Source organism: Saccharothrix violaceirubra (assembly GCF_014203755.1).
GTDB lineage: Bacteria > Actinomycetota > Actinomycetes > Mycobacteriales > Pseudonocardiaceae > Actinosynnema > Actinosynnema violaceirubrum.
On record NZ_JACHJS010000001.1, the window covers coordinates 905882 to 963552 of the forward strand.

Annotated in this window: 48 protein-coding genes, 1 tRNA gene and 3 CRISPR repeat arrays (1 of these 52 cut by a window edge); of the genes, 31 read left to right on the forward strand and 18 right to left on the reverse strand. The window is 69.9% G+C overall.

What is annotated here, in order from left to right:
* The first annotated feature begins 166 nt into the window (after positions 1-166).
* The 3 genes from F4559_RS04475 to F4559_RS04485 all read left to right on the forward strand — a co-directional run bounded on the left by F4559_RS04475 (position 167) and on the right by F4559_RS04485 (position 1583).
* Positions 167-475 carry an HC3 family zinc finger protein gene (locus F4559_RS04475; protein ID WP_184666306.1) on the forward strand — a complete coding sequence of 103 codons (309 nt, stop codon included), beginning with the start codon at positions 167-169 and terminating at the stop codon, positions 473-475.
* A 585-nt stretch (positions 476-1060) separates the two neighbouring features.
* Positions 1061-1384: an AAA family ATPase gene (locus F4559_RS36685; protein ID WP_376774704.1), complete on the forward strand. Its 324-nt coding sequence runs from the start codon at positions 1061-1063 to the stop codon at positions 1382-1384.
* Positions 1299-1583: a tetratricopeptide repeat protein gene (locus F4559_RS04485; protein ID WP_312865979.1), complete on the forward strand. Its 285-nt coding sequence runs from the start codon at positions 1299-1301 to the stop codon at positions 1581-1583. The genes F4559_RS36685 and F4559_RS04485 overlap by 86 nt, the downstream gene beginning before the upstream one ends.
* Before the next feature lie 436 nt (positions 1584-2019).
* Here the strand turns inward: F4559_RS04485 and mobF are convergent, their stop codons facing one another.
* A complete protein-coding gene (gene mobF, locus F4559_RS35780; RefSeq protein WP_184666308.1) occupies positions 2020-5727 on the reverse strand; it encodes a MobF family relaxase in 3708 nt (1235 codons plus the stop codon).
* Positions 5728-5905: 178 nt separating this feature from the next.
* Positions 5906-6208: a hypothetical protein gene (locus tag F4559_RS04495; protein WP_184666309.1), complete on the reverse strand. Its 303-nt coding sequence runs from the start codon at positions 6206-6208 to the stop codon at positions 5906-5908.
* A 175-nt stretch (positions 6209-6383) separates the two neighbouring features.
* Here F4559_RS04495 and F4559_RS04500 point away from each other — a divergent pair, with 175 nt between their 5' ends.
* A complete protein-coding gene (locus tag F4559_RS04500; protein ID WP_184666310.1) occupies positions 6384-6653 on the forward strand; it encodes a hypothetical protein in 270 nt (89 codons plus the stop codon).
* 5 nt (positions 6654-6658) lie between these two features.
* Here F4559_RS04500 and F4559_RS04505 read toward each other — a convergent pair whose 3' ends face one another.
* The 10 genes from F4559_RS04505 to F4559_RS04555 all read right to left on the reverse strand — a co-directional run bounded on the left by F4559_RS04505 (position 6659) and on the right by F4559_RS04555 (position 20904).
* Positions 6659-7558, reverse strand: a complete 900-nt coding sequence (locus F4559_RS04505) for a hypothetical protein (protein ID WP_184666311.1) — start codon at positions 7556-7558, stop codon at positions 6659-6661.
* Positions 7559-7977: 419 nt separating this feature from the next.
* Positions 7978-8364, reverse strand: coding sequence for a single-stranded DNA-binding protein (ssb, locus tag F4559_RS04510; RefSeq protein WP_184666312.1), 387 nt, complete (start codon positions 8362-8364; stop codon positions 7978-7980).
* A gap of 14 nt (positions 8365-8378) precedes the next feature.
* Complete coding sequence (locus F4559_RS04515; RefSeq protein ID WP_184666313.1) at positions 8379-9380, reverse strand: DUF4192 domain-containing protein; 1002 nt, start codon at positions 9378-9380, stop codon at positions 8379-8381.
* Positions 9381-9505: 125 nt separating this feature from the next.
* A complete protein-coding gene (locus tag F4559_RS04520) occupies positions 9506-10726 on the reverse strand; it encodes a hypothetical protein (protein WP_184666314.1) in 1221 nt (406 codons plus the stop codon).
* Positions 10727-10797: 71 nt separating this feature from the next.
* Positions 10798-12153, reverse strand: a complete 1356-nt coding sequence (locus F4559_RS04525; RefSeq protein WP_184666315.1) for a ParB/RepB/Spo0J family partition protein — start codon at positions 12151-12153, stop codon at positions 10798-10800.
* Between the two features lie 606 nt (positions 12154-12759).
* Positions 12760-14103: a CRISPR direct-repeat array (repeat unit 37 nt; unit sequence GCAGCGCGAGCCCTTCGGGGCTCGCGAGGATCGCAAC).
* A gap of 158 nt (positions 14104-14261) precedes the next feature.
* Complete coding sequence (locus F4559_RS04530; RefSeq protein WP_184666316.1) at positions 14262-14729, reverse strand: NUDIX hydrolase; 468 nt, start codon at positions 14727-14729, stop codon at positions 14262-14264.
* Positions 14730-15403: 674 nt separating this feature from the next.
* A protein-coding gene (locus F4559_RS04535; RefSeq protein ID WP_246445079.1) for an IS3 family transposase occupies positions 15404-16845 on the reverse strand; the annotation gives its coding sequence in 2 pieces (ribosomal slippage) (positions 15404-16446 and positions 16446-16845; 1443 coding nt in all).
* Between the two features lie 351 nt (positions 16846-17196).
* Positions 17197-18394: a CRISPR direct-repeat array (repeat unit 37 nt; unit sequence GCAGCGCGAGCCCTCCGGGACTCGCGAGGATCGCAAC).
* Positions 18395-18674: 280 nt separating this feature from the next.
* Positions 18675-18890 carry a helix-turn-helix domain-containing protein gene (locus F4559_RS04545; protein WP_184666317.1) on the reverse strand — a complete coding sequence of 72 codons (216 nt, stop codon included), beginning with the start codon at positions 18888-18890 and terminating at the stop codon, positions 18675-18677.
* Positions 18891-18976: 86 nt separating this feature from the next.
* Complete coding sequence (locus F4559_RS04550) at positions 18977-20737, reverse strand: site-specific integrase (protein ID WP_184666318.1); 1761 nt, start codon at positions 20735-20737, stop codon at positions 18977-18979.
* A 92-nt stretch (positions 20738-20829) separates the two neighbouring features.
* A tRNA-Arg gene (locus F4559_RS04555) sits at positions 20830-20904 on the reverse strand.
* A gap of 102 nt (positions 20905-21006) precedes the next feature.
* On the opposite strand from F4559_RS04555, the gene F4559_RS04560 reads away from it, so the two are divergent.
* Complete coding sequence (locus F4559_RS04560; protein WP_184666319.1) at positions 21007-21915, forward strand: cation diffusion facilitator family transporter; 909 nt, start codon at positions 21007-21009, stop codon at positions 21913-21915.
* Between the two features lie 3 nt (positions 21916-21918).
* On the opposite strand, the gene F4559_RS04565 is transcribed toward F4559_RS04560, so the two are convergent.
* On the reverse strand, positions 21919-25695 hold the full coding sequence (locus tag F4559_RS04565) for a GH92 family glycosyl hydrolase (protein ID WP_184666320.1): 3777 nt from the start codon (positions 25693-25695) through the stop codon (positions 21919-21921).
* A gap of 108 nt (positions 25696-25803) precedes the next feature.
* Here F4559_RS04565 and F4559_RS04570 point away from each other — a divergent pair, with 108 nt between their 5' ends.
* A complete protein-coding gene (locus tag F4559_RS04570; RefSeq protein WP_376774623.1) occupies positions 25804-26997 on the forward strand; it encodes an ROK family transcriptional regulator in 1194 nt (397 codons plus the stop codon).
* A 226-nt stretch (positions 26998-27223) separates the two neighbouring features.
* Here the strand turns inward: F4559_RS04570 and F4559_RS04575 are convergent, their stop codons facing one another.
* Positions 27224-27907, reverse strand: a complete 684-nt coding sequence (locus tag F4559_RS04575) for a DUF305 domain-containing protein (protein ID WP_184666321.1) — start codon at positions 27905-27907, stop codon at positions 27224-27226.
* A gap of 1 nt (position 27908) precedes the next feature.
* The gene (locus F4559_RS04580) at positions 27909-28781 is read right to left on the reverse strand and encodes a thioredoxin-like domain-containing protein (RefSeq protein ID WP_184675465.1); all 873 of its coding nucleotides are present in this window, start codon (positions 28779-28781) and stop codon (positions 27909-27911) included.
* A 174-nt stretch (positions 28782-28955) separates the two neighbouring features.
* Between F4559_RS04580 and argS the strand changes: the two genes are divergently transcribed.
* From argS to rho, 6 genes are all read left to right on the forward strand, one after another.
* Complete coding sequence (gene argS / locus F4559_RS04585; RefSeq protein WP_184666322.1) at positions 28956-30605, forward strand: arginine--tRNA ligase; 1650 nt, start codon at positions 28956-28958, stop codon at positions 30603-30605.
* Positions 30605-32029 (forward strand): diaminopimelate decarboxylase, encoded by a 1425-nt coding sequence (lysA, locus tag F4559_RS04590; RefSeq protein ID WP_184666323.1) that lies wholly within the window; start codon positions 30605-30607, stop codon positions 32027-32029. The genes argS and lysA overlap by 1 nt, the downstream gene beginning before the upstream one ends.
* 1 nt (position 32030) lies before the next feature.
* Positions 32031-33338 carry a homoserine dehydrogenase gene (locus F4559_RS04595; protein WP_184666324.1) on the forward strand — a complete coding sequence of 436 codons (1308 nt, stop codon included), beginning with the start codon at positions 32031-32033 and terminating at the stop codon, positions 33336-33338.
* Entirely contained in the window at positions 33335-34411 is a 1077-nt protein-coding gene (thrC, locus tag F4559_RS04600; protein WP_184666325.1) for a threonine synthase, read from the forward strand. The genes F4559_RS04595 and thrC overlap by 4 nt, the downstream gene beginning before the upstream one ends.
* On the forward strand, positions 34408-35280 hold the full coding sequence (thrB, locus tag F4559_RS04605; protein WP_184666326.1) for a homoserine kinase: 873 nt from the start codon (positions 34408-34410) through the stop codon (positions 35278-35280). Before thrC ends, thrB begins: the two co-directional genes overlap by 4 nt.
* Before the next feature lie 347 nt (positions 35281-35627).
* Complete coding sequence (gene rho / locus F4559_RS04610) at positions 35628-37604, forward strand: transcription termination factor Rho (RefSeq protein WP_184666327.1); 1977 nt, start codon at positions 35628-35630, stop codon at positions 37602-37604.
* 119 nt (positions 37605-37723) lie between these two features.
* Here rho and F4559_RS04615 read toward each other — a convergent pair whose 3' ends face one another.
* Positions 37724-38110 (reverse strand): hypothetical protein, encoded by a 387-nt coding sequence (locus tag F4559_RS04615; protein WP_184666328.1) that lies wholly within the window; start codon positions 38108-38110, stop codon positions 37724-37726.
* A gap of 231 nt (positions 38111-38341) precedes the next feature.
* On the opposite strand from F4559_RS04615, the gene rpmE reads away from it, so the two are divergent.
* The 15 genes from rpmE (at position 38342) to atpD (ending at position 53421) form a co-directional block, all read left to right on the forward strand.
* Positions 38342-38554 carry a 50S ribosomal protein L31 gene (gene rpmE, locus F4559_RS04620; RefSeq protein WP_184666329.1) on the forward strand — a complete coding sequence of 71 codons (213 nt, stop codon included), beginning with the start codon at positions 38342-38344 and terminating at the stop codon, positions 38552-38554.
* A 72-nt stretch (positions 38555-38626) separates the two neighbouring features.
* The gene (gene prfA / locus F4559_RS04625; RefSeq protein ID WP_184666330.1) at positions 38627-39682 is read left to right on the forward strand and encodes a peptide chain release factor 1; all 1056 of its coding nucleotides are present in this window, start codon (positions 38627-38629) and stop codon (positions 39680-39682) included.
* 18 nt (positions 39683-39700) lie between these two features.
* Positions 39701-40906 (forward strand): acyl-CoA thioesterase/bile acid-CoA:amino acid N-acyltransferase family protein, encoded by a 1206-nt coding sequence (locus F4559_RS04630; RefSeq protein ID WP_184666331.1) that lies wholly within the window; start codon positions 39701-39703, stop codon positions 40904-40906.
* Between the two features lie 10 nt (positions 40907-40916).
* Entirely contained in the window at positions 40917-42302 is a 1386-nt protein-coding gene (gene lpdA / locus F4559_RS04635) for a dihydrolipoyl dehydrogenase (protein WP_184666332.1), read from the forward strand.
* An 18-nt stretch (positions 42303-42320) separates the two neighbouring features.
* Positions 42321-43175: a peptide chain release factor N(5)-glutamine methyltransferase gene (gene prmC / locus F4559_RS04640; protein WP_184666333.1), complete on the forward strand. Its 855-nt coding sequence runs from the start codon at positions 42321-42323 to the stop codon at positions 43173-43175.
* An 85-nt stretch (positions 43176-43260) separates the two neighbouring features.
* Positions 43261-43899: direct repeats of the CRISPR family, unit length 28 nt; unit sequence GTCTTCCCCGCACACGCGGGGGTGGTCC.
* 214 nt (positions 43900-44113) lie between these two features.
* A complete protein-coding gene (locus F4559_RS04645) occupies positions 44114-44764 on the forward strand; it encodes an L-threonylcarbamoyladenylate synthase (protein WP_184666334.1) in 651 nt (216 codons plus the stop codon).
* Positions 44765-44832: 68 nt separating this feature from the next.
* Complete coding sequence (locus F4559_RS04650; RefSeq protein ID WP_184666335.1) at positions 44833-45990, forward strand: glycosyltransferase family 4 protein; 1158 nt, start codon at positions 44833-44835, stop codon at positions 45988-45990.
* Between the two features lie 244 nt (positions 45991-46234).
* On the forward strand, positions 46235-46681 hold the full coding sequence (locus tag F4559_RS04655; protein ID WP_184666336.1) for a Cg1360 family ATP-synthase-associated protein: 447 nt from the start codon (positions 46235-46237) through the stop codon (positions 46679-46681).
* Positions 46682-46834: 153 nt separating this feature from the next.
* Positions 46835-47617, forward strand: a complete 783-nt coding sequence (gene atpB, locus F4559_RS04660; protein WP_184666337.1) for a F0F1 ATP synthase subunit A — start codon at positions 46835-46837, stop codon at positions 47615-47617.
* 83 nt (positions 47618-47700) lie between these two features.
* A complete protein-coding gene (locus tag F4559_RS04665; protein WP_184666338.1) occupies positions 47701-47952 on the forward strand; it encodes an ATP synthase subunit C-like protein in 252 nt (83 codons plus the stop codon).
* Positions 47953-47983: 31 nt separating this feature from the next.
* Entirely contained in the window at positions 47984-48526 is a 543-nt protein-coding gene (locus tag F4559_RS04670; RefSeq protein ID WP_184666339.1) for a F0F1 ATP synthase subunit B, read from the forward strand.
* Positions 48527-48536: 10 nt separating this feature from the next.
* Positions 48537-49364, forward strand: coding sequence for a F0F1 ATP synthase subunit delta (locus F4559_RS04675; protein ID WP_184666340.1), 828 nt, complete (start codon positions 48537-48539; stop codon positions 49362-49364).
* Between the two features lie 62 nt (positions 49365-49426).
* A complete protein-coding gene (gene atpA / locus F4559_RS04680) occupies positions 49427-51073 on the forward strand; it encodes a F0F1 ATP synthase subunit alpha (protein WP_184666341.1) in 1647 nt (548 codons plus the stop codon).
* 7 nt (positions 51074-51080) lie between these two features.
* Positions 51081-51992, forward strand: a complete 912-nt coding sequence (locus tag F4559_RS04685) for a F0F1 ATP synthase subunit gamma (RefSeq protein ID WP_184666342.1) — start codon at positions 51081-51083, stop codon at positions 51990-51992.
* Between the two features lies 1 nt (position 51993).
* Positions 51994-53421 carry a F0F1 ATP synthase subunit beta gene (gene atpD / locus F4559_RS04690; RefSeq protein WP_184666343.1) on the forward strand — a complete coding sequence of 476 codons (1428 nt, stop codon included), beginning with the start codon at positions 51994-51996 and terminating at the stop codon, positions 53419-53421.
* 45 nt (positions 53422-53466) lie between these two features.
* Here atpD and F4559_RS04695 read toward each other — a convergent pair whose 3' ends face one another.
* Positions 53467-54210 carry an IclR family transcriptional regulator gene (locus F4559_RS04695; RefSeq protein ID WP_312865474.1) on the reverse strand — a complete coding sequence of 248 codons (744 nt, stop codon included), beginning with the start codon at positions 54208-54210 and terminating at the stop codon, positions 53467-53469.
* 106 nt (positions 54211-54316) lie between these two features.
* Here F4559_RS04695 and F4559_RS04700 point away from each other — a divergent pair, with 106 nt between their 5' ends.
* Both F4559_RS04700 and F4559_RS04705 read left to right on the forward strand, forming a co-directional pair.
* On the forward strand, positions 54317-54679 hold the full coding sequence (locus F4559_RS04700; protein WP_184666345.1) for a F0F1 ATP synthase subunit epsilon: 363 nt from the start codon (positions 54317-54319) through the stop codon (positions 54677-54679).
* A gap of 21 nt (positions 54680-54700) precedes the next feature.
* Positions 54701-55135, forward strand: a complete 435-nt coding sequence (locus F4559_RS04705; protein WP_184666346.1) for a DUF2550 domain-containing protein — start codon at positions 54701-54703, stop codon at positions 55133-55135.
* A gap of 164 nt (positions 55136-55299) precedes the next feature.
* On the opposite strand, the gene F4559_RS04710 is transcribed toward F4559_RS04705, so the two are convergent.
* The gene (locus F4559_RS04710) at positions 55300-55872 is read right to left on the reverse strand and encodes a cob(I)yrinic acid a,c-diamide adenosyltransferase (protein WP_184666347.1); all 573 of its coding nucleotides are present in this window, start codon (positions 55870-55872) and stop codon (positions 55300-55302) included.
* A gap of 88 nt (positions 55873-55960) precedes the next feature.
* Between F4559_RS04710 and murA the strand changes: the two genes are divergently transcribed.
* Together murA and F4559_RS04720 are read left to right on the forward strand one after the other, a co-directional pair.
* Entirely contained in the window at positions 55961-57217 is a 1257-nt protein-coding gene (gene murA, locus F4559_RS04715; protein WP_184666348.1) for a UDP-N-acetylglucosamine 1-carboxyvinyltransferase, read from the forward strand.
* Between the two features lie 82 nt (positions 57218-57299).
* Positions 57300-57671 carry the beginning of a COX15/CtaA family protein gene (locus F4559_RS04720; protein ID WP_312865475.1) on the forward strand. Its footprint extends 549 nt past the window's final position, so the window shows 372 of its 921 coding nt (coding positions 1-372); the start codon lies at positions 57300-57302; its stop codon lies off the right edge, out of view.

Consider the following 57671-nt stretch of genomic DNA (forward strand, 5'->3'; position numbering starts at 1 on the left):
TACTGTGAGGTTGGCTCGCTCCGGAAGGCCAGGATTCTGGTGACCCTCTCGTGGGGCCTGCCCGAGTAGTCAAGTCGAGTGACGCACGCCGGGGGTGGCGGTCCCGCCTCCCTCCCGATCCGACGCCGACCCCGTACTCGAACACCGACCAGGTGATGACCAGGTGATGGCTGTGGACCCTCGTGACTTCCGATGGCTGCCCCACGACGGCAACCGCCACGCGATCCCGTACACCCTGTCGTCCGGCGAGACCGGCAGCACGTTATGCGGCCTCGCCGTGACCGTTCCCCGCCGGAGCCCGCCCCAGTTCCCGGACGGGTGCTGGCCGACGTGCGAGACCTGTGACGCCTCGTGGCGCCGCCACGAGGGAATCCCGCTGTTCTCGGAACGACGCACAGTCAACGGACGACGACCGACACTGCTGAAGCGCCCACCGACCACGGTTGTGATCATCACCCACGTTCTGGAGCACTGACCGAACCCACAGCGAATTTGGGCTGTGGTCACTCCTGACGGCAGGCCGACGCAGACATCTTCGAACGCGCCGAACGGGACCAAGCTGAACCCTGAGACCGGCGACTTGCCGCCCTGTCCCAAGAGGGCAGTAATACGAGTGGCCCTGGCCCGTAGTAATGGCAAGATCCGAAGTGCAAGCCGTGACCGCCACGATGTCGCGGCTCTCCGCTATGTCCCGGACAACCAGCGTCGACAGGCCGGAAAGCGCCGTCCTCGCAAGAGTCGACATCCATCAAGGCATCGTGATCATGGATGGCCACTTCACCTGGATGTCGACCGGGGCCCCGGATCGGCTCGTTTGACGTACCCCCGTCGAGACTCGAATTCAGTGCGGGCCGCAATCGTGCGTTGTGGCAGATGGTGGGTGTGATTTCTGGTTACGGCCGGTAGTGGGTGGTCGAGGAGTTCGGGGTGAGCGTTGGCCGATTCCGACGAAGGTGTCCCTGGCTGGGTGGGCCAGACTGGCGCGGCCACTGGCGGTGCGATGCTGAACCAGGCCGGACGGGACATTGCATATCACGCGCCCGCGCCGGTGATGCCGGCGATGGAGTCGGTGTTCGCGGTGGCGGGCGTGGGTCGCGTTCCGTCAAGGTCGGGCGTGTTTGTTGGCCGGTCGGACCAGTTGGCACGCCTGGACGCAGCGGTGCCCGGGGCGGTTGGCCGTGCGGTGGTGGTCGCCGTCCATGGTCTGGGTGGGGTGGGCAAATCCACTCTGGCCGCCCGGTTCGCCGAACTGCACGCGGACAGGTTCGCGCCGGTGTGGTGGGTGACTGCGGACTCGCCTGCACAACCTGGCTGGCGCCTGTCACGCCGTCGGCAATTTGGGGCGCGCGGTTCCTTTGTACGAGGCTACCCTTGTCGACCGTGAACGCGTATTGGGTCCTGATCATCCTGACACGCTTCAGTCTCGCAACAACCTTGCTGGAGCCTATCAATATGCTGGTGATCTGGACCGGGCAATTCGGCTGTACCAAGCCACTCTCGTCGACTGTGAACGCGTCTTTGGGCTAGTTCACCCTAGTGCCGCGATCGTCCGGAGAAACCTTGGCCGCGCCCGCAGGCGCTGACCGGCACTCATGTGCTGTACGCGGCCGATAGGGTCGATCCTGTGGTCGATGTGTCCGGCGTAATTGATTGGTAGGTTTCGGCCTTTGGTCAGCGGTCGCAAAGTTGATGGCTAAGGGGTGAGCGCAGGCTCGGGAATGAGTGCGGCGCGAATCGGACGACTACTCTTTTCAACGCTTCCAAGTCTTGACGGGCCATCGGTCGGACGGCCTTGCGGATCAGGCGCGCCACAGGTCCGGAAAACGACCTGCGGGCACACGTTTGCCACTGCGCCGACATTCTCTGGGTCCGTAGGAAGCCAGAAAGGACACATCGTGCACGGCGAAGCGCACCGAGATTGCTGGCGGTCAGACCCTTGGCGCACAACGACAACACGACCTCATCCACATCCGCGCGCCGACGCAGCCGCGCACGTCTGCCGACCCGAAAGCCACTTGATCACCAAACTTTGGGGCCAATGGTGGGCGAGGCCCAATGTCGGGCCGGTGTGGTGACCTGTGCTTGTTGGACGGGTTGGTCGAGAAGTTGGACACGTTGGCGTAGTCGGGCGAGGCGGTCGGTTGTGGTGGTGAGGTAGAGGGTGAGCTGTGTGTGGGCTCGGTGTCGTGTGCCTTGGCCTGGTGGGGCGGGGTAGGTGGGGTCGGTGTCGGGGATGGTCCAGCGTTCGCGGTAGGCCGCGATCTGACCTGCGTTGCGTAGCCAGGTGTCCGGGTCGGTGGTGGGGTCCCCCAGGGAAGCGGTCCAGGGTGGTCTGGTGGTGGCGGCGTAGTGGGCGAGGGTGCGGACGCGGTAGGTGATGGCGTCGGCTGTGGTGTGGAGCCAGGCGTGCAGTTCGGGGTTGTCGGTGGTGTCGGGTGGCGGGGTGAGCCAGCAGGGGAAGTAGGGGTTGCTGGCGGATGTGGTGTGGGGGAGCTGTTCGAGGGTCTTTGTGAGTCGGTGGTGGAGGACCTGGGCGGTGCTGCGGGCGGTGTGGAGTTCGCGATCTGCGGCTGCTTGGACCAGTGCGGTAGCCGGGTTGTGGCCGTGGTCGGCCAGTTCGGCGAGTACGTCCAGGAGTGCGGGGTGGGCGGGGTCGGTCAGGATCGTGTCCGCGAGGTGGGGGACGGCGGTGTGAAGCCAGTCCTCGGGGTCGGGGTGGCCTGCGTGCAGGCGTAGCGCGTGTTCGTATTCGGGGATGCGGGTGTCGAGGCTGAACGGGTGGTCTTGGGCTTCGCGGAGTTGTTCGGTGGCGGACTTTTCCGTGGTGTCGTGGTTGAGGATCGTGGTCAGGACTCTGTGGGCGGCTTGGGTTTCGTGGTGGCGGTGGAAGAGGTCGCCGGGCAGTAGTGGGGGTTCGTCGAGAGGAATGATGTGATCGGTGGGGAGGTAGAGGTGGTTTTCGGTGGTGCCGCGTGAGGTGGCGACGGCGGCGAGTTCGCGGGTGGCGTGGCGGGAGAGGTGTGCCCGGTTGACCTCGACGGTGATGCCCTGGGTTCGGTGGATGGTGGCGGCGTAGCCGAGTTCTACGTGTCGGGCCACGTAGTCTGCGGGCAGGGTTGTGGTTCGGTGGTGGACGTGGTGGCGCACTTTCAGGCTGCCGTCGGGGTTGCGGTTGAGCACGGTCCACAGGTCGCCGTTTTTGACGTGGTCGCCGCGTGCGATACGGAGGTCGCGGCGGTTGAGGCGGGTGACGACGAGGTCGCCTTGGCCGGCCTGGTTTCCGTCGTGCAGGGGGACGCCGGTGGGTTCGACGATTCCCTTTGTTCGCAGGTCGCTTTGGGCTCGGGCGGACAAGGCGGCGGTGACGGTGTTGGTGTCGGAGGACATGATGCTGGTGCGACCGGCTTCCCGGTCGGCGAGCCAGTCGGTGTAGAGGCGGTCGAGTACCGCGGGTTCGGGGCCTCCGTGGAGTCGGTCGTTGGTCGAGTACCAGTTCGCGGCGTCGCGGTCTCCGCGTCGGACGGCGAGGACGGCGTGGGCTTCGTCGGGATTGGTGAAGCGGTGCAGGTGGGTGAGTTCGACGCCGCCGGTTTCGTTGTGCAGCAGGCGTAGTGCCCCTCCTGTTTCCACAGCGCCGAGCTGGCGGTGGTCGCCGACCAGGCGGACGACGGCACCGTGTTCTTCCGCGATGTGTCGGAGGCGGTCCAGTAGGCGGGTTCCGGCCATGCCGGCTTCGTCGACCAGGAGCATGTCTCCCTGCCGTACGGGTGTGGGCAGGCCGTGGTCGTGGGTGTGGACGAGGCGGTGCAGGGTGTCGGCGTGGATTCCCAGCATCTGCCCGAGAACGGCCGCGGCGGTGGCGGACGGGGCGAGGCCGATGACCTTTCCGCCCGTGGTGGTCCAGGCTGTCGCGACGGCGCGTAGTGCGGTGCTTTTGCCCGATCCGGGTGGGCCGATGGCGACTGAGAGCGCCTTTCCGGAGGTCGTGAAGGCGTGGACGAGGGCGCGTTGGTCCGGGTCGAGAACGGTGCGGCGTTCCAGGCGGGTGATGACGGCGTCGGCGACGGCCGGTGCGACGGCGGGGCCAGCGTGGGCGCGGGCGGCGTGGAGCAGGCGTTGTTCGGCGTCGAGGATGGCCTGACTGGTGTGACGGGCGTCGTCGTGGCGGCGGAACACCGACTCGCCGTCGGCCCGGCGCAACCCGACGGGAACGGGGCCGGGATCGAGGTCCAGGCGCAGTGAGTGGCGTCGCAGGGCTCGGTCGGTGATGTCGTCGACCAGGCTGTGATGGCGGGTTTCGGGGCCGGTGGGCAGGCCGCGTAGCGAGCGTTCGACCTCGGCTCGGACGTGGTACACGGTCCAGGTGGCGCGCGTCGTCGACACGACGTCCACGGCCTGCGCGGCGAGTCGGTCGAGGTCGGGGACGGGCCCGCTCGGCACCGGTGCGGTGTTGACGGCGTGGTGCAGCACGGTGGCGATGTCCAGGTCCGGGCGTAGCGCGCGGGCTCGGGCGGCCCACTCGGAGAGCCGGTCGCGCAACGGCACGGGGTGTTCCTTGGCGGGCCGGTCGGTCACCGCGGCCTGTTGCGCCAGGCGCAGTTGCACTGACCGGGTGGGCGTCGTGCCGTATCGGGCGACGTGGTCGGCCACGAGCCGGTCGTAGACGGACTCGACCTGGCGACGCCGCCGCGAGAACCCCTCGATCCACTCGGTGGGCAGGCCGGCGATGTGTCGGATCGGCCGATGGTCGCCCCGGTGTTCGACCACCCAGCGCACGTTCAGGCGTCGGGTGATGCCGCGTTCCCAGGCCGCGTTGTAGACCTCCGAGGCGGACACGGCGACGCGGTGCAACTGCCGCGAGTCCAGCGTGCGCCACCGCCCGTCCGTGCAGCGCACGGCGTTGGCCAGGGCCACGTGGGTGTGCAGGTTCGGGTCCCCGGCGCGGGACTCGCGATGCGTGAACGCGGTCGCGATCAGCCCGTGCGTGTCGACCTGTGCGATCCCGGCCTTGCCGACGCGACTGAAGGCGGCTTCCCGTTCCAGGTAGGCGATCGCGGTGCGGACGGCCTCGTGGTGGGCCTGCTCGACGGCGACCCGGACCCGGTGGTCGCCCAACGCCCACAGCAGGTCCCCGGTCTTGGTCGGCTGGCTGAACACCAGGTCGAACCCGCTGACCGGCTGCCGCACCCGACCCAACTCGTCGACCAGGAACGTCCGTACCTGGGCCTGGGTCGGCTCCCCGGGGCGGGTGCGGGCGAGTAGGTGCCGGGCGGTTTCCTCTTTCAGCGCACGGCGTTCGGCGATGTCCGGACGGCGGCCGTTCTCCTCTGCGAACCGGGCGTAGGCGGCGGTGAGGTCGTGCAACAGCGGCACGTCGTTGTCGTAGCTGGCCAACGCCCGCCCCAGGCGCACCGACCGGATCGCCTCCTCGACGCGGGCACCGGAGGCGACCGCGGCGGAGACCAGGACGTTCGCCTCGGGGTGCAGGCGTTCGCCGAACAGCGCCTGCATCTGGTCCTCACGGACCTCCCCGGCGACCCCGAGATCGGCGCAGCCGGACCCGATCCACTGGCCGGGCGGGTTGCCTTCGGCGAGGTAGTAGGAGGCCAGCGGGTCACGGCCGTGGCGCGGCAAGTCCCCGGTGGCGACCTGCCGCATCAGGTACTGATAGCCGTCCCCGGCGTGCAGGACCTTCAACGCCATCACCGCACCGACGCTAAGCGTCACCTGCGGCGGGAACCCCGATCCGGCGACGGATTCACGGGTCCGCGCACTGCACAGTGCCAGAGGTGTCTCGGTTTGGATCTTTCAGGCAGACCTTGGGTCCTATTCGGACGATGGTGTCCCAGCCTGGCTTGTCGGGTGTGCCCGGAGGGTTCCGGGCACACCGTCGAAGAAGTGCGGATCAGCAGGGGTAGCTCCACGCGGGGTTCGCGTCGACCCAGACCCGGACGCCGGTGTTGAGCGTGCGCGTGGCGAAGCGGCTGCCGTCGATGCCCTCGTTGGAGAATCGCGTTCCCCGGACCCAGGTCCCGACGGCGTTCCCGCCCGACGGGGCGTTCCAGAGCGTCAGCGTCTCGGCGCTCACGCACTGGTAGCCGCTGAGCACCTGCGCGGGGGCCGCTGCGGCGGGGATGGCGGCTGCGGTGACCGTGCCCAGGGCGAGAGCGAGTCCGACGATCGTCCGCCGAGTGCCGATGGACTTCATTTTCTGGTTCTCCCGGTGGTTGGTGATCTGTTCCCATCCGCTGTAAGAGCTTCGGGGCTCGGGCGTGTGGAACCCACCGCCACTCGGGTGATGTTGTGGGGAACCGACGAGAGAGGCCGGGAAATCGGTGCTCAAGTGTTCATTATGGACAGTTCCGGGTCGTAGCGTCGCAGCTATGGCAGGGACTTCGGAACGGATCGAAGCTCGGCGTCGTGCCAGGGAGACGACGGCGCGACGGGTGCGGGAGCTGCGCGAGAGGGAAGAGCGGCTGGGCCGGATGGCGGCGGCGTTCTTCGAACAGGACGCGTTGCGGGAACGTCACGAGCTGGCCTCGGCCCGAAGCGTCGTGGGGTTGCTGGACGCCGGAGAACCGGTCGACGCGGTCGCGGAACTGCTGGGCGTGGAGGTGTCGCGGGTGCGGTGGCTCGCGCGTCGCTGTCGGTAAGCCGGTCAGGCGCGGGTGAGGTCGTCGACTTCGCGGCAGTGCACGCACAGCTCCTGGTCGGCGTGGTCGCCGCACCGCTCGCACCGGCCGGTCACGCGTGGCACCACGGGTCGCGGTCGCGGGGCGGGGCCGGGGTCTGTGGGCAGGGGGTTCCGCTGGACCCAGTCCGCGATGACGACGCGGTCGGCCACGGTGGCGTACTTGCGCCACCACTGGGCCAACAGGGCGCGTGGCCGGTTGTAGGTGGCGGCCAGGAACGCGCAGCGGGCTTGCACGGCGTCGGCACGGGTGTGACCGGGCGGCAGGGCGGGGACGCCGGGACGGCCCCGGTCGCGGCACTCGCCGCACAGCCCGTCGTCCCCGTCGGCCCGGTGGTCCTCGCGGGTGCGTTCGGTCCAGCACCGCACGCACGGCGTGCCGCGCAGGGCGGGGACGGCGGCGCGGTCGTAGTCCAGGCCGCTGGCGTAGACGCGGTCGGTGGTGGCCGGTTCCTCGACGGCGGGTTCGGGCGGGATGGCGCGGTCGGCGATGCGCAGGGCGGCGCGGCGTTCGGGGGTCAGGTGACGGATTTCCCCGGTGCGGCCGGACGTGTCGAGGTCGCGGGGGGCGGTGCGGTGGGATCGGCGGATGGTCGGCGGTTCGGGGGCGGGGCGTGCGGCTTGGCCGAACGCGGCGATGACGGCCCGGTCGTCGTCGGTGGTGGCGGCTTTCCAACGGGCGCGCAGGTGCACCACGGCCCGTCGGGGGAACCGCTCGATGGTGTCCACGCACGCGGCGATGAGCGCGGACGTGTGCGGGTCGGCGTCGGCCAACAGCCGTGTGGTGTGGAATTTCGCGGTGCGCAGGTCGCCGTTGCGGATGGCTTCGGCGACGGTGTCCAGACGGGTCGAGAACGCACAGGTCACGGTGATCAGCTCCCGGGAACGGTCCGCCGGATTCAGGAGCGACGTCCCGATGGATTTCCGGCGCCACCACTATTCTAATTCCATGCGAATTACACTGCTGCGGTCCGGACCGCTTATCACCTGTTCGTGGTCGTGGTATTTCGGTGACCATTTCGCGAGGGTGCGGCAGGAGGGGCGGCGCGCCACGGAGGGCAGGCCCCTGGCCTGCCCTTGTCTTCCTGTCTGAGGCCCGGCGGTGGTCCGTCAAATCGCGCGCTTTGGCCGGAACAATTTCAACGAATTTCACGGGGTGGGGGTCCCGGTGAAATTCGTGCGCTCTGAAATTGTTCCGGACAGCGATTTGACGGACCACCACCGGGCCGTACACTGCGCCGCCCCTCCTGACGTGCCCGGAGGTGACCGTCACGAACCAAGGCGAGTCACGCCGAAGCCTCCGCGGGAACGCTGTCGGTCTGCTGAGCGTTCGCCGTGGCGTAACGCAGTGAAAGGCCGATGTCGTCGATCTCGAACTCGATGACGGTCCGCTTCTCGTCGTCCTTCTCGTAGGACCGCTGCCGCAGGCGCCCGTGGGCGACGACCCGGCTGCCGCGTCGCAGCGATTCGGCGGTGTTCTCGGCGAGCCTGTTCCAGCACACGCAGCGCAGGAACAGGGTGTCGCCGTCCCGCCATTCCCCGGCCTGCCGGTCGAACGTGCGCGTCGACGAGGCGATCGTGAAATGGGCGACCGCCGTCCCGCCCTGGGTGAACCGCAGCTCGGGGCTCGCGGTCAGGTTCCCGATGATCGTGGTGAGGGTTTCCCCGGCCATGACGTGCCTGCCTTTCAGTCCTGGGTGCGGTCGCTGAAGTACGAACGGAGCCGGTCGGGTGACATGCCGGCGGCCATGGCCTTGACGACCAGATGGGAGAGCCGGTGCCCGGGATGTGCCGTCTGGGCGCGTTCCAGGGCGAACGTGGCCAGCACGCCGTCGCCGCGCAGGATCACCGACACCCCGAACAGCACCGCCGCCTCCGCGCACCACGGCGGCGGGCACTCCCGAATCAACTCCGACCAGAGCCGTTCGGCGTCACGGGCACGCGGGCCGACCACCAACGCGAAGCACGCGTCGCGGACCTCCATGTCGGACAACGCCCAGGCCAGGTCGGCGATCTCGCCGTCGGTCAACGGCGTCGACCGTTCGGGGACGGCGTCGACCTGGGCGGTGACCAGGGCGAGCTTGTCGGCGCGCGTGCACGGCTCGTCGGGACGGCCGGGCCACGCGTCCACCGCGACCTCGTCCCACCGCCGCTCGGCCTCCCCGATCAACTTCGCGCGGCGGGCCAACGTGGCGTCGTCGGCCGGGGCGACCAGGGCGCGCATGGCGTCGCGGTCGGGGTAGGTGACGTAGCCGCGCAACGCGGTCAGCATGGCTATGCGGGTGCCGCCCGGCTCCGGCAGGGCACCTCCGATCGAGGGGTCGTCGTAGGAGAACCACTCGGCGCCCGCTGCCACCTCGGGAACACCGAAGCCTTCCAACGACATGTCGAGCAACGACAGGACCTCGGCCAACGCGGTCACCCGGTCGTGGTGTCGCCGGGTGGCGTGGTGGTCGCCGACCACGACGGCGACCATGCTGTCGCAGCCGCCGGACTGAAGCCGGGTGACGACCGCGGCGGCGATCTGCCGGTCGGTCGCGGTGAGGTCCAGGCGCATCACCCACGTCATACGGTCGCCGCGCACGGCCAGGCAGACCAGCGACTCGACGGGGTAGAAGCCGATCAGGTGGGGCAGTCCGGCGATCAGGTCCTCCGTGTCGCACCGGACATCGATGTGTTCTTCGGACATGGTTGTCTCCCAAGGGTTTCCCTCGTGGCGGTCCGGCCGGTCGCCCTCCGCCCGGGGCCCCTCCACAGGGGGAGCGGGGGTGGTCCAAGCGCTTTCCTTGGACCACCCCTGGTGCCCCTGTAGCGTCACCTCGGGCGGTGGGCGGACGTCATCGCGGTCAGTGCCAGGTCGTCGAGCGCGTCGGCGCGGTCCGGGTCGGCCACGGTCTGGCTGAAGCTGGTGATCGCGTGCGCCAGACCGCCGGTGGTGAGCTGCCCGCCGGCGATGAAGTGCCGCAGCACGCCCTCGCGTTCGGCGTCGGTGAACCCGAGTCGTTTGGCCACGACCTTGACCGTGCTTTCCGGCTGGGTGACCGGGGTGGCGGCGGTCTGCTCGACGTGGTCGACCTGTTCGGCCAGGAACTCGGGCGACAACCAGTGCCGCACGGCGTCGCGGGCCTGGGAGGCGATGACGGCCAGGTGCTTGTTCTGGGTGTCCCGGGACCAGGTCACCGTGCCCGCTTCCATCCGGCCGCTCATGTGCACCTTGCGCACCGCCAAGGCGGGCAACGTCAGACCGTTGGAGCACACGCGCACGAACAGCTCCGGCTTGAGCGTCACCGACCCGTCGCCGATCTCGGAGTTGGAGAACCGGAACCCGGCGAACACCACCGGTTCCTCGTCGTAGCCCTGGCCTTCCGCCTGTGCTGCCCGGCGGCCGTCGTCGAGGTCGGTGACGATGCGGCGGCGTTCGGCGTCGAGAGTGGGATCGGAGAACGGGTTGCGGTACCCGGCCAGCAGCGCCGGGGCCAGACGGGCGACGCCGGGGGAGTAGACCTTGCAGTGCATCGCCGACTCGGACAGGTCGCACGCGCGGACCTCGACGTCGACGTCGGCCTGGCGGATGCCGTCGAGCACGGCGGTGAGCACGTCGAGGTTGTCGATGATGCCGTAGCTGTCCGACAACATCGCCCGCAGCACGCCGTCCCCGTCGTCGCGGCGGAACAGGCGCAGCAGGAACGACCGCGGATCAGGCGGGTTGTCGGCGTGGCCGTGCAGCCAACCGTTGACGTTCGCGTCGAACAGGTCGACCCGTTCGGCGCGCAGGCGGCGCAGGTAGCGCAACGAGATGCCGAGCTTGGCGGCGATCGTGCCGTCGGCCGCCGCCGTCGGGACGTACCTTCCGTCCACTGTGGTCACTCCGCGTTCGTCCAACAACGGCGTGACGCCGGACAGGACGATCGCGCCGCGCTCGGACCGGATCGCGGTGGCGGGGGCGACGACGTCGAGCTTGGCGGCGTGCTGATGACGCAGGATCGCCTCCAGATCGCGCAGGGTGGCGTTGCGGGCGCAGGTCGGCAGAGACATGGCAGGTCCTTTCGTGAACGCGAACAGCTCCCCGACCGGGTCTGGTCGGGGAGCCGTTGTGGAATGGGGGATCAGGCCGCTTCGGGGATGTCGGTGACGAGCTTCTCGACCCAGTGCCGGGCCAGACCCCACTTGGTCAACGCGGCGAAGTACCGCTTCTGGCCCGGGGTCGGCGTCCGCCACGTCTGCGGGCCCGTCGACTGCTCGTAGGCGGCCAGGACGATCGCGAGCAACACCGTCGTGAGCCGGTCCTGGCCACGCAGCTTCGACGTCAACGGGTGGGTCCTGCCCGCGCCGGGCTCGCGCAGACCGGGCAGGCGGCAGGCCAACGCGTGCCGGTCTCGGGCCGCGCGGAGAAGTTCGTCGTCACCGGCCAGCAGACTCTCGACGACGAATCGCAACGCACCGCGCGGAGGCGTGGATCGGGCGAGCAGTTCGCGCAACTTCGTCCGGCGGACCGTCTCTGCGGCCCGCCACGCCTGGTTCGACCGGACCACCTGTGCGCGCTCCGCCTTGCGCTCGGCGTCCCACGGACGGTGCGGTTCGGACGTGGCCTGCCACGAGTCGGTGTGACCGTGCCCGGCCCAGTCCCGGCACAACCACGTCGCCCGCACCACACCGTCACCGTCGTCGGAGGTCACCAACGCCGCGTGCCCTGGGCAGGAGAGGTGATCTTCCGGCGCCACCGTCCGGCCCTGGTCCCGCAACCTGGTCAACGGCAACGTGCCCGAGACGATCTCCTCGACCACCGCGATTCCCTCGCGCGCCAGCCGCTCACGCAGCTCGGCGGCCTCCCGCCGCAACCGCGACTCCTCGCGCTGCTCGGCCAACGCGTAATCGAACGTGTCCGGGTCCCGGTCGAGGACCTCGGTCAGGTGCCGGTAGACCTCCTCGTCGTCCTCGAACGACGCCAACCCGGCTGCCTGGTCCAACGTCATTTCCGGATGCCGCTCCACCGCCGCCACGACCGCCTCGCTGCGCCGTGCCCGCAACCCGGCGTGCACCACCTCCACGTCGGTGCCCAACTCGGCAGCCACCTCGTCGGGCCCGAGCCCGAACAACGTCAACTCCTCGAAGATCCGCATCCGATCCCCGGTCCCGTAACCGGCGCGGACCTCGTTGGCGATCCACTGATCCCGCAACCAGTGCCACTCCTCGGTGTCGGCCGCCTCGGTCACGATCACCGGAATCACCGGGAACCGCTCCACCACCGACCGCGACACGATCGTCCGCGAATGCCCGTCCCGAACCCGCAACCCCTCACCGGTCGGGTTCGCGATCACCGGCACCACCACCCCGTGCCGCCGGATACTCGCGCACAACTCCGGCCGCTCCCGCTCGACATCGGTCACCGTGCGGGAATTCCGGTCTACCAACAACACCCGCGGATCGACCAACTCGAACCGCGCGTTCTCCCACCCAGACACCACAGCACCCTCCCGAGGCTCCCGACCGGCCGTCACCGGCCACCCCGTTCCAGGTCGTGTCGATGCCGGCCGCACGTCCGCGGCCCGTGTCGGACGGGGCGCACTCCGCTTGGGACGGCGACGGCATAGCCGTGTCAACACCGCCAAGGCGTCCCGTCGGATTCCGCCCGACCGGAGGGAGGGGCACCGGAATCCGACGGGACGCAGCGGTTTGACACGGCGCCGGCGTCGGCCAGAGTGCGTCGACCCGGTCGACCCGGGCCGGTTTGTGAGTATTCGGCTCGTGAAGTCGTCGGGGCCGCAGACCAACCGTGCGTGGGGGCACGGTATGAAGATGCCTGACGGCGTACTGGGGTCGAGTCGACTGACCTGATCACCACCGTGCCGTCGGGTCGAGGTTCTGGGCGTACCGTCAGCACGGCGGGCCAGGCCGGCGTTGCCACGGATGAGTGATCAACCGGGCGCGACCCACCACACTTCGGAACCCCAAGCGTGAGCAGACACGCCGGGAGGTTCCGAACCGCTGGGCGGCGTGTCGTCTTACTAATTGGGATCGTGGCCTGGTGGATGTTGTTAGGTTCGACGGACTTGCCTGTTCAGGCAGGGGCAGCGCGAGCCCTCCGGGGCTCGCGAGGATCGCAACTGCGCCTCGTTGACCCGCTTGCCCGCGTCGGCCTTGGCAGCGCGAGCCCTCCGGGGCTCGCGAGGATCGCAACTCGACCGCGCAGGTCAGCAATGCCTCGTACTCGGCGCAGCGCGAGCCCTCCGGGGCTCGCGAGGATCGCAACCATGGGGAGTACTCGCTGTTCGAGCCCTGCGACTTGCAGCGCGAGCCCTCCGGGGCTCGCGAGGATCGCAACCTGGCGGCCGTCGACCAGGTGCGCGACGCCCAGGGGCAGCGCGAGCCCTTCGGGGCTCGCGAGGATCGCAACGTCCAGGGCGGCGTGGGCGGCCTCCACGCCGGTGAGCAGCGCGAGCCCTTCGGGGCTCGCGAGGATCGCAACAGGACCTGTTTCGTGGTCGTGGTCGTGTTCAACGTGCAGCGCGAGCCCTTCGGGGCTCGCGAGGATCGCAACGCGGTCGGGGTCCCAGCACTCCCAGCGCGGCTCGAGCAGCGCGAGCCCTTCGGGGCTCGCGAGGATCGCAACCCCGACTGCGCACACGACTGCGCCGACATCTCCCAGCAGCGCGAGCCCTTCGGGGCTCGCGAGGATCGCAACGGAGCGTCCGCGACGAGAAGTAGTTGTCTTTGGGGGCAGCGCGAGCCCTTCGGGGCTCGCGAGGATCGCAACACGGCATCTCCCGGGTGGTGTACCAGCGCAGTGCGACGCAGCGCGAGCCCTTCGGGGCTCGCGAGGATCGCAACTCGATGCCGTCGGCCCACCGCTCCCGCTCGATCTCGCAGCGCGAGCCCTTCGGGGCTCGCGAGGATCGCAACTACCCGGCCGCGAACCGCCGCTGCGCGCGTGCCGCGCAGCGCGAGCCCTTCGGGGCTCGCGAGGATCGCAACTACCCGGCCGCGAACCGCCGCTGCGCGCGTGCCGCGCAGCGCGAGCCCTTCGGGGCTCGCGAGGATCGCAACCCCGTGGGGTCGATCGGGTACAGGATCGGCAGGTCGGCAGCGCGAGCCCTTCGGGGCTCGCGAGGATCGCAACCCCGTGGGGTCGATCGGGTACAGGATCGGCAGGTCGGCAGCGCGAGCCCTTCGGGGCTCGCGAGGATCGCAACACCTGGGCCGGGGTGCGCGCGGTCCAGGCGCCGGCCGCAGCGCGAGCCCTTCGGGGCTCGCGAGGATCGCAACGCCGTGTAGGCGGTGAGGTCCGCCTCCTCGCTGTACGCAGCGCGAGCCCTTCGGGGCTCGCGAGGATCGCAACGTCGGCGTGGGCCTGGTCCAGGGCGTCGTCGGGGTCCAGGTAGCGCGAGCCCTCCGGGGCTCGCGAGGATCGCAACGGCTCCCAGGGCCTGGGCTACCTCGTCGCTGGCTGCAGTGCAAGCCCATTTGCCAAGAGATCGCGATAGCGGTGTTGCCGACCTTTGTGGACTTTCTGCCGCGCAACCTGCTGTTGGGTGGGGGCAAAGTAGTCCGAGGGATGCGTCCGGCTTCCCTGTCAGTCGGGCGTTTGTTGGTCCGCTCGGGTCGCAGGCCATCCGTGCGCGCTGAAAGCGATGCCGGTGCGGTAGGCGTCGATGCCTGCCGCGGGGTAGTCGATGAGGTCGTCGGGTAGGGCGTCGAGGGGGAACCAGTCGACCGCGGAGCACTTGTCGGGTTCGCGGTTGGTCGGTTCGCCCGTCCACCGCAGGGCTTCGAAGAACAGGCCGAGGCGGGGTTCCAGGCCGGAGCCGTTGACGTGCAGGGTGTGGACCAGGCGCAGGTGTGCGGGGTCGATGTGGACGCCGACCTCTTCGTGGGCTTCACGGCAGGCGGCATAGAGGACGGATTCGCCGGCGTCTAGTTTGCCGGAGGGGAGGTGCCAGCGGCCGTCGAAGCGGGGGTCGGTGTCGCGGCGGCGGGTGAGCAGGATGTGGTTGTCGCGGATCAGGAGGAGGTGGACGTCGATGATGTGTCGGTCGGCCATCGGTCCTCGTTGCCGGTATGCGCGGGGTTGACTGCGGCGAGCCTACGCGTGCTGCGTGCGGTCGCCCACAGCTGATCGGCCTGTGGCGCGACGGCACAAACCGAGGTCTGGGTTCCGCCGGTGACTCGGCATGTGGTCTCAGGGTTGGGGACTGGCGGGAGTCGTCCATGGCGCGACCGAAGACGTCCGCCCGCCACCGAGGTGGCTCTGCTGCATGGCTTCCAATCCAGAGCGCGGGCGAAAAGAAGCGCGTCCGCGTTCCAATCGCGTGCAACGGCGTGCCGATACATGGTCGAAGGCTCGGTTCGCGCTGGGAGCCTGATCGTCGTGCGGGTCGCCGATGAGGTGGCTGCGTGCGGGAACCAGGCGATACCGAGGCGTGCGATCCCGACCTCGCGTCGACCGAGCACGTCGATCATGCGGTCGATGGCGGGCGAGGTCACGAGCCAGGATCGGAACGGTCAGGCGGAGGTCCCCGATGTGGTCGAGTGGAAGTCGAGGTCTCGGGCCGGTCCTCGGAGGCGCCCTCGTCGCCGTCGAGGTCGCTCACGGAGTCGGCGGTCGGTCAGCGGCCAGGGCCTCACCATCCGTCGCCTGTCACTACGGATCAGGGCATGTGCGTTCGCGGAGCAGGGCCGGGCGGTAGTTGTCAAGTCAAGTGAGACACGTTGTGTCTATGGGGCCGGTTGTGGTTGGTCGAGGGGTTGGTTGATCCAGGCCACCTCGGGCAGCGCGGGTGGGCGGGGTCGGCGGGCGAATCGCTCCGGGTGTCGGGCGTGGGCGCGGTCGAGAGTGGCCTGGCGTTGATCGCGGATCCGTCCGGCCGTGCCGAAGTGCACCGAGGCCGGGGTGTGCATGCCGATGCCGGAGTGGCGGTGCTCGTGGTTGTAGGCCAGGAAGAATCCTTCGCAGAACAGGCGGGCGTCGGCGAGGGAGCCGAACCGGTCGGGGAAGTCGGGCATGTACTTCAGGGTCTTGAACTGCGCCTCGGAATAGGGGTTGTCGTTCGAGGTGCGGGGGCGGGAATGCGAACGCAGGACCCCGAGGTCGGTCAGGAGTTCGGAGACCGGTTTGGACACCATGGCGCCGCCTCTGTCGGCGTGGATCGTGTGCGGTTCGGTGCCGTTGCGGGCTATGGCCTCGGCGAGGAAGTCCTTCGCCAGGACGGCATCCTCGGCGGCGGCGACCAGCCAGCCGGTGACGTAGCGGGAGAAGATGTCCAGCACGACGTAGCACTTGTACCAGACGCCTTTGACCGGTCCTTTCAACGCGGTGATGTCCCAGGACCACACCTCGCCCGGGCCGCGGGCGGACAGCTCGGGCCGGGTCCGCGGCGGGTGGGTGGCGATCCGGCGGCGTTCGCGGACCTGGCCCTGGGCGCGGGCGATCCGGTACATCGTCGAGATCGAGCACCAGTAGCGGCCCTCGTCCAGTTCGCGCGCCCACATCTGCGGGATCGCCAGATCCCGGTAGGCCGGTGACGTCAGCACCTCCAGCACCCGGGCGCGCTCGTCGGCGTCCAGGGCCTGGGGTGGGGGTGTCCGCGCCGGCCGCGGCCCGTGCATCGGGCCTTTCCGGTTGGCGTGCCGGTAGTGCGTCGCCCGGGAGGTCCCGGTCAGCGTGCATGATTTCTTCACCGAGAGACCGGCCGCGCGCAGTTCGGTGAACGCGGTCGTCAGGATTTGCGAGGCGGCGTGTCGTCCTCCGCGCTCCCGGACAGTTCCTCCAAGAGCGCGTGTGCTTTTCCCATGATGTCCAGTGCCATTCGGGTCTTCGCGAGATCGGAGGCGAGTTTCTCGTTCTGGCGGCGCAGTCTCTCCAGTTCGATCTGTTCGGCGGATTTCCTCGCCGGTTTCGTCTGGGCGCCGGGCTCGGCGGGTTGGCCGGTCAGGCGTCCCGCGTCGCGTGCCCGGGTCCATTCGATGATGTGGGAGGAGTAGAGGCCCTCGCGTCGCAGGATCGCTCCCTTCTCCCCGGCGGGGGCGTTCTCGTACTCGGTGACCACGGCCAGTTTGTAGTCCGGGGTGAACACCCGGCGCGACGGACGCGGCGCCGGGTCGGCCTGGTCGTCGCGGGAGGGCCGGGACTGCTTGTCGGATGGCGAGGACACGGTCATCAGGATCTCCGATCCCGCCCTCGATCATGAACCCACCCTCACACAGGGTGTCTCACGTAAGTCTGACCAAGAGGGGGGATCGTGTAGTACAGGGTTGGTGTGCCGTGGCGGTTTTCTGCACTTGTCGTGGGATGCCGCGAGTGTTGTGCCAGCGTGAGCGTGGATTGGAGCCGCTGCCCGTGGGCAGGTTTCCGGTCCTTCAGGACGCGCGGTGTTGGTTGTGCTTCGGAACCTCAAGCGTGACCGGACACGCCGGGAGGTTCCCAATCTGACGACAGCGTGTCATCTCGGACTTCGGGATCGCGGGTTCGTGGATCTTGCTAAGTTGGACGGACTCCCTGTTCAGGCGGGGCAGCGCGAGCCCTCCGGGACTCGCGAGGATCGCAACTCCCCCGCCACCCGCACCGCCATGACCCACCTGACCTGCAGCGCGAGCCCTCCGGGACTCGCGAGGATCGCAACGGCCGTGTCGTGCACCGCAGCGCGGATACGCCGCGGCAGCGCGAGCCCTCCGGGACTCGCGAGGATCGCAACTGCTGGCGGTTGAGGTCGCTCGCGGGGATGGCGCCGGAGCAGCGCGAGCCCTCCGGGACTCGCGAGGATCGCAACTGGACCCGGCGGCGGCTGGCGCTGTGCCTAGGCGGCAGCGCGAGCCCTCCGGGACTCGCGAGGATCGCAACGAGCTGAGCCGGTCAGCCCGCTCCGGTGGGAAGTTGCAGCGCGAGCCCTCCGGGACTCGCGAGGATCGCAACGGTGCCGGTGGGCAGCACGGCGGTGATCTGGTCGGGCAGCGCGAGCCCTCCGGGACTCGCGAGGATCGCAACAGGATGCCCTGGACGAAACTGTCCGCAGCCTTGTGCAGCGCGAGCCCTCCGGGACTCGCGAGGATCGCAACCTTCGGTACGGCCTTGAGGACCGTGGTGACCCCGAGCAGCGCGAGCCCTCCGGGACTCGCGAGGATCGCAACGCCGCCGTGACCCTCACCCCCCGTCTACTACCTGCGCAGCGCGAGCCCTCCGGGACTCGCGAGGATCGCAACGCGGCGGCCGTGGTCAAGGAGACCTACCGCAAGGGGCAGCGCGAGCCCTCCGGGACTCGCGAGGATCGCAACCGGTCGCCGTCGAGCCGCCGCCGGTGCCGGACGATGCAGCGCGAGCCCTCCGGGACTCGCGAGGATCGCAACCCGCTCGGCCCGGCCCTGGGCCTGGATGCTGATGTGCAGCGCGAGCCCTCCGGGACTCGCGAGGATCGCAACGCCATGACGGTGCGCGGCCGACAGGTCACCGCACGCGCAGCGTGAGCCCTCCGGGACTCGCGAGGATCGCAACTTCGAGGGCAGGAACCGTGCCCGGAACGGAGCCATGCGGGCAGCGCGAGCCCTCCGGGACTCGCGAGGATCGCAACGCCCAGCCCTACATCCAGAAGTACCCGGGTACCGGCGCAGTGCGAGCCCTCCGGGGCTTGCGAGGATCGCAACCTGTCGGCGGGGCAGTTCATCGAACGGTTCGCGCCGCAGCGCGAGCACTTCGGGGCCCGCGAGGATCGCAATACCTTGCGTGGGGTCAGGTAGTACTGCTCGGTGCGCCTCGCGAGCCCTTCGCGGCTCTCGAGGTCGCAGCTTCCCGGCATATGCCCGCTATGCGGATGGCGGCGTGAACTCTCCGGAATTCCCGAGTGGTCGCGAAGCAAATTGGATGGGTGATCGTCGCTCTATTTGTCCGACGGTAGCGCCTTGAGGCTGGGGGCACGGTGGTCAAGTCCCGGGTCGGATTCTTGGGTGTGATGGCACGCGAGTGTGTATCCGGGTGGAATTGTTTCGGTGGTCACGGTCATGGTGTCGCCGGTGTTCGAGCGTCGGGTGCTTCCTTCGTGTGGGCGGTGAGGTTGTGGATGGTGTGGGCGGAGATGAGGAGGCGGGTGCGGATTCGGGTGGCGGGGAGTTCGTTGTCGTGGATGGCGCGGTAGAGGGTCATGGGGGAGACGCGGAGCAGGTGGGCTGCTTCCGCGACCGTGTAGAAGGACGGTTCGGTGTTGTTGTCGGTCATGGTGTCCTCCGTGTGCTGGGTGGGTTCAGCGTGTTCGGGAGGTTTGGTTTACGCAATGGTTGGAGTGGGGTTTTCTGGGTTTTCCGTCAAGTGACAAAGGTGACGATGGTGGTGGCGGTGTCCGGGTCCTGGACGGTGAGTTCGAATTCTCCGCTGGTGGTGGGCGGGTGGCCTCTGCGGTGGAGGGCCTGGAGTAGGAGTCGGCGTAGTTCGGTGTAGTCGGTGGGGTCGGTGATGGTGACGAGGGTGGCGATTTCGGTGTTGTTGTGGGTGATCACCAGTCGTAGGGGGCGTGGGGCCGTCGGGGGTGTGGGGTCGGGTGGGGTGGGGACCGCGGGTGGTGGGGGTTCGGTGGTGTCGTCCGGTGTTCTGAGGATGGTGGCTCGGACGCCGCGTCGGGCGCCGGTGACGAGTCCTTGCTGGTTGAGGAGGGTCAGGGCTCGGTGGGCGGTGCCGACGGAGACGCCGTAGCGGGTGGCGATCTGTTTCACGGTGGGTGCCGGGGTGCCTGTGGGGAGGTTCTCGGTGGTGGTGATGCGGATGTGTTCCCTGGCGGCGACGACTTCGTAGGGGCTTTCCGCGGGTGGTGTGGGTATGGGCGTTGTGGGTGGTGTGGTGGGGATTCGGGTGGGCATGCGGTCCAGGAGTGTCTGTGCCGCTCGTTGGTCGGCTTCGTTGACCCAGGCCGCGTAGGTCTTGAGGGTGGTGGTGCCGCCTCCGCCGTGGCCCAGCCGTCCGGCGACGGTGCGGATGTCGACGCCGGAGGTGATGAGTTCGGTAGCCGAGTAGTGGCGGAGTTTGTGCAGGCTGGTGTCCAGGCCGAGTTTGGTGACCAGGCGGCGGTATTTCTGGGTCACGGAGCTGGGCGTGAGAGGCCTGCTGCCGTCGGGTGTGGTGGTGAACAGGAACGCGTCGGACGACAGGTCGACGCCTCCCGCGAGGGCTCGTGTTCGGGCGCGGTCGATGTGTTGGTCGAGGACGGCGCACGTGTCCGCGTCGAGGGCGATGTGGCGGCGTTGATGGGTTTTGGTGTCCTTCTCCCACGTTCCGGTGCGGCCTTCGGCGATGGCGCGGCGGACAGTGAGGCGGCGTCGTGCCCGGTCGTAGTGGTGCAGGCGTAGGCCGCAGTTCTCGCCCCGTCGGTCGCCGGTGACGGCGGCCAGCCAGATCAGGGTGGCGAAGTCGGGGTCGTGGCGGGTGGCCTCGTCGAGGATCGCCGCCAGTTCGTCCGGTGTGGGTGGTTGGGGGTCGGGTGCCGGGGGTGCGGGCGGGTCGGCTTCGGTGACGGGGTTGTGGTCGGCCAGGCGGTGGCGGATCGCGAGTCGGTAGGCGCCGCGGAGCAGGTAGTGGATTTTGCGGACGGTCCACGCGGCCAGTGGTTTGCAGGTGTGGGGGCGGCAGCGGAGGTCGCAGGTGTGCTTGTCGGGGGTGTGGTGGAGGACGGGGCCGGTGCAGTGGTCGCGGCAGCGTTCGAGTTCGGCGTAGAAGGTGTCGAGGGTGAGGGCGTCGACCTTGTCGGCGGGCAGGCGGCCGATGAGCGGGTGGATGTGTTTGGTGTGGTTGCCCTCGTAGGACTCGCGGGTGGTCTGTTCCAGACGGGTGCGGGCGAGGTAGTGCTCGACGAGGTGGTCGACCGTGGCGGTGGGGATGGGTCGGGTGGCGCGGTCGAGCAGGCGCAGGCGGGCGGCTTCGGCCAGAACCTCGGCGTCGGGGCCGGGTGGGACGGTCTCGGTGAGGACGACCGGTTTGCCGGTGGTGGGGTGTGATCCCGCGTTCACCCGGACGCGCAGAGCGCCACTCGGCAGGGTGTCGACGCTGCCGCGTGTGCGTCCGGGTGGACGGGCCATGGCGGCAGGTTAGAACGGGTTCCGTGTCACGTTTGGTGTCACGAAGCGGTCTTCACGGCTTCGGACACCGACGAACGGCCCTGGTCACGCTGTGGTGCCCCCGGCAGGATTCGAACCTGCGCTCCCGCCTCCGGAGGGCGGTGCTCTATCCCCTGAGCTACGGGGGCCGTGCTGACGGGTGAAGCTTAGCGCACCCGTGCCACCGGTTTGCGCAGGGGGTCCGGTTGGCGGGTGTTGTATCTATGCGCATATGACTATATGTTTGTTCTATGGGCCACGGGCACAGCCATGGGGGCGCCTCGGGTGGGGCGCGGCATCTTGGGCGGCTGTGGGTCGCGTTCGGGGTCGGCGCGGCCTTCATGCTGGTCGAGGTCGTTGTCGGGGTTGCCACGCAATCGCTTGCGTTGATCTCCGATGCCGCGCACATGGTCACCGACGTACTAGGCGTCGGCATGGCGCTCGGGGCCATCCTTCTGGCTCGGCGTGCCGCCGTGGGTGGTGGGCGCACCTTCGGGCTCTACCGGGCCGAGGTGTTGGCTGCCCTGGCCAACGCGCTGTTGCTCTTCGGAGTGGCGGGGTACGTGGTGGTCGAGGCCGTCGCCCGGTTCGGTGATCCGCCGGAGGTTCCCGGGACGCCCGTCGTGTTGGCCGCGGTCGCCGGGTTGGCGGCCAACCTCGTCTCCTTCTTCGTGCTCCGCGGCGGTGCCGAGGAGAGCATCAACGTCCGCGGCGCCTACCTCGAAGTCCTCGCCGACCTCATCGGATCGGTGGGGGTGCTCGTCAGCGGGCTCGCGACGTTGCTCTTCGGGTGGCGGTACGCCGACCCGATCATGGGTGTCGCCATCGGGTTGTTCGTGCTTCCCCGTACGTGGAAGTTGGCCGCCGCCTCGCTGCGGATCCTGTTCCAGCACGCTCCCGAACGCGTCGACGTCGCGACCATGCTGAACGACCTGGGCGCGTTGCCGGGCGTGGAAGAAGCGCACGACCTCCACGTGTGGACGCTCACCTCGGGCATGGAGGTGGCCTCCGCACACCTCACCACGCGCCACGACGCCGACCCGGCCGAAGTCCTGGAAGCCGCGCGCACGCTGCTCGCCCAGCGCTACCACATCGAGCACGCCACGCTCCAGGTCGAACCCGGCCACGCCGCCGTCCGCTGCCGCGAGATCCACTGGTAGGCGTCACACCAGTAATTCGACCTCGGTCAACGTCGCCGCGGTGGAGAACTCCAGGCGGTAGTGGCGGTACTTCCCGGGTACGGGCACCTTGAACGCGCGGGTCTGGCGGCGCCACGGGAAGACCTCGCCCGACCTGCTGTCCACTGTGGACCAGGTCACGCCGTCCTCGGAGCCCTGCAACACCCACGAGGCCGGGTCGCCGGATCCGGTCCCCGACGTCAGGGTGTACATCGCCACGGACTCCGCCGACGGCAGGTCGGCCTGCACCCACGTCACGCTCGTCGACGACCGCGACGTGTCGTCCACCAACGGCCCCACCCGACCCGAACCGGTCATCCGGGCCGTCGACGTCACGTCCCGCCACGGCGTGCCGGCCACTCCGACATCGGGCAGCACGCCCCACGACGTCGGCTTCGACGACATCTCGAAGTCGAGGGTCCCGCCCGACGCGATCTCGGCGTGCGGCAACCGCGCCGACGTCCACTCCTTGCCGTTCACGCGCAACGACCGCACGTACACGTCACGCGAACTGTTCCCGGGCGCGTTCACGACCAACGTCGCCCCGTTGTCCATCCGCACGGTCGCCTTGGTGAACAACGGCGACCCGATCGTGTACACCCCGCCGCCCATCTCCACCGGGTACAGCCCCAGCGCGCTGAGCAGCCACCACGCCGACAGCTCGCCGTTGTCCTCGTCGCCCGGGTACCCCTGGCCGATCGAACTTCCCGCGTACAGCCGCGACAGGATCTCCCGGACCTTCTCCTGCGTCCGCCACGGCTGCCCGGCGTACACGTACATGTACGGGATGTGGTGCGACGGCTGGTTGCTGTGCCCGAGCTGCCCCATCCGCACGTCGCGGGCCTCGGTCATCTCGTGGATCACGCCGTCGTACGATCCGGTGTGCGTCGCGGTCTCCGGCGTCGCGAAGAACTCGTCCAGCTTCCGCGCCAACCCCGCCGGCCCGCCGTGCAGCCGGGCCAGGCCGGCGCCGTCGTGGGGCACCGAGAACGCCATGTTCCAGCCGTTCGTCTCGGTGTAGTCGTACCCCCACTCGCGCGGGTCGTACTTCGCCGGGGCCACCCGCCACGAGCCGTCCGGGCGCCGGCCCTGGAAGAAGCCGATCGACGGGTCGAACAGGTGCGCGTAGCCCTGGGCGCGACGGGAGAAGTACTCGGCCTGCTCCGCGTACGCGGGGTCCCCGGTGCGCTCGTGCAGGGCGGCGGCCATGGACGCGATGCCGTGGTCGTTGACGTACCCCTCCAACGCCCACGACATGCCCTCGGACGTCGCCGTCGACGTGTAGCCGGCGAAGATCGACGTCTCCAACCCCTTGCGCCCCACGTCCTGGCTCGGCGGCGCGACCGTCGCGTTCTTCACGGCCGCGTCGAACGCCGCGACATAGTCGAACCCGTCCACGCCCTTCACGAACGCGTCCGCGAACGCCACGTCGGAACTCGTCCCGGTCATCAGGTTCGCGTAGCCGGGGGAGGACCAGCGCGAGATCCACCCGCCGTCCCGGTACTGCTGCACGAAGCCGTCCACGAGGGAAGCAGTGCGTTTGGGCGTGAACAACGTGCACGCGGGCCACGTCGTGCGATAGGTGTCCCAGAACCCGTTGTTGACGTAGATCTTCCCGTCCACGATCTGCGCGCCGGTGTGCGTCGGCGACGACGGTCCGCCGGGACGCACGGGCGAGGCGTAGCGGTACACCGGTGCCGCGGCCGTCCCGGTGTTCTCGTAGCCCGAGTTCGGGTACAGGTACAGCCGGTAGAGGTTGGAGTACAGCGTCGTGAGCTGGTCGGGCGACGCCCCTTCGACCTCGACGACGCCGAGCACCTCGTCCCAGAGTCGTCGTGCCCGCGACCGGACGTCCTCGAAAGTGTCCGAAATGGACACTTCGAGGGAGAGGTTCCGCCACGCCTGCTCCACGCTCAGCAGCGACGTCGCCAGCCGCAGCTCCACGGTCTTCTCGACGGACGTGTCGAATCCGAAGTACCCGGCGACGGCATCCCGCCCCTGCCCGGTCAGCCGGCCGCTCGAAGCCACGGGCCGCGAGACCACCCCGTACACGAACAGCCGCGTGGCACCGGCCGACAGCCCGCTGCGCACGTCCGAGAACCCCGTCACCACACCGGTCGCCGGGTCCAGCGTCAGCCCGCCCCGGTTGTCCACGTTGTCGAACACCAGGTTCCCGGTGTCCCCGGTGAACGTGAACCGGAACACGGCCGCGTGGTCGGTGGGCGTGATCTCGGTGCGCATCCCGTTCTCGAACGTCACGCCGTAGTAGTGCGCACGTGCTTCCTCGGCGGAATGCCGGAACGGCAGCGCGCGGCCGGCCCGGTCCGCGGTCGGCGTGCCCGCCACGGGCATGACCTGGAACGTCTGCCGGTCGCCCATCCACGGGCTCGGTTCGTGGCTCGCGGTGAACGCCTCGACGCGCGGCAGGTTGGCGTCGTCGTTGCGGCGCGCGTACTCGTAGATCCAGTCGATCGACCCGGCGTTCGTCGTGGGCGTCCAGAAGTTGAACCCGTGCGGCACGGCCGTGGCCGGGAACGTGTTGCCGCGCGAGAAGGAGCTGCCGGAGTTCGTGCCCCGCGTCGTGAGCACGTGGTCCGACGGCCGCCCCGACGACGTCCGGACCGCCGGGCCGAGCGCGATGTCGTCGAACCACCCCGCGAACGACGCCGGCCCGCGCGGGTTGTCGTAGCCGATCAGGATCCGGCGCACGGTCCTGCCCGCCGCGACGGCGCCGATCGCCGAGGTGATCCGGTTCCACTGGTTGGTGGACAAGGATTTCGCCTCGCCCTGACCGCGTGGCGACAGCGGGAACCCGTACTGGTCGGACGCGCCCAGGCCGCTCAGGTAGGTGCCGTCGGAGAACGCCAGGTCGACGGCCACGAACGTCGACGGGTACGCGAGGTCGACGTGCGTGGGGAAGACCAGGTACGACAACTCGGTGTCGGCCGCTACGGGCACGTCGACCTCGAACACCTTGTTGTACGCGTAGCCCCGGCCACTCCCGGTGTGCGTCCCGGCGTAGCGCAATGCCCGCGTACCGGTGAAACCCATGCCCGGTCGGGTGTTGTAGCCACCGTTCGCCCCACGCCCCGCGACGGTCAGCATCGTGCGCGGCGCGGGCGTGGTCGAGCCGTCGGAGAACCGCACGTCGGCCAGTTGCACCTCGCGGGCGCCCGAGTTCGCCGTGACGTCGAGCCGGTACCAGCGGAACGCCGCGGGCGTGGCCACGTCGAACGTCCGCGACTCGCCCCGCGACCGGAACGCCTCGCCGCCGCGCGAGTCGACCACCGTCCACGCCTTGCCGTCCGCGGACCCGCGCAGCACCCAGTCGCGGGGATCTCGGGCCGGCACGTCGTTGGCCGAGGTGAGCGCGTACCGGGTCACGGCCACGTCGCCGTCGAACCCGAAGTCGACCCAGCCGGTGGCCGCGAACACCAGCCACTTCGACGCCACGCTGCCGTCGACGAGGTTCTCCTTCAGCTCGCCCGAGCCGGTGTTCTCGCCGCTGGCCGCGAGTGCGACCACGCGGGAGGTCACGTCGCCGGGCAGGCCGGTGGAGTCGGTGCCGTCGACGCCGGACACGAGCGGTGACCCGTCCGGTCCGGTCTCGGCCGTGCTGGTCCAGCGCGGCTGCGCCTGGCCCTCCTCGAACGAGCTGGAGAACGTGGTCACGTCGGGCCTCCCCGGTGAGGCGATCGCCGGTACCCAGCCTGCCACGAGAGCCGAGACCACCACAGCGGCCGTCACGGCGATCGTCCGCATCCCAGACCCCTCTCCCCGAGTCACCGGCACACTACCGACGGTCACCGACAAAAGCCGTGGCGCCAAGCCGACCCGTCGGCCGGTCGTGGAGATCTAGACTCACTCGCCGTGACGGTCCGCCCCTCTCCCCAGGTAGGCACCCCCGCGGGGATGCGCGTGCTCAACCAGCGGGCGGTGCTCGACCGGCTGCGCGCCGGCGGACCGGCCACCCGACCGCAGATCGCCAAGGACACCGGTCTGTCCAAACCGACCGTCGGCCAGGCGCTGCTCGACCTGGAACGCCGCGACCTGGTCCGGCCGATCGGCCGGACGACGGCCGGTCCGGGCCGCTCGGCCATGGTCTACGAGACGAACCCGGCCGCCGGGCACGTGCTCGGCGTGGACATCGGCCGGCGGCGCATCCGGGCGGCCGTCGCGGACCTCGCCGGTTCGGTGATCGCACGGGTCGACGAGCGCAACCGCTGCCGCACGGCCACGACGCTCGTGCGCACGGTCAAGGAGTTGGCCGCGCGCACGGTCGCGGATGCGGGCCTGGTCGCCGAGGACGTCGTGGTCACGGTCGTCGGCACGCCCGGCGTCCCCGACCGGAGCGACCGCACGCTGCGGCACGCGCCCAACCTGCCCGGCTGGGAGCGTCGGGGCCTGCTCGACGACCTGGAGGCCGAACTCGGTCCGGGTCTGGTCGTGGTGGAGAACGACGCCAACCTCGCGGCCGTCGGCGAGTACGCGCACGGCGCCGCGCGGGGTGTGGGCGTGTTCGTGTGCCTGACCGTGGGCACCGGTCTCGGCATGGGGATCATGGTCGAGGGGCACCTGTTCCGGGGCGCGAACGGTGCCGCGGGCGAAGTCGGCTACCTGCCTTACGGCGCGGAGGAGTCCGTTGTGGACGATCTCGGGCGCGGCCGGATCGAGGCGGCGGTGTCCGGCGACGCGGTCGTGGCGCTGGCCCGGGACCGGGGCCTGGCGGTGAAGTCCGCGCGCGAGGTGTTCGCGCTGGCGAAGTCCGGCGACGAGCGGGCACGGGCGGTGGTGGCGGCCGAGGCGGACCGGCTCGCGCACGTGGTGGCGTCGGTGGCGGCCGTGGTGGATCCGGAGTTGGTCGTACTCGGCGGTGGCGTGGGCGGCAGCGCGGACCTGCTGCCGGGGCCGATCGAGGAGGCGCTGTGCCGGATCACCCCGCTCAGACCCCGGGTGGTGGCGGGTGCGCTGGGTGACGGCGCGGTGTTGGGCGGTGCGATCGCGCGGGCGTTGGTCTCGGCGAACGACCTGGTGTTCGACCGTAAGGATGCAGTGACGGTCTGATGGGTGAACGCCCCCCGTTACGGCCGGGTGATTCACTCGAAAGTAGTAGAGGCATTCGTCAGGTTTATGACATACCGTAACCACACCTCCACCTGGAGGGTTGTGTCCTTCCGTAGTGCAAGGGGAGTCGGACGGGGAGTACGGGGGACGTGGTCCCCTTCCGACCGTACGCACGGGGCAGGTGCCGCGCCCGCAATCACCTGCCCCGTGTACTGCGGAAACCCGCCTACGGGAACGGCAGCGGCTGGGCGTTGCGCTCGGCGAGCAGCGTGCGCATGTAGTCCGCCTCGCCCGTCTGCGACTTGAGCATGTTGGCGGCCAGCGTCCGCACCACGGCCTCGCCCGCGTGCTCGGACCCGTACTTCGCCATGGGCGCACCGCCCTGGTGGTGGCGCAGCATGAGCTGGAGGAAGTAGACGTCGAACTCGGTGCCCGACAGGCTCCGCAGCTTCGACAGCTCCTCCGAGGTCGCCATGCCCGGCATCAGACCCGACACGGCGGCCGACGGCGCGGCGGACGAGTGCTCGTGCGAGCCGGACTCCATCCACGCCATGTGCGTGCCGTCGACCGACTGCTCCGGCTGACCCCACAGGCTCAGCCAGCCCTTCATCCGACCCACCTGCTCCAACTGCGTCGACTGGATGTCGAACGCGAGCTGCCGGACGAACTTGTCGGTCGTCTTGTCGCGGGCCGCGTTGGCCATGGTGATGCCCTGGAGGTGGTGCACGGCCATGTCCTGGAGGAATCCGACGTCGACGGATTCCCGGGCGGGCACCGACGACGAGGGCGTCCCGGGCAGCTTGATCAGCAGCCCGATCGCGGCGCCGAGCAGCAGCACGGCCACCACCGCGACGGACACGACGACGGTCCGCGTCGCGGTGAGGCCGCGCCGCTGCTCGACTTCCTCCACGTCAGCTGCTCGGCTGCGTCGTCGGCGCGGCGGAACCCTGGGTGGCCGGCGCCCCGGTGCCCGCAGTGGGGGCTGCGGTGGGGGCGACCGTGCCGGTCATCTCGCCACCGGCCTCGGTCGCGTCCTTCTCGCCGCCCTCCATCGGGATGGCGTCGGCGCCCGGCTTCTCGGCCACGAACGGCGGCGGGTTCTCGGTGTCGAACGTGCTGGAGTCGCACGCCGCGCCGATCTCCGGGTACTGGTACTGGTTGCGCAGCAGCGACTGCACGAACTGGTCGATGCGCTCGTCGTCGACCGAGTCGACCTTGAGCTGGTGGCCCCACGACTGCAGCGAGATCGGCTTGTCCAGGCCCGGGTACGGCGACAGCATGGAGAACTGCCGGCCCTCGACCTTCTTCTTCAGCTTGTCGAGCGCCTCACCCGTCACCTGGTCGGGGTTGTAGGCGATCCACACGGCACCGTGCTCCAGCGAGTGGACCATGTTCTCGGTGCGCACCGGCTTCGCGTAGACGACGCCCATGCAGTTGGCCCACGTGGAGTCGTGCGGGCCGCCGTAGGGCGGCGACAGGTCGTAGCCCACGCGCTGGGTCGGCTGCACGTGCTTGCCGGCCTCGTAGGTCTTCTTGACCACGCCCTGGATCTGGTCCGAGGGGTCCTTGTTCTCCTCGGTCGGGTTCCATTTGGCCAGCGCGGCCTCGCGGTCGCTCTTCTCGTTGAGCTGCGTGATCGCGTAGCCGAACACACCACCCGCGAGCGCGAGGACGGCGATCACGGCGACGATCGTCCCCCACGGCTTCGGTTTGCTCGCCACCACCGAGGAACGGGCCGCAGCCACGCTGGACCGCGCCGCCTTCGTCTTCTTGCCGCTGGTCATGTCCGCCTCAGGTCCGGAAGTCATCCACCCATGCCGCCGGTCAGTGTAGGGACAGGGTGTCTGGTCGACGTCAACTCCCGGTCACCCGACTGTTGACATCAACAGCGCGTCGCTCCCGTCAGGTGGGACGTAACCCGGTCGAGACCAGCGGGAACAGTTCCCTAGACTTGCCGGGTGACTCCCGCAGCACTCGCTCAACTCGTCCGTGCGACGGCCGTGGACGTGCTGTCCACCCGCGGCCTCGACCCCGCCGCCCTCCCCGAGGCGGTCACGATCGAGCGACCGCGCAACCCCGAGCACGGCGACTACGCCACCAACCTGGCCCTCCAGACCGCGAAGAAGCTCGGTGTCGCGCCCCGTGACCTGGCCGGCTGGCTCGCCGAGGCGCTCACCGGAACCGACTCGATCGCGTCGGTCGACGTGGCGGGTCCGGGCTTTCTGAACCTGCGCCTGGCCGCCGACGCGCAGGGCGAGATCGTGCGCGACGTGCTGCGCGCGGGCGAGGCGTACGGCCGCGGCGGCAAGTACGCGGGTGTGAAGGTCAACCTGGAGTTCGTGTCCGCGAACCCGACCGGCCCGGTCCACCTGGGCGGCACGCGGTGGGCGGCGGTCGGCGACGCGCTGGGGCGCGTGCTGACCGCGAACGGCGCCGAGGTGACCCGTGAGTACTACTTCAACGACGCCGGCGCGCAGATCGACCGGTTCGTGCGGTCCCTGATCGCCGCCGCCAAGGGCGAACCCGCCCCCGAGGACGGCTACGCGGGCGCCTACATCGGCGACATCGCCGCCGAGGTGCTGCGCCGCGAGCCGGGCGCGCTGTCCGCGCCGGACAGCCATGAGGTCTTCCGCTCGATCGGCGTGAACCTGATGTTCGACGAGATCAAGCGGGACATGCACGACTTCGGCACCGACTTCGACGTGTACTTCCACGAGGACTCGCTGCACCGCTCCGGCGCCGTGGCCAAGGCCGTGGAGGAACTGAAGACCTCGGGCTCGCTCTACTTCGCCAACGGCGCGTGGTGGCTGCGGTCCACCGAGTACGGCGACGACAAGGACCGCGTCGTCATCAAGAGCGACGGTGCGCCCGCGTACATCGCCGGCGACATCGCCTACTTCCTGGACAAGCGGTCGCGCGGCTTCGACCTGTGCATCTACATGCTGGGTGCGGACCACCACGGCTACGTGGCCCGGCTCAAGGCCGCCGCGGCGGCGGTGGGCGACGACCCGGACACGGTCGAGGTCCTGATCGGCCAGCTCGTCAACCTCGTCAGCGACGGCAAGCCCGTGCGGATGAGCAAGCGGGCCGGCACGGTCGTCACCATGCAGGACCTGGTGGAGGCCGTCGGCGTGGACGCGTCGCGGTTCGCGCTGTCCCGATCGTCCGCCGACGCGTCGCTGGACATCGACCTCGACCTGCTGCGCAAGCACAGCAACGACAACCCGGTCTACTACGTGCAGTACGCGCACTCGCGCATCTGCTCGGTGCTGCGCAACGCCGCCGACCTGGGCGTCGTGCCCAACGACCGGTTCGACCTGCTCACCCACGACCGCGAGGGCGACCTCATCCGCACGCTGGGCGAGTACCCGCGCGTCGTCGAGACCGCCGGCGAACTGCGCGAACCGCACCGGATCGCGCGGTACCTCGAAGAACTCGCGGGCACGTTCCACCGGCACTACGACACCCCGGAACTGCGCGTGACGCCGCGTGGCGACGAGCAGCCGACCGAGGAGCAGGGTGCCCGGCACCAGCTCTACGTCGCGGCCCGCCAGGTGTTCCGCAACGGTCTGGCCCTGCTGGGCGTGACCGCGCCGGAGCGCATGTGATGCGCGCGCACCCGGCCGGTCCCCGGCACGCCGACGTCCTGGTGCCCGCCAACACGGCGGGCACCCGTCCGTCCACTCCGGACGCGCTCGACGACCTGCACCCGCGTGTGTGGCCGCGCAACGCCGCACGCGGCGAGGACGGCGTGGTCCGGCTCGCCGGCGTCGACGTGCGCGACCTCGCCGAGCGGCACGGCACCCCGCTGTTCGTCCTCGACGAGGCCGACTTCCGGTCCCGCTGCCGCGACCACGCCGAGGCGTTCGGCGACCCGACCCGCGTGCACTACGCCTCCAAGGCGTTCCTGTCCGTCGCGGTCGCCCGGTTCGTCGCGGAAGAGGGCCTGAGCATCGACGTGTGCAGCGGCGGCGAACTGGCCATCGCGCTGCGCGCCGACTTCCCGCCCGAGCGGATCGCCTTGCACGGCAACAACAAGTCCGTCGCCGAGCTGACCCGTGCGGTCGAGGCCGGTGTCGGCGTGGTCGTGCTCGACTCGTTCCACGAGATCGCCCGGCTCGACCAGATCACCCGCGAGCACGGCCGCGTCCAGCAGGTCATGATCCGCGTGACGGTCGGCGTCGAGGCGCACACCCACGAGTTCATCGCCACCGCGCACGAGGACCAGAAGTTCGGCTTCTCGCTGTCCTCCGGCGACGCCGCCGAGGCCGCGCGCCGCGTGCTCAAGGCCGAGGGCCTCAAGCTGATCGGCCTGCACAGCCACATCGGCTCGCAGATCTTCGACGCCAGCGGCTTCGAGGTCGCCGCGCGCCGCGTCGTCGGCCTGGTCGCCCAGTTGCGCGACGAGCACGGTGACGACGTGCTGTCCGACCTGTCCACCGTCGACCTCGGCGGCGGCCTGGGCATCGCCTACACGCCCGACGACGACCCGCCGCCGCCCGCCGAACTCGCCCGGCAGCTCGCGAACATCGTCGCGAAGGAGTGCGAGCACAACGACCTGCCGACGCCGCACATCGCCGTCGAACCCGGACGGGCGATCGTCGGACCCGGCACGGTGACCCTCTACGAGGTGGGCACCATCAAGGACGTGCAGCTCGACGCCGGCGCGATCCGCCGGTACGTCAGCGTGGACGGCGGGATGAGCGACAACATCCGCACCGCCCTCTACGACGCGGTCTACGACTGCAAGCTGGTGTCGCGCGCGGCCGGACCGGACGCCAACGCCGTCCTGTGCCGGGTCGTGGGCAAGCACTGCGAGTCCGGCGACGTGGTCGTCCGCGACTGCTGGCTGCCCGACGACCTCGCGCCCGGCGACCTGCTCGCGGTGGCGGCGACCGGCGCGTACTGCTACTCGATGGCCAGCGGCTACAACCGCCTGCCCCGGCCCGCGCTCGTCGCGGTCGCCGACGGGCAGGACCGGACGCTGCTGCGCCGCGAGACCGAGGAAGACCTGTTCCGCCTGGAGGTGTGACGTGCCCGGCCACAAACAGCACGGTCCGATCAGGGTCGCCCTGCTCGGGTGCGGGACGGTCGGCACGGAGGTGGTGCGGCTGCTCACCGAGCAGGCCGACGACCTCACGGCGCGCGTCGGCGCGCCGATCGAGCTGGCCGGCATCGCCGTCCGCAAGCCGAACAAGCACCGCGAGGTGCCCGCGGACCTGCTCACCACCGACGCCGAGGCGCTGGTCGCCTCGGACGTCGACGTGGTGATCGAGGTCATCGGTGGCATCGAGCCCACGCGCACGCTGCTGCGCAAGGCGCTCGAGGGCGGCAAGTCCGTGGTGACCGCGAACAAGGCGCTGCTCGCCGAGCACTCGGCCGAGTTGTTCGAGGCGGCCGACGCCTCGGGCGCCGACCTGTACTTCGAGGCCGCCGTCGCGGGGGCGATCCCGCTGCTGCGGCCGTTGCGCGAGTCCCTCGCCGGTGACCGGATCACCCGCGTGATGGGCATCGTGAACGGCACGACCAACTTCATCCTCTCGGGCATGACCTCGACCGGGTCGAGCTACGCCGAGACGCTCGAAGAGGCGACCCGGCTCGGGTACGCCGAGGCCGACCCGACCGCGGACGTGGACGGCTACGACGCCGCGTCCAAGGCCGCGATCCTGGCGTCGCTGGCGTTCCACAGCCGGGTCACCGCCTCCGACGTGCACCGCGAGGGCATCGCGTCGGTCAGCGCGGCCGACATCGCCGCCGCCAAGGGCCTGGGGCGCGTGGTCAAGCTGCTCGCGATCTGCGAACGCGTCGAGGTCGACGGCACGGAGAGCATCGCGGTGCGCGTGCACCCGGCGATGATCCCGGTCGCGCACCCGCTGGCGAGCGTGAACGGCGCGTTCAACGCCGTGTTCGTCGAGGCCGACGCGGCGGGCGAGATGATGTTCTACGGCCAGGGCGCCGGCGGTGCCCCGACCGCGAGCGCGGTGCTGGGCGACCTGGTCGCCGCCGCGCGCAACCGGGTGGGCGGCGGGCACGGCCCGCGCGAGTCGGCGTACGCGGCGCTGCCCGTGCGGCCGATGGGCCAGACTCCGACGCGGTACCACATCAGCCTCGACGTGGCCGACCGGCCGGGTGTGCTGTCGCAGGTGGCGGCGGTGTTCGCGGAACACGACGTGAGCATCGCGGCCGTGCGCCAGGAGGGACGGGTCGACGACGCCGGACTGGTGGTCGTCACCCACGCCGCGACGGACGCGGCACTGCGGTCGACCGTGGACAAAATCAGCGGACTGCCGGTGGTTCGGGAAGTGGTCAGCGTGATGCGTGTGGAAGGCGAAGAGACATGACGATCCCAGCAGGCGTGCGACCGGGGTGGCCCGGTCTGATCCGCGCTTATGCGGACCGGATCGAACTTCCCGAGGGTGCCAAGGTCGTCACCCTGCATGAGGGCGGGACCCCGCTGGTCGCGTCGGACTACCTGTCCGACGTGACGGGGAACACCGTCTACGTCAAGGTCGAGGGCGCGAACCCGACCGGCTCGTTCAAGGACCGCGGCATGACCGTGGCCATGACGTACGCGCTGGCCAGCGGCATCAAGGCGGTCATCTGCGCGTCGACGGGCAACACGTCGGCGTCGGCCGCGGCGTACGCGGCCAAGGCCGGGCTGACCGCGGCGGTGCTGGTGCCGCGCGGCAAGATCGCGCTGGGCAAGCTGGCCCAGGCGGTCATGCACGGCGCGCGCATCCTCCAGATCGACGGCAACTTCGACGACTGCCTGGAGCTGGCCTCGAAGACCGCGGCCGAGTTCCCGATCACGCTGGTCAACTCGGTCAACCCGGTGCGGCTGATCGGCCAGAAGACCGCCGCGTGGGAGATCTGCGACGTGCTGGGCCGCGCGCCGGACGTGCACTGCCTGCCGGTCGGCAACGCGGGCAACATCACCGCGTACTGGCGCGGCTACTCCGACTACGCCCGTGACGGTGTGATCGGTGCCACGCCGCGCATGTTCGGCTTCCAGGCCGCCGGGTCGGCGCCGCTCGTGCACGGCGAGCCGGTCGCGAACCCGGAGACGATCGCGACCGCGATCCGGGTCGGCAGCCCGGCGTCGTGGACCGGCGCGGTGGCGGCCAAGGACGAGTCCGGCGGCCTGTTCGAGGCGGTCACGGACGAGAAGATCCTCGAGGCGTACCGGGCGCTGGCCCGGCACGACGGGATCTTCGTCGAGCCCGCGTCGGCCACGAGCGTCGCCGGCCTGCTCGCGACCAGCGCGGACGGCCGGCTGCCCCAGGGCTCGGTCGTGGTCTGCACGGTGACCGGCCACGGGCTCAAGGACCCGGACACCGCGTTGAGCACCGTGACCGAGGTCGAGCCGGTGCCGGTGGACCCCAACGCGGTCGCCACCGCGCTGGAGCTGGCGTGACCGGCTTCCGGGTGTCGGTGCCCGCGTCGACCGCCAACCTGGGGTCGGGGTTCGACGCGCTGGGCATGGCGCTGGGGCTGCGGGACGAGCTGGAGTTCGAGGCCCGCGCCGATGGCCTCGTCGTAGAGGTCTCCGGCGAGGGCGCGACCGTGCCGACCGACGAGTCGCACCTGGTCGTCCGGGCCTTCCGCGAGGCGTGCGCCCAGGTCGACGTGAAGGTGTCGGGCCTGCGGTTGCGCTGTCGCAACGCCATCCCGCACTCGCGCGGCCTGGGCTCCTCGGCGGCGGCCGTCGTCGCGGGCGTCGCGGCGGCGTACGCGTTCGCCGGTCGCGAGTTGGACACGGACGCGTTGCAACTCGCCGCCGAGTTCGAGGGCCACGCCGACAACGCGGCGGCCGGCATGTTCGGTGGCGTGGTCGTGGCGTGGACCGTGGGCACCCGGTACCGCTTCGCGCGGCTGGACCCGCACCCGGACGTGCGGCCGGTGGTGCTGGTGCCGGACGTGGAGTCGTCGACGAAGACGACCCGCGGCCTGCTGCCCGCGACCGTGCCGCACGCCGACGCCGCGTTCGCCGCCGGGCGGTCTGCGCTGGCCGTGCACGCCCTGACGCGCGACCCGGCGCTGCTGGTCGAGGCGTTGGACGACCGGCTGCACGAGCCGTACCGCCAACCGGCCTGGCCCGCCACGTCCGCGCTGGTCACGGCGTTGCGGGCGGCCGGTGTGGCGGCGGCGGTGTCCGGTGCGGGACCGACCGTGCTGGCGCTGCCCGAGGGCGGGGTGCTGCCCGCCGGCGTCGACACGTCGGGGTTCGCGACCCGGCCGTTGCCGGTGGACCTCGCTGGCGTGACGGTTGCGCCACTCGGCTGAGCGGGACGACGCGCCGTGCCCCGGTTGTTGCACCTGACCGGGGCTGCGTCTACCCTCGGGGCCATCAGTCACCGCGCGCACGGGCGCCGGTGTGGTGCCCGGACACTGTGTTCCGGATCGCATTCCTCCAGTGACTTGGCCCTGTGCCGTACGGACGGGGTCGAGGCTGGAAGGCACCCGCTCGCCGTGTGACCGAAAGTCCCGTACCGGAGGACTCCGCTTTGGCGCGCTTCCCCAGCGCAGAAGAGGTCCGCCTGAACCGGGGCGAAACTGCCGCACCGCAATACCGTCGGACGGCAGGTCCGCTGGACCGCGTAGGAGGCGCTGTCCGGTCAGGAAGGACATGTGTGAGCAACACCGATCTGTTGAGCAGCGAAGCTCCAGCTGCTCCCACCGCCGCAGCCCGTTCCGGAGCCGAGGAGACCGCTCTGTCCACCCCTTCGAACGGAACCGCCGCGCCACGCAGGCGGGCCGGCCTCTCTGGAATGGTGCTGGCCGAACTCCGCGAACTCGCGGGCCAACTCGGCATCACGGCGACCGCGGGACTCCGCAAGGGCGATCTCATCGCGGCCATCAAGGAGCGCCAGGGCGGAACCTCCGGTCGTGGCGGTGCCGCGACGCCGTCCAAGTCGGACAAGAAGGCGGCCGAGAAGCCCGCCTCCGTCGAGGCGCCCGCCGCTCCCGTGGTCGAGAAGGCGCCGGAGAAGCCCGTCCAGCAGCAGCTCGACGTGACCGACCGGCCCGCCGCCGAGGAGGAAGGCGGTCGTCGGGGCAACCGGCGTCGCCGCTCCGCGAACCGTCCGACCGGCAGCCCGGAGGCCGCCGCGTCGACGACCGCACCCGAGGCGCCCGCCACCGCGCCGGCCGAGCAGCAGCGTCCCGAGCGCGTCGAGCGCCCGGAACGCGGTGAGCAGCGCGAACAGCGCCAGGAGCGGGGCGAGCGCGGTGACCGGGGCGAGCGCGGTGACCGCAACCGCGGTCGGGACCGTGACCGCGATCGGGACCGCGGGCGTGACCGCGACCGGGACCGGGATCGGGACCGGGATCGCGACCGGCAGAACGTGGCGCAGGACGAGGACGACGAGGAAGGCGGTCGGCGCGGCCGGCGCTTCCGCGATCGTCGGCGTCGTGGCGGCCGGGGCGAGGACACCGGTCGCAGCACCGACACCGAGGTCCGCGACGACGACGTGCTGCTGCCCGTGGCGGGCATCCTGGACGTGCTGGAGAACTACGCGTTCGTCCGCACGTCGGGCTACCTGGCCGGGCCCAACGACGTGTACGTGTCGTTGTCGCTGGTCCGCAAGTACGGCCTGCGTCGCGGTGACGCGATCATCGGTGCCGTGCGCCAGCCCCGCGAGGGCGAGCAGCAGCGGCAGAAGTTCAACCCGCTGGTCCGCGTCGACAAGATCAACGGCCTGGACCCGGAGGAGTCGCGCAACCGGCCCGACTTCACCAAGCTGACGCCGTTGTACCCGAACGAGCGGCTGCGGCTGGAGACCGAGCCGCACATCCTGACGACGCGCGTCATCGACCTGGTGATGCCGATCGGCAAGGGGCAGCGCGCGCTGGTCGTCTCCCCGCCCAAGGCGGGCAAGACCTCGGTGCTCCAGTCGATCGCGAACGCGATCACGACGAACAACCCCGAGTGCCACCTGATGGTCGTGCTCGTGGACGAGCGTCCCGAAGAGGTCACCGACATGCAGCGGTCGGTGAAGGGCGAGGTCATCGCCTCCACCTTCGACCGCCCGCCGTCGGACCACACGACGATCTCGGAGCTGGCCATCGAGCGGGCCAAGCGCCTGGTCGAGATGGGCCACGACGTGGTCGTGCTGCTGGACTCGATCACGCGTCTGGGTCGTGCGTACAACCTGGCCGCCCCGGCGTCCGGCCGCATCCTGTCCGGTGGTGTCGACTCGACGGCGCTGTACCCGCCGAAGCGGTTCCTCGGCGCGGCCCGCAACATCGAGGGCGGCGGCTCGCTGACCGTGATCGCCACCGCGCTGGTGGAGACGGGTTCCGCGGGCGACAGCGTGATCTTCGAGGAGTTCAAGGGCACCGGCAACGCGGAGCTGAAGCTCGACCGCAAGATCGCGGACAAGCGGACGTTCCCGGCGGTGGACGTGGACTCGTCGGGTACGCGCAAGGAGGACCTGCTCCTGTCGCCGGACGAGCTGGCGGTCATGCACAAGCTGCGTCGGGTGCTGCACGCGCTCGACAGCCAGCAGGCGATCGACCTCCTGCTGGACCGGCTGCGCAAGAGCCGGACCAACATCGAGTTCCTGATGCAGGTGGCCAAGACCACCCCGGGCTCCGACAACGACTGAGCCCGATCGCGCCGAAGCCCGTCCGGGAGTCTTCCGGGCGGGCTTCGGCGTGTCGTGAGTGCATGTTTCGCGGTGCCTGAGTGCACAACTCGCGGTGTCTGAACGTATAACTCGCGCGGTCAGGACCAGCCGGACTGGTGGGCGGACTCGGCGGTGAGGCGGCGTTCGACGAAGTAGCGGTGTACCAGGAAGGCGACGGCGGGCAGGCCGATCAGGCAGGACAGGCCGACGGGGACCTGGACGCCGTCCGCGAACACGCCGACCACCAGGAAGGCGGCGGGGTAGGCCCAGCGCGGCGGGCGGTAGCGTCGCCAGGAGACCAGCGGCGCGGTCACGAAACCCATGGCGGCCGAGGCGCCGAACAACGCCGACGGCAGGGTGATCGGGCGTGGGTCCCCGAGCAGCACGGCACCCAGCCCGGTGAGCCCGAGCACCGCCGTGCCGAACAGGACGGGCACGGCGAGCCACGAGACCGGGCGCAGCGGGCGTCCGACGATGCATGACACGCGGCACAGTGTGCGCGGTGTGCGCGCGAACGGAGCAACGCGAACGCCCTGAGTAGTCGAACGGCTGCATCGTGCGCCCAGCGGCGGTCCCCACGCGACCAACGGGAACACCACGGCTCCGACGCTGGTTACACCGCATGACGGAGCGTCTGGCACACTGTCAGGTCGAGTCCGGCTCCGGTTCACCCGTGCCAGCGGGACCCGGCGGCCACCACCGAAAGGGATCAAGACGTGAAGACCGGCATCCACCCCGAATACGTGACGACCGAGGTCACCTGCGGTTGCGGCAACTCGTTCACCACCCGCAGCACGAAGACCTCCGGTTCCATCCACGTCGAGGTCTGCTCGAACTGCCACCCGTTCTACACCGGCAAGCAGAAGATCCTCGACACCGGTGGTCGGGTCGCGCGCTTCGAGGCCCGCTACGGCAAGCGCGCCAAGTAGCACTGGAATCGGCGTCCACCCGCACGGGGTGGGCGCCTTTTTCGTCCCCACACCCCGGCAAGGAGCGCCACCGTGACCCTGGACGACCTGCGTGCCGAGCACGCCGAGCTGGAGAAGCGGCTCGCGGACCCCTCGGTGCACGCCGACCAGGCGGGAGCGCGCAAGCTGGGCAAGCGGTACGCGGAGCTGACCCCGATCATCCGCGCGGCCGACGACCTGGACCGGGCGCGTGAGGACCTGGGGACGGCGCGCGAGCTGGCCGACGAGGACGACGCGTTCGCCCAGGAGGCCCGCGACCTCCAGGAACGGCTCCCGGACCTGGAGAACCGGCTCACCGAGCTGCTGCTGCCGCGCGACCCGCACGACGGCGCCGACGTGGTGCTGGAGATCAAGTCCGGCGAGGGCGGCGCGGAGTCCGCGCTGTTCGCGGGCGACCTGCTGCGCATGTACCTGCGCTACGCCGAACGTCGCGGCTGGAAGGCCGAGGTGCTCGACGGCACCGACTCGGACCTCGGCGGCTTCAAGGACGTGACGGTCGCGATCAAGGCCCGCGCGGTCACACCCGACGGCGTGTGGTCGCGGCTGAAGTTCGAGGGCGGCGTGCACCGCGTGCAGCGCGTGCCCGTGACCGAGTCGCAGGGCCGCATCCACACCAGCGCGGCCGGTGTCCTGGTCTTCCCGGAGACCGAGGACGTCGAGATCGAGATCGACGAGAACGACCTGCGCGTGGACGTGTTCCGCTCGTCGGGCAAGGGCGGTCAGAGCGTCAACACGACCGACTCGGCCGTGCGCATCACGCACCTGCCGACCGGCATCGTGGTGTCGTGCCAGAACGAGCGCAGCCAGCTCCAGAACAAGGCCCGCGCGATGCAGGTCCTCCAGGCCCGGCTGACGGCGTTGGCCGAGGAGAAGGCCCAGCAGGAGGCGTCGGACGCACGGCGCACGCAGATCCGCACGGTCGACCGTTCCGAACGGGTGCGGACCTACAACTTCCCGGAATCACGCATCTCCGACCATCGCGTCGGGTACAAAGCCCATAACCTGGACCAAGTGCTCGACGGCGATCTCGACGCGGTGCTGGACGCACTCGCGTCGGCGGACCGGGCGGAACGCCTCGCCGGCGGGTGACCAACCGGAGGGCCGGCCATGCCCGACATCACCGTCAAGCCGAGCGGCGCACCCCTCGACACCCCGTTGGCCATCCTGGTGGAGGACCTGCCACCGGGTGAGTCCGTCACGGTGCGCTTCACGACCGGTGATCGCTGCGCCGAGGCGGTGTTCGTCGCCGACGACCGGGGCGTGGTGGACCTGCGGGTGCACGCGCCCGTGCGGGGCAGCTACTCGGGTGTCGACGCGATGGGCCTGTTCTGGTCGACGACGGCGACCGGCGACGAACCCGGCCCCGAACGGGTGGTCGTGGCGGGCGTCGGTGAGGTCGAGCTGGACCGGCGGCGCGTGCCCGAGGGCGTCAAGCGCACCGAGGTGTCCGAGAACGGCCTGGTGGGCGTGCTGTTCGAACCCGACGACGGTGTCGAGCACCCCGGCGTGATCGTGCTCGGCGGCAGCGAGGGCGGCCTGCACGAGCTGGACGCGGCACTGCTGGCCGGGCACGGGTTCGCCGCGCTGGCGTTGGCGTACTTCGGCGTCGACGGCGTCCCCGAGTACCTGGTCGACATCCCGCTCGAGTACGTGGGCACGGCCATCGCCTACCTCAAGAAGCGCACGACGGGCGTCGGACTGGTCGGCGGCTCGCGTGGCGGCGAGCTGGCGTTGCTGGCCGGTGCGGCGTTCCCGGACGTGAAAGCCGTGGTCAGCGTCGTGGGCAGCGGTGTCGTGACGCAGTGCATCGGGCCCGGCGACCGACTGCTGGACAAGATCGGGCTCGAAGCCGCGTCGTGGACGTGGGAGGGCCGGCCGCTGCCGTACCTGCCGTACTCGGTCCCGGACGAGTTGCGGGCACGGATCGTCGACGGTCGGCCGGTGGCGTTGCGGCTGGCGTTCGACCTGGCGGACGGCATCCCTGCCGACGTCGAGATCCCGGTCGAGCGGATCGAGGGCGGCGTGCTGCTGCTCTCGGCCGCGGACGACGAGAGCTGGCCGTGCACCGACCTGAGCGACGTGGCGTACCGGCGGTTGAAGGACTCCTACCACCCGCACGAGTTCGAGCACGTCGTGTACCCGGGGGCGGGGCACCTGATCGCCGGTCCGCCGTACCGGTCGACGAGCGACGTGCTGGTGCCCGGCCCCGGCGTGACGTTCGCGCTGGGCGGGATGCCGGCGTTGACGGCCGCCGCGAAGGCCGACGCGTGGCGCCGGACGGTCGAGTTCTTCACGGCGCGACTGGCCACCTAATGTGTCGCCCATGAGCGCACACTTTGACGTCGTGGTCCTCGGAGCGGGGCCCGGCGGGTACGTCGCCGCGATCCGCGCGGCCCAGTTGGGGCTGCGGACGGCGGTCATCGAGGAGCGTTACTGGGGCGGTGTGTGCCTGAACGTCGGCTGCATCCCGTCGAAGGCACTGCTGCGCAACGCCGAACTCGCGCACATCTTCCAGCACGAGCGCAAGGTCTACGGCATCGAGGTCGACGGCGAGGTGCGCTTCGACTACGGCGTCGCCTTCGAGCGCAGCCGCAAGGTCGCGGACGGGCGCGTCAAGGGCGTGCACTTCCTGATGAAGAAGAACGGCATCACCGAGTTCCACGGTCGGGGGACGTTCGTCGACGCGAACTCCATCCGGGTGGGCGACGAGACGGTCACGTTCGACTCGGTGATCATCGCGGCCGGCGCGACGACGCGGCTGTTGCCGGGGACGAAGCTGTCCGATCGGGTGGTGACGTACGAGGAGCAGATCCTGGAGCGCGACCTGCCCGGCAGCATCGTGATCGCGGGTGCGGGCGCGATCGGTGTCGAGTTCGCGTACGTGCTGCACAACTACGGCGTGAAGGTCACGATCGTCGAGTTCCTCGACCGCGTGGTGCCGTTGGAGGACGAGGAAGTCTCCGCGGAGCTGTTGAAGCGGTACAGGAAGCTCGGCATCGACGTGCGCACCGGCACGAAGGTGGAGTCGATCGACGACTCGGGCGCGAAGGTGCGCGTCACGGTGTCGAAGAACGGCGTCGAGGAGGTGCTGGAGGCGGACAAGGTCCTCCAGGCCATCGGCTTCCAGCCCCGGACCGAGGGCTACGGGCTGGAGAACACGGGCGTGGCGCTGACCGCTCGTGGGGCGATCGAGGTCGACGGTCGCGGGCGGACGAACGTGCCGCACATCTTCGCGATCGGCGACGTGACCGCGAAGCTCATGCTCGCGCACGCGGCCGAGGCGATGGGGATCATCGCGGCCGAGACCATCGCCGGCGCCGAGACGCAGGAGGTGGAGTTCGTGATGATCCCGCGCGCCACCTACTGCCAGCCGCAGATCGCGAGCTTCGGGTACACGGAGAAGCAGGCCCGCGAGCAGGGCTTCGACGTGAAGGTCGCGAAGTTCCCGTTCACGGCCAACGCGAAGGCGCACGGCATCGGCGACCCGGGCGGGTTCGTGAAGCTGATCAGCGACGCCACACACGGCGAGCTGCTCGGCGGTCACCTGATCGGGCCGGACGTGACGGAACTGCTGCCGCAGCTGACGTTGGCGCAGCAGTGGGACCTGACCGTGCACGAGGTGGCGCGCAACGTGCACGCCCATCCGACGCTGGGCGAGGCCGTGAAGGAGGCCGTGCACGGACTGGCCGGTCACATGATCAACTTCTGAGGCTCTAGGCTTGGGTTCGTGACCCGACACCCGCTGCGTGCCGCGCTCCAGGAAGCCGAACGGATGCTGGCGGCGGCGGGTGTCGACAGTCCCCGCGTGGACGCCGAGTTGTTGGCGGCGCACGTGTTGGGCGTGTCGCGGTCGCGGCTCCCGTTGATCCCGTTGGTCGATCCGGCTGTCGTGGACGCGTTGCACAAGTTGGTGTTGGCGCGGCAGACCCGCGTGCCGTTGCAGCATCTCACCGGGGCGGTCCATATGGGAGGGATCGACCTCGCGGTGGGACCGGGGGTGTTCATCCCCCGTCCGGAGACGGAATACCTACTCGACCGAGTGTTGTCCACTGTGGACTTCTCGGTGGCGGTCGATCTGTGCACCGGGTCGGGGGCGTTGGCGTTGGCGTTGGCCCACAACCGGCCCGGCGCGATCGTGCACGCCGTCGAACGCGACGCAACCGCCTTGTCCTGGGCTCGCCGCAACGCCGATGCGCGTGCCGCGGCGGGTGACACCCCGATCCGCCTGCACTCCGGCGACGTGACCGCACCGGACGTGCTGGCGGATCTGGAGGGGACGGCGGACCTGGTGGTGTGCAACCCGCCCTACGTCCCCGACGACACCCCCGTGCAGCCCGAGGTCGCCGACCACGACCCTCGTCAGGCGGTGTTCGGGGGACCTGATGGGTTGGACGTGATCCGCCACGTCGTCGGGTTGGCGGCGCGGCTGCTCAAGCCGGGCGGCTGGGTGGCGATCGAACACGACGACACCCACGGCGAGTCGGTACCCGCGTTGCTGGCGGCCCGCCGGGTGCTGACCGACGTCGAGGGGCACCTCGACCTGGCCGGTCGACCTCGTTTCGCAACGGCCCGCCGGGTGTGAGCGACGTCGGTCGCGACCCTTTCGAGACTGCTGTGAACCGAATGAAAATGGGCCAACTGCCCGATATCGTCGCAGGTCAAGAAGTGTCTTCCCCGCACACGCGGGGGTGGTCCCGGCATCAGTTCGCCTCCAGCCAGCCGAGCACGGTCTTCCCCGCACACGCGGGGGTGGTCCGCTCGCCAGCTACCGAGACGCCGTCGACAGCCTGTCTTCCCCGCACACGCGGGGGTGGTCCCAGGCCGCGGCGGGTGCCTCCGGTTTTGCGTCGGTCTTCCCCGCACACGCGGGGGTGGTCCCCGAGCGGAAGCCTCTGGGTCAACCTCGGGGACGTCTTCCCCGCACACGCGGGGGTGGTCCGGGGAGGCCACAGAGGCCGCAGAGGACGGGTCCGTCTTCCCCGCACACGCGGGGGTGGTCCCTCCGCGCTGTCCGGCAGCCACGGCTCGATCTCGTCTTCCCCGCACACGCGGGGGTGGTCCGGTCACCGGGCAGATGGCCAACGACATGGTGTTGGTCTTCCCCGCACACGCGGGGGTGGTCCCTCACTCTGACCCGATCGGGTCGTCGGGTGAAAGTCTTCCCCGCACACGCGGGGGTGGTCCCAAGATCAGTCTGAAGGTCGTCAAGGGCGAGCAGTCTTCCCCGCACACGCGGGGGTGGTCCGTACGCGCATCTGGTCGTGCCGGTGACGGGTGCGTCTTCCCCGCACACGCGGGGGAGTCGGTCTACATTTCCAAGATCACCGGAAGACTGTCGTTTTCCTGCGCACTTCCCTTGGTCGGCGTCCGGGCCTGGGCGTGGCGCGGTATGGACCGTGGCCGTGTTCTCGCTGGTTCGGGCTGGTGTCGGTTTGGGTTGTCGTCGGTCTTGGTTCTCTCGACCGGGATGGACGTGACCGTGGTTACGGTCACCGGGTGTGGTTGTGCCAGGATCGAGCGGTGAGCTGGGTATACGACTGTAGTGTTCCCGCCGATCGGGCGGCCGGGCTTGCGTCCGCGGCCACCGGCGTGCGGTCGGGCCGGTTGGTTGTGCTGCCTACGGACACCGTCTACGGCATCGGGTGCGACGCGTTCGACGCCAAGGCCGTCCGGTACCTCCTGGAGGCCAAGGGGCGCGGGCCGGACATGCCCGTTCCCGTCCTAGTCGGGTCCTGGACGACGATCGACGGGCTGGTCCTGTCGGTTCCCCGGGACGCCCGCGCGTTGATCGAGGCGTTCTGGCCCGGCGGGTTGTCCCTCGTCCTCCAGCACGCGCCCTCGTTGACCTGGGACCTCGGGCACACGCGGGGGACGGTCATGCTGCGCATGCCGTTGCACCCCGTCGCCCTGGAGCTGTTGCGCGACGTCGGTCCGATGGCCGTGTCCAGCGCCAACAAGTCCGGGTTCCCGCCCGCCACCACCGCCGCGCAGGCCCAGCAGCAGCTCGGCGAGGAGGTCGGCGTCTACCTCGACGGCGGCACGTCCGGGGAGAACATCCCCTCCACGATCGTCGACCTGACCGGGCCGGAACCGCTGGTCCTGCGGGAGGGTGCGGTGGCCGTCTCGCAGGTGCGCGAGGTGCTCGGTCGGGAAGTCGAGGTCGCCGGCTAGTGGATCATGGCGACCGGAGTAGCGTGGGTGGCGAAAAGTCCGCCGACCCGCCGAGGGGCTAGCTTTCCGTGGGCCCGTTGCCTGCCACCTCCGTCCTCCCCGTGCGGGAGTACCTCCTCGTCGCGTTGACCGCCGCCGTGGTCACGTTCCTGCTCGTCGGCCTGGTCCGGGCGCTCGCGTTCCGGATCGGGGCCGTCGCCTACCCGCGCCAACGCGACGTGCACGTCAAGCCCATGCCCCGCATGGGCGGCCTCGCCATGTACGGCGGTGTCATCGGCGGCATGCTGCTCGCGCACCAGTTGCCCGTGCTGCGGTCCGCCTTCGACTTCTCCGACGACCCGTACGCCGTGATGATCGGCGGCGGGGTGATCGTCCTCGTCGGCGTCCTCGACGACCGGTTCGAACTCGACTCCCTGACGAAACTCGCCGGACAGGTCACCTCGGCCGGCATCCTCGTCCTCTTCGGGCTCCAGTGGCTCGTCTTCTGGGTGCCGTGGGGCGACGACGGCGCGGGCACGGGGTCCGTCCTCGCGCTCGACCAGAACCAGGGCGCCCTGCTGAGCGTGCTGCTCGCGGTCACCATGGTCAACGCCATGAACTTCGTCGACGGGCTCGACGGGCTCGCCGCCGGCATCGGGCTGATCGCCGCCATCGCCACGTGCGCGTTCTCCATCGGCCTGCTCGCCGACAACGGGGGCGAGGTCGGCGCGTACCCGCCGGCGCTGATCGCGGCGACGTTGGCCGGGGCGTGCCTGGGCTTCCTGCCGCACAACTTCAACCCGGCCCGGATCTTCATGGGCGACTCGGGGTCGATGCTTATCGGCCTGATGCTCGCCGCCGCCACCACGTCGGCCTCCGGCAAGATCAACTACAGCTCGCTCGACGCGACCGACCTGCTCGGTCTGCTCTCGCCGCTGGTGGTCGTGGCCGCGGTCCTCTTCGTGCCGATGCTCGACCTGCTGATGGCCGTCGTCCGGCGCACACGACGGGGCGAAAGTCCGTTCTCCGCCGACAAGATGCACCTGCACCACCGGCTCCTGGAGATCGGCCACTCGCAGCGCCGCGCCGTCCTGCTGATCTACCTGTGGGCGGGCGTGCTGGCGTTCGGCGCGGTCGCGTTGACGCTGTTCGACGACGCCGTCGTGCTGTGGTGCCTGGCGATCGGGCTGCTGCTCGCGCTGCTCGTCTCGGCCATCCCGAGGCTGCGCGAACCCCGCCGCGGGTGAGGCCCGAGTGTTCGCTTTGCGCGTAGTGCATCGCCGGTTGATCCAGCGCGCACGATCAGCTTCGGCACCGCACGCGCGAAGGTGAGCACTGCACCGTTACAGTGGTCGGTAAAGAGGGCGTTCCGTAGAACTGCGGTCTACGCTCAGTGACGGACGGGTGCCCGCTTCGGGCACCCCGCCGGCCAGGCGAAAACCAAGCCCCTTTTACACTCAGGCCGAACGACGCGTGAGGAGGGTGGGAACAGTGAGCCAGGACGACGTGGAGTGGAGCCACGAGACCGTGGTGAAGCGGTTGGCTTCCGAGATGTTCCGCGGCGCGCTGGTCGCCACCCTGGTCACGGTCGGTGTCTGCCTTGTGGTCTGGACCGTGGTCGAGGGGTTGCCGGGACTGCTCGCCGCCCTGGTCGGCGGCCTGGTCGCGTGCCTGTCCTCGATCGCCACGCTGGTGCTGATGCGGAAGACGGCCGCGCTGCCCGTGCAGTTCATCATGGTGGCCGCGCTCGGCGGGTTCATGGGCAAGCTGATCATGCTCGTGCTCGTGATGTTCCTGCTGCGGAAATTCCCTGTGCTGCACGTGAACGCGCTCGGCATCACCATGGCCGCGACGATCCTCGTCGCCACCTTCATGGAGGTGCGCGCTTCCAAGCGCAGTCGCAGTCAGATGGTCGTGCCCACCCCCGGCGGCGCCTGAGAAACCGGCTGGTAGCGTGCGAGCCGGGACGGGACACCCAGGTAGGTGGGGTGCCTCTCGCAGGCGCGTGCGGTCCGTAAGGTACGTTTAGTCCCGATCGTGACGATTCCCCCGGCGGAGTGAACGCCGGCCGGGAGAACCGGAAGGAACACAGTGACCACGATGGTGCTGGCCGACGGCGCGGAGTTCACTGCGCCCGGGGTGAAGGACTTCTTCCTCCCGAAGATCATCGAACCTTATGTCGACAAGCCCATGATCCTCCTGGTGCTGTCGATCGTGATCATCTCGGTGTTCTTCCTCGTCGCCACCCGGAACCTGAAGATCGTACCCGGCAAGCTCCAGTTCGCGGCCGAACAAGTCTACGACTTCGGCCGCAACGGCATCGCCCGCGAGCAGATCGGCGCCAAGGACTTCAAGCCGTTCGTGCCGCTCATCGTCGCCATCTTCACCTTCGTGTTGGTGAACAACCTGTTCGGGCTCATCCCGATCGTGCAGTTCCCCACGATGTCGCACATCGGGTTCCCCCTGGCGGTCTCGCTCTTCGTCGTCTACCCGGTCTACCACTTCGTCGGGTTCAAGCGCCACGGTTTCGTCGGCTACTTGAAGCACCAGACGATCCCGCCGGGCGCGCCGTGGTTCGTGCTGCCCCTGCTGATCCCGATCGAGTTCTTCCAGAAGTTCGTCCTCAACCCGATCACGCTGGCGATCCGAGTGTTCGCCGCGATGTTCGCGGGACACCTGCTCCTGCTGGTGTTCACCTTGGCGGGCGAGTTCCTGCTGCTCAACGGTGGCATCACGGTCATCGTCGGGCCGATCTCCATCGCCTTCGCCATCGCGCTGACGTTCCTCGAAGCGCTGATCATGGTGCTCCAGGCGTACATCTTCGCGCTGCTGTCGGCCAGCTACATCGGCATGGCACTCGCGGAAGAGCACTGACGCGCCTTACAGCGCACACCGAGTAAACGCAAAGCCTCCGATCCGCGAGAGTTCGCGGACCGAGTTGGAAAGGGAACACCACAGTGAGCGCTCTCGTTCTGGCCCAGGACGCCGCCGCCAGCATCAACCCGGGTCTTGCGGCCATCGGCTACGGCCTCGCGGCGATCGGCCCGGGCATCGGCGTGGGTCTGATCTTCTCTTCGGTCATCAGCGGCACCGCCCGTCAGCCCGAGGCCCGCGGCGTGCTGCTCGGCCTGGCGTGGACCACCTTCGCCATCGTCGAGGTCCTCGCCCTGATCGGCTTCGTCGTGTACTTCATCGCGACCGCCGCCTGATCGAGTTTTCATCGCAACGAAAGGGTTCGTGATGAATTCCCTCATCCTGGCGGAGGGGCCGGTCAATCCGGTCGTCCCTCACACGGTCGAGATCATCGTCGGCCTGATCGCGTTCCTGCTGCTCTTCTTCGTCATCAAGAAGTTCGTTTCGCCGCGCTTCGAGGCGTTGTACGAGGAGCGCACCGCCAAGATCGAGGGCGGCATCGCGAAGGCGGAGCAGGCGCAGGTCGAGGCGCAGCAGGCCCTGGCGCAGTACCGGGACCAGCTGGCCGAGGCGCGTGCCGAGGCCGCGCGCATCCGTGACGACGCCCGCATCGAGGGCGAGGCGATCATCGCCGAACTCCGCGCCAAGGCGCAGGAGGAAGCGGGTCGCATCGTCGCGCAGGGCCAGACGCAGCTGGAGACCCAGCGCGCGCAGATCGTCGCGGAACTGCGCGGCGAGCTGGGCAAGCTGGCCGTCGACCTGGCCGACCGCGTGGTCGGCGAGTCCCTGGAGGACGAGGTGCGCCGCAGGGGCACCGTCGACCGCTTCCTGGCCGAGCTGGACGGCGCGTCCGCTCCGGCCGCCAAGTGAGGGAACGCCGATGACGCTGCACGCCGCTAGCCGGGACGCCCTGGCCGCCGCCGAACTGCGGCTGCTGGAGGTCCTGGACGACACGGGCAACGCCACCGTCGTCGACGGTCTCGGCGAGGAACTGTTCGCCGTGGTCGACCTGCTCACCGGGCAGATCGCGCTGCGTCGGGCACTCGCGGAGAACTCGTCCGAGCCCGAAAGCCGTGAGCGGCTGCTGCGCGGCCTGCTCGACGGCAAGGTCTCGGCCGCGACCCTTCAGGTGCTGACCACGGTCGTCACCGCCCGCTGGTCGAGCCCGCGCGAGCTGGTCGACGGCATCGAGTCGCTCGCCCGTACCACGCTGCTGGTGCGGGCCGAGCGGGCCGGTCGCCTGGACGCGGTCGAGGACGAGCTGTTCCGGCTCGGCCGCATCGTCGCGGGCAACCACGAGCTGGAACGCGCCCTGACCGACGCGGGCGCCATCGGCGCCGGCAAGGTCGCCCTGGTCGACAGCCTGATCGCGGGCAAGGTCGACGACGTCACCAAGACCCTCGTCGACCAGTTGGTCCGCGCTCCGCGTGGCCGCAGCGTCGTCGTGGGACTCGGCGAGCTGGCCGCCCTGGCGGCCAAGCGCCGGGAGCGCTCCGTCGCGCATGTCCGTTCCGCCGTCGAGTTGGACGCGGCGCAGCAGGACCGGCTCGAAGCGACGCTGACCCGGATCTACTCGCGTCCGATCGCGCTGCACGTCGAGGTCGACCCGACGCTGCGCGGTGGTCTGCTGATCAAGATCGGCGATGAAGTGATCGACGGCAGCGTCGCCGGTCGGCTGGCGGCACTGCGCCGCGATCTCGCCGGCTGACGAACCGGAACCGCGGCCCCCGAAGCCCCTTTCCCTGAACGAGAAGTGAGAGCAGGAACGACATGGCGGAGCTGACGATCTCGTCGGACGAGATCCGCAGTGCGATCGAGAAGTACGTCTCGACCTACTCCCCGGAAGTCAGCCGGGAAGAGGTCGGCGTCGTCGCGGAGACCTACGACGGCATCGCCATCGTCGAGGGCCTGCCGGGGACGATGACCAACGAGATCCTCGAGTTCCCGGGCGGCGTGCTGGGCGTCGCCCTGAACCTCGAGGTCCGCACCATCGGTGCGGTCATCCTGGGTGACTTCGACAAGATCGAAGAAGGCCAGGAGGTCAAGCGGACGGGCCGGGTCCTCTCGGTGCCCGTCGGCGACGGCTTCCTCGGCCGCGTGGTCAACCCGCTCGGCCAGCCGATCGACGGCCTGGGCGACGTCGTCGCCGACGACGTCCGCGCCCTGGAACTCCAGGCCGCGACGGTGCTCCAGCGCCAGCCCGTCGGCGAGCCGATGCAGACCGGCATCAAGTCGATCGACGCGATGACGCCGATCGGCCGCGGCCAGCGCCAGTTGATCATCGGCGACCGCAAGACCGGCAAGACCGCGGTCTGCATCGACACGATCATCAACCAGAAGAAGGCGTGGGAGTCGGGCGACCCGACGCAGCAGGTCCGCTGCGTGTACGTCGCCGTCGGCCAGAAGGGCTCCACCATCGCGGGCGTCAAGGCCGCGCTGGAAGAGGCCGGCGCCTTGGAGTACACGACCATCGTCGCGGCGCCCGCGTCCGACTCGGCCGGCTTCAAGTGGCTCGCCCCCTACACCGGCTCGGCCATCGGCCAGCACTGGATGTACCAGGGCAAGCACGTCCTGATCGTGTTCGACGACCTGACCAAGCAGGCCGAGGCGTACCGCGCCATCTCCCTGCTGCTGCGCCGCCCGCCGGGCCGTGAGGCGTACCCGGGCGACGTCTTCTACTTGCACTCGCGCCTGCTGGAGCGTTGCGCGAAGCTGTCCGACGAGCTGGGCGGCGGCTCGATGACCGGTCTGCCGATCATCGAGACCAAGGCCAACGACGTGTCGGCGTACATCCCGACCAACGTCATCTCGATCACCGACGGCCAGTGCTTCCTCGAGTCCGACCTGTTCAACGCCGGCGTCCGCCCGGCCGTGAACGTCGGTATCTCGGTCTCCCGCGTCGGTGGCGCCGCGCAGATCAAGGCCATGAAGCAGGTGTCGGGCTCGCTGCGCCTGGACCTGTCGCAGTTCCGCGAGCTGGAGGCGTTCTCCGCGTTCGCGTCCGACCTCGACGCCGCGTCGCGCGCCCAGCTCGACCGCGGTGCCCGGCTGGTCGAGCTGCTCAAGCAGGGCCAGTACTCGCCGTTCCCGGTCGAGGAGCAGGTCGTGTCGATCTTCATCGGCACGCAGGGCCACCTCGACTCCGTCCCGGTCGGCGACATCCGCCGCTTCGAGACCGAGTTCCTCGACCACCTGCGGCGCAACCACACCGCGATCCTGTCGGGCATCCGCGAGACCAAGCAGCTCTCGGACGACGCCCGCAACGGTCTGGTGTCCGCGGTCGACGACTTCAAGCAGCAGTTCACCGCCTCCGGTGGTGCGACCAAGGTCAACGAGGCCGCCGCCACCGCGCTGGGCGCCGACGAGGTCGGGCACGAGTCGGTCAAGGTCAACCGACCCGACCCGACCGAGAAGTGATGTAGGCATGGCGGCACAGATTCGCGAACTGCGCACCCGTATCCGCTCGGTCAACTCGACCAAGAAGATCACGAAGGCGTACGAGCTGATCGCGACCTCGCGCCTGGCGAAGGCCCAGGGACGGGTCGAGGCGTCGCGCCCGTACACCGAGGAGATCACCCGCGTCCTGACCGAACTCGCGACCGCCTCCTCGAACCTGGACCACCCGCTGCTGACCGAGCGCAAGAACCCCAAGCGCGCGGGCGTCATCGTGGTGACCAGCGACAAGGGCATGTGCGGTGGCTACAACGCCAACGTGCTCAAGGAGGCCGAGCAGCTCATCGCGCTGCTGCGGTCCGAGGGCAAGGAGCCGGTGCTCTACGTCGTCGGCCGCAAGGGCGTGGGCTACTACCGCTTCCGGCAGCGCACCATCGCCGGCGAGTGGACGGGCTTCTCCCAGCTACCCCACTACGTCAACGCGGTCGAGACCGGTGACACGGTCGTCAACGCGTTCGTCGAGGGCACGGACAACGGCGGCCAGGGCGTCGACGAGCTGCACGTGGTCTACACCGAGTTCCACTCGATGCTGACCCAGACGCCGGTCGCCCGGCGGATCGCGCCGATGGACGTCGAGTACGACGCGACGCCGCAGAAGGTCCGGTCGGTGTACTCCTTCGAGCCGAGCGCGGAGACGCTGCTCGGCGCGTTGCTGCCCAAGTACGTCAAGACCAGGTTGTTCTCGGCACTGCTCGACGCCGCCGCGTCGGAGTCGGCGGCACGCCGGACCGCGATGAAGGCGGCGACGGACAACGCCTCGGAGCTGGTCCGCAACCTGAGCCGGCAGGCGAACGCGGCCCGCCAGGCCCAGATCACCCAGGAGATCAGCGAGATCGTCGGTGGCGCCTCCGCGCTTACCGGTGGCGCAGGAAGTGATGAGTGACATGAGTGCTACTGCCACCACCACCCGCACCGGCCGTGTGGTCCGGGTGATCGGCGCCGTCGTCGACGTGGAGTTCCCGCGTGACGCCGTGCCGGAGCTGTTCAACGCACTGAGCGTCGAGATCACCTACGAGGCGGTCGCGAAGACGCTCACCCTGGAAGTCGCCCAGCACCTCGGCGACAACCTCGTCCGCACCATCTCGATGCAGCCGACCGACGGTCTGGTCCGCGGCGCCGCCGTGACCGACACCGGCCACTCCATCCAGGTGCCGGTCGGCGACATCGTCAAGGGCCACGTGTTCAACGCCCTCGGCGACTGCCTCGACCAGCCTGGCCTCGGCCGCGACGGCGAGCAGTGGGGCATCCACCGCAAGGCGCCGTCGTTCGACCAGCTCGAGGGCAAGACCGAGATCCTGGAAACGGGCATCAAGGTCATCGACCTGCTGACCCCGTACGTCAAGGGCGGCAAGATCGGCCTGTTCGGCGGCGCGGGCGTGGGCAAGACGGTGCTCATCCAGGAGATGATCACCCGTATCGCCCGCGAGTTCTCCGGCACGTCGGTGTTCGCCGGCGTCGGCGAGCGCACCCGTGAGGGCACCGACCTCCTCCTGGAAATGGAGGAGATGGGCGTGCTCAACGACACCGCGCTCGTCTTCGGTCAGATGGACGAGCCGCCCGGCACGCGTATGCGCGTCGCGCTCTCGGCGCTGACCATGGCGGAGTACTTCCGCGACGTCCAGAACCAGGACGTGCTGCTGTTCATCGACAACATCTTCCGCTTCACCCAGGCCGGTTCCGAGGTGTCGACCCTGCTGGGCCGCATGCCTTCGGCCGTGGGCTACCAGCCGACGCTGGCGGACGAGATGGGCGAGCTGCAGGAGCGGATCACCTCGACGCGCGGCAAGTCGATCACCTCGCTGCAGGCGATCTACGTGCCCGCCGACGACTACACCGACCCGGCGCCGGCCACCACCTTCGCCCACCTGGACGCGACGACGGAGCTTTCCCGTCCGATCTCCCAGAAGGGCATCTACCCGGCGGTGGACCCGCTGTCCTCGTCCTCCCGGATCCTCGAGCCGTCGATCGTCGGCGAGGAGCACTACCGGGTGGCGCAGGAGGTCAAGCGGATCCTGCAGAAGTACAAGGAACTGCAGGACATCATCGCCATCCTCGGCATGGACGAACTGTCCGAAGAGGACAAGGTGCTCGTGGGTCGCGCGCGGCGCATCGAGCGCTTCCTCGGCCAGAACTTCATCGTGGCCGAGAAGTTCACCGGCCAGCCCGGCTCGTTCGTGCCGATCAAGGACACGATCGACGCGTTCGACCGCGTGTGCAAGGGCGAGTACGACCACCTGCCCGAGCAGGCGTTCTTCTCCTGCGGCGGGTTGGACGACGTCGAGGCCAACGCCAAGAAGCTCGCGGGCAACTGACGTCCGACGCTTGAGGGCCGTCCCTACGGGGGCGGCCCTTTCGCGTTACGGCCGGTTCCCCAGTTCACGGGACAACGCCAGCCCGCACGTGCGCACAGCCGGGAGCACGGTCTCGCGACGCGTGCCGGCGGGCACGACCACGGACACGGCTGCGACCACCTCGCCCGAGGCGTCGCGGACGGGTGCGGCCACCGAGTAGGTGGTCATCTCGATCTGGCGGTCGCTGACCGCGTAGTCGTCCCGTCGGACCTGGGCGAGGGTCTCGCGCAGCTTGGCGGCCGTGGTGATGGTGCGGGCCGTGAAGCGCTTGAGCGGGCCGTCCAGGACCCGCTGCCGGACGTCGGCGGGCGCGTTGGCGAGCAGCACCAGCCCGACGCCGGTCGCGTGCAGGGGGAGCCGGTCGCCGGTCCGGGTGAGGATGCTGACCGCGTTCGGGCCGGAGAGGCGTTCGACGTAGAGCGTGTCCAGGTCGTCGCGGATGGCGAGCTGGACGTTGTGCCGGGTGACCTCGTACAGGTCCTCCAGGAAGGGCACGGCACGTTCACGCAGGTCGCGGCTGCCGGGGGAGAGCACGCCGAGTTCCCAGAGGCGCAGGCCGATGGCGTAGCGGCCGTCCGGGCGGCGTTCCAGCGCCCGCCAGGCGACGAGTTCGCGCACGAGGCGGTGCGTGGTGCTCAGCGGCAGTCCGCAGCCGCGTGACAGATCCGACAGGGACGCCACCGGGCGCTGCGCGGTGAAGACGGCGAGCAGCGCGAAGGCCCGTCCCAGCAGCGACTTGGGTGCCGTCACCCGTGCGAGTGTGGCACCGCCGGGCGGGAGTGGTGCGGCGAGCCCGCGAAGCGACCGTTTAGACTGCACACGACCCCAGTCTGACAAGGGAGATGCCGTGGCCGAGATGACCGTCCAGCTGGTCGCCGTGGAACGCCGACTCTGGTCCGGCCGCGCCACCTTGGTGGTCGCGCAGACGACCGAGGGCGAGATCGGCATCCTGCCGGGCCACGAGCCGGTGCTCGGTCAGCTGACCGAGGGCGGCGTCGTCCGGATCAAGACGACCGACGGCCACACCGTGACGGCGGCCGTGCACGGCGGCTTCCTGTCGGTCACCGGGACCGAGGTGAGCATCCTCGCGGAGGACGCCGCGTTGTCGGGCGAGATCGACGTGGAAGCGGCCAAGCAGGCCCTGAGCGCGGACCTGGACGAGGTGGAGCGCGTACGGGCGGCAGCCCGGTTGCGTGCCGCCGTCGGACACTCCGCCTGACCGGCCAGAGCGGGCAGCGCCGTGGGGATCGCCGAGTTGGTCGGGGTGGTCCTGTTCGTCGTGGCGATCCTGCTCGCGTACTTCGTGTGGCGCCGCCTTCGCCTGTTGCGGGCGGGCGGCGTGCACGTGGCCCTGCGCACGAGACTCGACGAGTCGGGCCGGGGCTGGCACCTGGGCGTGGGGCACTACCGGGGTGACGAGTTCGTGTGGTTCAGAGTGCTGAGCCTGCGGACCGGCCCGGACAAGACCATCAGCCGCGACGGGTTCGAGATCGACGAGCGCCGCGAGCCGACCGCGCCGGAGGCGTACGCGATGCCGTCCGGAGCGAAGGTGCTCGCGTGTCGCGGGGCCAAGGGCGAACCCGTGGAGATCGCGATGGGCCCGGACGCGCTGACCGGCTTTCTGAGCTGGCTGGAATCAGCGCCTCCGGGCCGCTCCATTCCCTGGGCAAGCTGACCGGACGGCACGAAGCCGATACCGCTGCCAGGGGCGGGCACATCAGCGACAGCCCCGGCAGCATCTGGCGCAACCCACGACGGCAGCCAACTCACAGTGCCCGAGTGCACAACTCGCGGTGTCTGAACGCACAACTCGCGGTGTCCGAGTGCATAACTCGCGGGTCAGGCGTGGGCGCCGGGTTGCCAGAGGACGTCCCCGTCGGGGTTGGCCACGCGGGCCAGGATGAAGAGCAGGTCGGACAGCCGGTTGAGGTACTTGGCCGTCAGGATGTTGGTGTCCTCCGGGGACGACTCCAGAAGGACCCAGGCGGAGCGCTCGGCCCGGCGGGCGATCACCCGGGCCTGGTGCAGGAGGGCCGCCGCGGGCGTGCCCCCGTTGAGGATGAACGAATCCAGCTTGGGCAGGCCCGAGTTGAACTCGTCGCACCACCCCTCGAGACGATCCACGTAGGCCTGGGTCACGCGCAAAGGCGGGTACTCGGGAGAAGGCACGATCGGCGTGCACAGATCCGCCCCCACGTCGAACAGGTCGTTCTGCACCTTGAGCACCACCGACGCCACATCGTCGGCAGGAGAGCCCAGAGCCAGCACCACGCCCAGAGCGGCGTTGGTCTCGTCCACGTCCGCGTAGGCCGCGATCCGGGGCGAGGTCTTGGGCACCCGGGAGAAGTCGCCGAGACCGGTCGTGCCGTCGTCGCCGACCCGCGTGTAGATCTTGGTGAGGTGAACAGCCATACCGGCACTGTATGGCCAAGACCCCGGACCGGACCGATCCAGTGCCGTACGTAGGATTCGCGGCAAAGCCGACAGAGGAGTTTCCTTGGTGAGCGAGCACTTCCGGGTCAAGGGCGGTGCGCGGCTGGTCGGCGACGTCGACGTCGTCGGTGCCAAGAACAGCGTGCTGAAACTGATGGCGGCGGCCCTGCTGGCCGAGGGCACGACCACCATCACCAACTGCCCGGAGATCCTCGACGTCCCGCTCATGGCCGACGTCCTGCGCAGCCTGGGCTGCGAGGTGACGCTCGAAGGCGACGTCGCCACGATCACGACCCCGAAGGAACTCGACCACCGGGCCGACTCCGAGGCCATGGGCAAGCTGCGCGCGAGCGTCTGCGTGCTCGGCCCGCTGGTCGGCCGGTGCAAGCGCGCGGTCGTGGCGCTGCCCGGCGGTGACGCGATCGGCTCGCGGCCGTTGGACATGCACCAGAACGGACTGCGCAAGCTCGGCGCCACGAGCGAGATCGAGCACGGCTGTGTGGTGGCCGAGGCGCAGGGCCTGCACGGCGCGCAGATCTGGCTGGACTTCCCCAGCGTGGGCGCGACCGAGAACATCCTGATGGCCGCGGTGCTGGCGGACGGCACGACGGTGATCGACAACGCCGCGCGCGAGCCGGAGATCGTCGACATCTGCACGATGCTCGTGGAGATGGGCGCCCGGATCGAGGGCGCGGGCACGTCCACGCTGACCGTGCACGGCGTGACGGAACTCAAGCCGACCACGCACCGCGTCATCGGCGACCGGATCGTGGGTGCGACGTGGGCGTTCGCGGCGGCCATGACCCAGGGCGACATCACGGTGCGCGGCGTGGACCCGCACCACCTCGACCTGGTGCTGGAGAAGCTGCGCACGGCGGGTGCCGAGGTGACGATCGTCGACGGCGGTTTCCGCGTGGTGCAACGGGACCGGCCGACGTCGGTGGACTTCGTGACGTTGCCCTACCCGGGTTTCGCGACCGACCTCCAGCCGTTCGCGATCGCGTTGTCGACGGTGTCCGACGGCACGTCGATGATCACCGAGAACCTGTTCGAGGCGCGGTTCCGGTTCATCGAGGAGATGGTGCGGCTGGGCGCCGACGCGCGCACCGACGGCCACCACGCGGTGGTCCGGGGCATCGAACGGCTGTCGAGCGCGCCGGTGTGGGCCTCCGACATCCGGGCGGGCGCCGGGCTGGTGCTGGCCGGGCTGTGCGCGGACGGCGTGACCGAGGTGTACGAGATCTTCCACATCGAGCGCGGCTACCCCGGTTTCGTCGAGAACCTGCGGCGGCTGGGCGCGACCGTGGACCGGGTGCAGGGCTAGGGACTTTTCCGGGTCGGTGCGTACACGGTTGGCGGACTGGGCTTCACGGCCTGGTGTCCGGCGAGGTGTGGGGTGGGCCGCCGTGGTGGCCCAGGTCCTGGTCGCCTTGGGCGGCGCGGTGGTGCGCGTGACGGGGTCCGGGCTGGGGTGTCCCACCTGGCCGGAGTGCGCGCCGGGCAGCATGTTCCCGGTCGAGCACCCCGAACTCGGGCAGGTCCACCAGTGGATCGAGTTCGGCAACCGGCTGCTCGGGGTCGGTGTCGGGGTGGTGGCCGCGATCGCCTTCCTGGTGGCGTGGGTCGGGCGTCCCCGGCGGCGTCGGTTCCTCCTGTTGGCCGCGACCATGCCCCTCGGGGTGCTCGCACAGGGGGTCGTGGGCGGGTTCACGGTCCTGATGGGGCTGGAGTGGTGGACGGTCGCCCTGCACTTCCTGCCCTCGCCGGTCCTGGTGTGG

What these genes read in the sequence shown, in the direction of transcription:
- ssb (WP_184666312.1), bottom strand. Translation starts at nt 8,364, where the DNA reads ATGGCCGGGGAAACCCTCACCACGATCATCGGGAACCTGACCGCGAGC.
- F4559_RS04550 (WP_184666318.1), bottom strand. Translation starts at nt 20,737, where the DNA reads ATGGCCCGTCCACCCGGACGCACACGCGGCAGCGTCGACACCCTGCCG.
- F4559_RS04710 (WP_184666347.1), bottom strand. Translation starts at nt 55,872, where the DNA reads ATGGCTGTTCACCTCACCAAGATCTACACGCGGGTCGGCGACGACGGC.
- F4559_RS04670 (WP_184666339.1), top strand. Translation starts at nt 47,984, where the DNA reads ATGAATTCCCTCATCCTGGCGGAGGGGCCGGTCAATCCGGTCGTCCCT.
- F4559_RS04580 (WP_184675465.1), bottom strand. Translation starts at nt 28,781, where the DNA reads ATGACCAGCGGCAAGAAGACGAAGGCGGCGCGGTCCAGCGTGGCTGCG.
- thrC (WP_184666325.1), top strand. Translation starts at nt 33,335, where the DNA reads ATGACGATCCCAGCAGGCGTGCGACCGGGGTGGCCCGGTCTGATCCGC.
- F4559_RS04500 (WP_184666310.1), top strand. Translation starts at nt 6,384, where the DNA reads ATGGCAGGGACTTCGGAACGGATCGAAGCTCGGCGTCGTGCCAGGGAG.
- F4559_RS04530 (WP_184666316.1), bottom strand. Translation starts at nt 14,729, where the DNA reads ATGGCCGACCGACACATCATCGACGTCCACCTCCTCCTGATCCGCGAC.
- F4559_RS04520 (WP_184666314.1), bottom strand. Translation starts at nt 10,726, where the DNA reads ATGTCTCTGCCGACCTGCGCCCGCAACGCCACCCTGCGCGATCTGGAG.
- F4559_RS04475 (WP_184666306.1), top strand. Translation starts at nt 167, where the DNA reads ATGGCTGTGGACCCTCGTGACTTCCGATGGCTGCCCCACGACGGCAAC.
- lysA (WP_184666323.1), top strand. Translation starts at nt 30,605, where the DNA reads ATGCGCGCGCACCCGGCCGGTCCCCGGCACGCCGACGTCCTGGTGCCC.
- F4559_RS36685 (WP_376774704.1), top strand. Translation starts at nt 1,061, where the DNA reads ATGGAGTCGGTGTTCGCGGTGGCGGGCGTGGGTCGCGTTCCGTCAAGG.
- atpD (WP_184666343.1), top strand. Translation starts at nt 51,994, where the DNA reads ATGAGTGCTACTGCCACCACCACCCGCACCGGCCGTGTGGTCCGGGTG.
- atpA (WP_184666341.1), top strand. Translation starts at nt 49,427, where the DNA reads ATGGCGGAGCTGACGATCTCGTCGGACGAGATCCGCAGTGCGATCGAG.
- F4559_RS04685 (WP_184666342.1), top strand. Translation starts at nt 51,081, where the DNA reads ATGGCGGCACAGATTCGCGAACTGCGCACCCGTATCCGCTCGGTCAAC.
- F4559_RS04565 (WP_184666320.1), bottom strand. Translation starts at nt 25,695, where the DNA reads ATGCGGACGATCGCCGTGACGGCCGCTGTGGTGGTCTCGGCTCTCGTG.
- F4559_RS04545 (WP_184666317.1), bottom strand. Translation starts at nt 18,890, where the DNA reads ATGACCGACAACAACACCGAACCGTCCTTCTACACGGTCGCGGAAGCA.
- F4559_RS04515 (WP_184666313.1), bottom strand. Translation starts at nt 9,380, where the DNA reads ATGTCCGAAGAACACATCGATGTCCGGTGCGACACGGAGGACCTGATC.
- F4559_RS04700 (WP_184666345.1), top strand. Translation starts at nt 54,317, where the DNA reads ATGACCGTCCAGCTGGTCGCCGTGGAACGCCGACTCTGGTCCGGCCGC.
- F4559_RS04560 (WP_184666319.1), top strand. Translation starts at nt 21,007, where the DNA reads ATGGGCCACGGGCACAGCCATGGGGGCGCCTCGGGTGGGGCGCGGCAT.
- F4559_RS04495 (WP_184666309.1), bottom strand. Translation starts at nt 6,208, where the DNA reads ATGAAGTCCATCGGCACTCGGCGGACGATCGTCGGACTCGCTCTCGCC.
- F4559_RS04630 (WP_184666331.1), top strand. Translation starts at nt 39,701, where the DNA reads ATGCCCGACATCACCGTCAAGCCGAGCGGCGCACCCCTCGACACCCCG.
- F4559_RS04675 (WP_184666340.1), top strand. Translation starts at nt 48,537, where the DNA reads ATGACGCTGCACGCCGCTAGCCGGGACGCCCTGGCCGCCGCCGAACTG.
- lpdA (WP_184666332.1), top strand. Translation starts at nt 40,917, where the DNA reads ATGAGCGCACACTTTGACGTCGTGGTCCTCGGAGCGGGGCCCGGCGGG.